At 63.1% G+C, this 50,655-nt stretch carries 62 protein-coding genes; 11 read left to right on the forward strand and 51 right to left on the reverse strand.

What is annotated here, in order from left to right; all coding sequences use genetic code 11:
• The first annotated feature begins 16 nt into the window (after positions 1-16).
• The 5 genes from yidC to ACTRWG_RS14380 all read left to right on the forward strand — a co-directional run bounded on the left by yidC (position 17) and on the right by ACTRWG_RS14380 (position 5,056).
• Positions 17-1,822 (forward strand): membrane protein insertase YidC, encoded by a 1,806-nt coding sequence (gene yidC / locus ACTRWG_RS14360; protein ID WP_462829486.1) that lies wholly within the window; start codon positions 17-19, stop codon positions 1,820-1,822.
• Positions 1,819-2,571 (forward strand): MOSC domain-containing protein, encoded by a 753-nt coding sequence (locus ACTRWG_RS14365; RefSeq protein ID WP_462829487.1) that lies wholly within the window; start codon positions 1,819-1,821, stop codon positions 2,569-2,571. Before yidC ends, ACTRWG_RS14365 begins: the two co-directional genes overlap by 4 nt.
• Positions 2,571-3,218, forward strand: a complete 648-nt coding sequence (yihA, locus tag ACTRWG_RS14370; protein WP_259958121.1) for a ribosome biogenesis GTP-binding protein YihA/YsxC — start codon at positions 2,571-2,573, stop codon at positions 3,216-3,218. Before ACTRWG_RS14365 ends, yihA begins: the two co-directional genes overlap by 1 nt.
• A 3-nt stretch (positions 3,219-3,221) precedes the next feature.
• Complete coding sequence (locus ACTRWG_RS14375) at positions 3,222-3,587, forward strand: DUF2946 family protein (RefSeq protein ID WP_259958120.1); 366 nt, start codon at positions 3,222-3,224, stop codon at positions 3,585-3,587.
• A gap of 71 nt (positions 3,588-3,658) precedes the next feature.
• Positions 3,659-5,056, forward strand: a complete 1,398-nt coding sequence (locus tag ACTRWG_RS14380) for a PepSY-associated TM helix domain-containing protein (protein WP_462829488.1) — start codon at positions 3,659-3,661, stop codon at positions 5,054-5,056.
• A 103-nt stretch (positions 5,057-5,159) separates the two neighbouring features.
• Here ACTRWG_RS14380 and ACTRWG_RS14385 read toward each other — a convergent pair whose 3' ends face one another.
• Positions 5,160-5,888: an SDR family NAD(P)-dependent oxidoreductase gene (locus tag ACTRWG_RS14385; RefSeq protein ID WP_027235503.1), complete on the reverse strand. Its 729-nt coding sequence runs from the start codon at positions 5,886-5,888 to the stop codon at positions 5,160-5,162.
• Between the two features lie 134 nt (positions 5,889-6,022).
• Here ACTRWG_RS14385 and argB point away from each other — a divergent pair, with 134 nt between their 5' ends.
• The 5 genes from argB to ACTRWG_RS14410 all read left to right on the forward strand — a co-directional run bounded on the left by argB (position 6,023) and on the right by ACTRWG_RS14410 (position 9,728).
• On the forward strand, positions 6,023-6,883 hold the full coding sequence (gene argB, locus ACTRWG_RS14390; RefSeq protein ID WP_027235504.1) for an acetylglutamate kinase: 861 nt from the start codon (positions 6,023-6,025) through the stop codon (positions 6,881-6,883).
• Positions 6,884-7,039: 156 nt separating this feature from the next.
• The gene (locus ACTRWG_RS14395) at positions 7,040-7,834 is read left to right on the forward strand and encodes a sterol desaturase family protein (protein ID WP_027235505.1); all 795 of its coding nucleotides are present in this window, start codon (positions 7,040-7,042) and stop codon (positions 7,832-7,834) included.
• Between the two features lie 108 nt (positions 7,835-7,942).
• Positions 7,943-8,644 (forward strand): hypothetical protein, encoded by a 702-nt coding sequence (locus ACTRWG_RS14400; RefSeq protein WP_027235506.1) that lies wholly within the window; start codon positions 7,943-7,945, stop codon positions 8,642-8,644.
• On the forward strand, positions 8,641-9,138 hold the full coding sequence (locus ACTRWG_RS14405; protein WP_027235507.1) for a SixA phosphatase family protein: 498 nt from the start codon (positions 8,641-8,643) through the stop codon (positions 9,136-9,138). The genes ACTRWG_RS14400 and ACTRWG_RS14405 overlap by 4 nt, the downstream gene beginning before the upstream one ends.
• A gap of 131 nt (positions 9,139-9,269) precedes the next feature.
• Positions 9,270-9,728 (forward strand): DUF411 domain-containing protein, encoded by a 459-nt coding sequence (locus ACTRWG_RS14410; RefSeq protein WP_027235508.1) that lies wholly within the window; start codon positions 9,270-9,272, stop codon positions 9,726-9,728.
• A 67-nt stretch (positions 9,729-9,795) separates the two neighbouring features.
• Here ACTRWG_RS14410 and ACTRWG_RS14415 read toward each other — a convergent pair whose 3' ends face one another.
• The 37 genes from ACTRWG_RS14415 to ACTRWG_RS14595 all read right to left on the reverse strand — a co-directional run bounded on the left by ACTRWG_RS14415 (position 9,796) and on the right by ACTRWG_RS14595 (position 39,490).
• Positions 9,796-10,587 (reverse strand): amino acid ABC transporter ATP-binding protein, encoded by a 792-nt coding sequence (locus ACTRWG_RS14415; protein WP_027235509.1) that lies wholly within the window; start codon positions 10,585-10,587, stop codon positions 9,796-9,798.
• Between the two features lie 12 nt (positions 10,588-10,599).
• On the reverse strand, positions 10,600-11,898 hold the full coding sequence (locus ACTRWG_RS14420) for an amino acid ABC transporter permease (protein ID WP_259971572.1): 1,299 nt from the start codon (positions 11,896-11,898) through the stop codon (positions 10,600-10,602).
• Between the two features lie 3 nt (positions 11,899-11,901).
• Positions 11,902-13,134: an amino acid ABC transporter permease gene (locus ACTRWG_RS14425; protein WP_027235511.1), complete on the reverse strand. Its 1,233-nt coding sequence runs from the start codon at positions 13,132-13,134 to the stop codon at positions 11,902-11,904.
• A 126-nt stretch (positions 13,135-13,260) separates the two neighbouring features.
• Entirely contained in the window at positions 13,261-14,277 is a 1,017-nt protein-coding gene (locus ACTRWG_RS14430; protein WP_027235512.1) for an amino acid ABC transporter substrate-binding protein, read from the reverse strand.
• Between the two features lie 229 nt (positions 14,278-14,506).
• The gene (locus ACTRWG_RS14435; RefSeq protein ID WP_027235513.1) at positions 14,507-15,211 is read right to left on the reverse strand and encodes an ATP12 family chaperone protein; all 705 of its coding nucleotides are present in this window, start codon (positions 15,209-15,211) and stop codon (positions 14,507-14,509) included.
• 3 nt (positions 15,212-15,214) lie between these two features.
• On the reverse strand, positions 15,215-15,883 hold the full coding sequence (locus ACTRWG_RS14440) for an HAD family hydrolase (protein ID WP_027235514.1): 669 nt from the start codon (positions 15,881-15,883) through the stop codon (positions 15,215-15,217).
• Positions 15,880-16,926 carry an RluA family pseudouridine synthase gene (locus ACTRWG_RS14445; protein WP_462829489.1) on the reverse strand — a complete coding sequence of 349 codons (1,047 nt, stop codon included), beginning with the start codon at positions 16,924-16,926 and terminating at the stop codon, positions 15,880-15,882. Before ACTRWG_RS14445 ends, ACTRWG_RS14440 begins: the two co-directional genes overlap by 4 nt.
• Complete coding sequence (crcB, locus tag ACTRWG_RS14450) at positions 16,923-17,303, reverse strand: fluoride efflux transporter CrcB (protein WP_027235516.1); 381 nt, start codon at positions 17,301-17,303, stop codon at positions 16,923-16,925. The genes ACTRWG_RS14445 and crcB overlap by 4 nt, the downstream gene beginning before the upstream one ends.
• Positions 17,304-17,447: 144 nt before the next feature.
• On the reverse strand, positions 17,448-18,770 hold the full coding sequence (locus ACTRWG_RS14455; RefSeq protein WP_027235517.1) for a replication-associated recombination protein A: 1,323 nt from the start codon (positions 18,768-18,770) through the stop codon (positions 17,448-17,450).
• On the reverse strand, positions 18,770-20,161 hold the full coding sequence (locus ACTRWG_RS14460; protein ID WP_027235518.1) for a trypsin-like peptidase domain-containing protein: 1,392 nt from the start codon (positions 20,159-20,161) through the stop codon (positions 18,770-18,772). Before ACTRWG_RS14460 ends, ACTRWG_RS14455 begins: the two co-directional genes overlap by 1 nt.
• Positions 20,162-20,407: 246 nt before the next feature.
• Positions 20,408-21,487 carry a 3-deoxy-7-phosphoheptulonate synthase gene (locus tag ACTRWG_RS14465; protein WP_027235519.1) on the reverse strand — a complete coding sequence of 360 codons (1,080 nt, stop codon included), beginning with the start codon at positions 21,485-21,487 and terminating at the stop codon, positions 20,408-20,410.
• A gap of 280 nt (positions 21,488-21,767) precedes the next feature.
• A complete protein-coding gene (locus tag ACTRWG_RS14470) occupies positions 21,768-24,173 on the reverse strand; it encodes a CHASE3 domain-containing protein (RefSeq protein ID WP_036797263.1) in 2,406 nt (801 codons plus the stop codon).
• Between the two features lie 172 nt (positions 24,174-24,345).
• The gene (rplQ, locus tag ACTRWG_RS14475; protein ID WP_027235521.1) at positions 24,346-24,774 is read right to left on the reverse strand and encodes a 50S ribosomal protein L17; all 429 of its coding nucleotides are present in this window, start codon (positions 24,772-24,774) and stop codon (positions 24,346-24,348) included.
• Positions 24,775-24,910: 136 nt separating this feature from the next.
• Positions 24,911-25,927, reverse strand: coding sequence for a DNA-directed RNA polymerase subunit alpha (locus ACTRWG_RS14480; protein WP_027235522.1), 1,017 nt, complete (start codon positions 25,925-25,927; stop codon positions 24,911-24,913).
• 113 nt (positions 25,928-26,040) lie between these two features.
• A complete protein-coding gene (rpsK, locus tag ACTRWG_RS14485; protein ID WP_027235523.1) occupies positions 26,041-26,430 on the reverse strand; it encodes a 30S ribosomal protein S11 in 390 nt (129 codons plus the stop codon).
• A 14-nt stretch (positions 26,431-26,444) separates the two neighbouring features.
• A complete protein-coding gene (rpsM, locus tag ACTRWG_RS14490) occupies positions 26,445-26,813 on the reverse strand; it encodes a 30S ribosomal protein S13 (protein WP_008557298.1) in 369 nt (122 codons plus the stop codon).
• 229 nt (positions 26,814-27,042) lie between these two features.
• Positions 27,043-27,435, reverse strand: a complete 393-nt coding sequence (locus ACTRWG_RS14495; protein WP_462829491.1) for a hypothetical protein — start codon at positions 27,433-27,435, stop codon at positions 27,043-27,045.
• A gap of 71 nt (positions 27,436-27,506) precedes the next feature.
• Entirely contained in the window at positions 27,507-28,154 is a 648-nt protein-coding gene (locus ACTRWG_RS14500; protein ID WP_462829492.1) for an adenylate kinase, read from the reverse strand.
• Positions 28,151-29,515, reverse strand: a complete 1,365-nt coding sequence (gene secY, locus ACTRWG_RS14505; protein WP_027235526.1) for a preprotein translocase subunit SecY — start codon at positions 29,513-29,515, stop codon at positions 28,151-28,153. Before secY ends, ACTRWG_RS14500 begins: the two co-directional genes overlap by 4 nt.
• 110 nt (positions 29,516-29,625) lie before the next feature.
• Positions 29,626-30,096 (reverse strand): 50S ribosomal protein L15, encoded by a 471-nt coding sequence (gene rplO, locus ACTRWG_RS14510; protein WP_027235527.1) that lies wholly within the window; start codon positions 30,094-30,096, stop codon positions 29,626-29,628.
• 171 nt (positions 30,097-30,267) lie between these two features.
• On the reverse strand, positions 30,268-30,741 hold the full coding sequence (locus ACTRWG_RS14515) for a hypothetical protein (RefSeq protein ID WP_154667766.1): 474 nt from the start codon (positions 30,739-30,741) through the stop codon (positions 30,268-30,270).
• Positions 30,742-31,349: 608 nt separating this feature from the next.
• Entirely contained in the window at positions 31,350-31,565 is a 216-nt protein-coding gene (locus tag ACTRWG_RS14520) for a DUF1127 domain-containing protein (protein WP_027235529.1), read from the reverse strand.
• Positions 31,566-31,827: 262 nt separating this feature from the next.
• On the reverse strand, positions 31,828-32,040 hold the full coding sequence (locus ACTRWG_RS14525; protein ID WP_027235530.1) for a DUF1127 domain-containing protein: 213 nt from the start codon (positions 32,038-32,040) through the stop codon (positions 31,828-31,830).
• 268 nt (positions 32,041-32,308) lie between these two features.
• Positions 32,309-33,235, reverse strand: a complete 927-nt coding sequence (locus tag ACTRWG_RS14530; protein ID WP_027235531.1) for a hypothetical protein — start codon at positions 33,233-33,235, stop codon at positions 32,309-32,311.
• A 176-nt stretch (positions 33,236-33,411) separates the two neighbouring features.
• Positions 33,412-33,600: a 50S ribosomal protein L30 gene (gene rpmD, locus ACTRWG_RS14535; RefSeq protein WP_008554849.1), complete on the reverse strand. Its 189-nt coding sequence runs from the start codon at positions 33,598-33,600 to the stop codon at positions 33,412-33,414.
• 13 nt (positions 33,601-33,613) lie between these two features.
• Complete coding sequence (rpsE, locus tag ACTRWG_RS14540) at positions 33,614-34,183, reverse strand: 30S ribosomal protein S5 (protein ID WP_027235532.1); 570 nt, start codon at positions 34,181-34,183, stop codon at positions 33,614-33,616.
• Between the two features lie 118 nt (positions 34,184-34,301).
• Entirely contained in the window at positions 34,302-34,661 is a 360-nt protein-coding gene (gene rplR, locus ACTRWG_RS14545; protein ID WP_027235533.1) for a 50S ribosomal protein L18, read from the reverse strand.
• Positions 34,662-34,672: 11 nt separating this feature from the next.
• Complete coding sequence (gene rplF / locus ACTRWG_RS14550; RefSeq protein WP_027235534.1) at positions 34,673-35,206, reverse strand: 50S ribosomal protein L6; 534 nt, start codon at positions 35,204-35,206, stop codon at positions 34,673-34,675.
• 12 nt (positions 35,207-35,218) lie between these two features.
• Positions 35,219-35,611, reverse strand: a complete 393-nt coding sequence (gene rpsH, locus ACTRWG_RS14555; protein ID WP_027235535.1) for a 30S ribosomal protein S8 — start codon at positions 35,609-35,611, stop codon at positions 35,219-35,221.
• 13 nt (positions 35,612-35,624) lie between these two features.
• Entirely contained in the window at positions 35,625-35,930 is a 306-nt protein-coding gene (gene rpsN / locus ACTRWG_RS14560) for a 30S ribosomal protein S14 (RefSeq protein ID WP_027235536.1), read from the reverse strand.
• Between the two features lie 19 nt (positions 35,931-35,949).
• Positions 35,950-36,513 (reverse strand): 50S ribosomal protein L5, encoded by a 564-nt coding sequence (rplE, locus tag ACTRWG_RS14565; protein WP_036797266.1) that lies wholly within the window; start codon positions 36,511-36,513, stop codon positions 35,950-35,952.
• Positions 36,513-36,818: a 50S ribosomal protein L24 gene (gene rplX / locus ACTRWG_RS14570; RefSeq protein WP_027235538.1), complete on the reverse strand. Its 306-nt coding sequence runs from the start codon at positions 36,816-36,818 to the stop codon at positions 36,513-36,515. The genes rplE and rplX overlap by 1 nt, the downstream gene beginning before the upstream one ends.
• A gap of 2 nt (positions 36,819-36,820) precedes the next feature.
• Positions 36,821-37,189 carry a 50S ribosomal protein L14 gene (gene rplN / locus ACTRWG_RS14575; protein ID WP_005621870.1) on the reverse strand — a complete coding sequence of 123 codons (369 nt, stop codon included), beginning with the start codon at positions 37,187-37,189 and terminating at the stop codon, positions 36,821-36,823.
• A 100-nt stretch (positions 37,190-37,289) separates the two neighbouring features.
• The gene (gene rpsQ, locus ACTRWG_RS14580) at positions 37,290-37,520 is read right to left on the reverse strand and encodes a 30S ribosomal protein S17 (protein WP_008555996.1); all 231 of its coding nucleotides are present in this window, start codon (positions 37,518-37,520) and stop codon (positions 37,290-37,292) included.
• A gap of 11 nt (positions 37,521-37,531) precedes the next feature.
• The gene (gene rpmC, locus ACTRWG_RS14585; protein WP_008554543.1) at positions 37,532-37,732 is read right to left on the reverse strand and encodes a 50S ribosomal protein L29; all 201 of its coding nucleotides are present in this window, start codon (positions 37,730-37,732) and stop codon (positions 37,532-37,534) included.
• A gap of 284 nt (positions 37,733-38,016) precedes the next feature.
• On the reverse strand, positions 38,017-38,811 hold the full coding sequence (locus ACTRWG_RS14590) for an FkbM family methyltransferase (protein ID WP_462829493.1): 795 nt from the start codon (positions 38,809-38,811) through the stop codon (positions 38,017-38,019).
• Positions 38,812-38,869: 58 nt separating this feature from the next.
• Entirely contained in the window at positions 38,870-39,490 is a 621-nt protein-coding gene (locus ACTRWG_RS14595) for a 2OG-Fe(II) oxygenase family protein (RefSeq protein ID WP_462829494.1), read from the reverse strand.
• Positions 39,491-39,692: 202 nt separating this feature from the next.
• Between ACTRWG_RS14595 and ACTRWG_RS14600 the strand changes: the two genes are divergently transcribed.
• The gene (locus ACTRWG_RS14600; RefSeq protein ID WP_027235540.1) at positions 39,693-41,855 is read left to right on the forward strand and encodes a methyl-accepting chemotaxis protein; all 2,163 of its coding nucleotides are present in this window, start codon (positions 39,693-39,695) and stop codon (positions 41,853-41,855) included.
• A gap of 230 nt (positions 41,856-42,085) precedes the next feature.
• Here the strand turns inward: ACTRWG_RS14600 and ACTRWG_RS14605 are convergent, their stop codons facing one another.
• The 13 genes from ACTRWG_RS14605 to ACTRWG_RS14665 all read right to left on the reverse strand — a co-directional run.
• Positions 42,086-42,925 (reverse strand): DUF2189 domain-containing protein, encoded by an 840-nt coding sequence (locus tag ACTRWG_RS14605; protein ID WP_027235541.1) that lies wholly within the window; start codon positions 42,923-42,925, stop codon positions 42,086-42,088.
• A 239-nt stretch (positions 42,926-43,164) separates the two neighbouring features.
• Positions 43,165-43,578 carry a 50S ribosomal protein L16 gene (gene rplP / locus ACTRWG_RS14610; RefSeq protein ID WP_027235542.1) on the reverse strand — a complete coding sequence of 138 codons (414 nt, stop codon included), beginning with the start codon at positions 43,576-43,578 and terminating at the stop codon, positions 43,165-43,167.
• Between the two features lie 12 nt (positions 43,579-43,590).
• Positions 43,591-44,301: a 30S ribosomal protein S3 gene (rpsC, locus tag ACTRWG_RS14615; protein ID WP_027235543.1), complete on the reverse strand. Its 711-nt coding sequence runs from the start codon at positions 44,299-44,301 to the stop codon at positions 43,591-43,593.
• The gene (gene rplV / locus ACTRWG_RS14620) at positions 44,301-44,681 is read right to left on the reverse strand and encodes a 50S ribosomal protein L22 (RefSeq protein ID WP_008557868.1); all 381 of its coding nucleotides are present in this window, start codon (positions 44,679-44,681) and stop codon (positions 44,301-44,303) included. Before rplV ends, rpsC begins: the two co-directional genes overlap by 1 nt.
• Positions 44,682-44,684: 3 nt before the next feature.
• Positions 44,685-44,963 (reverse strand): 30S ribosomal protein S19, encoded by a 279-nt coding sequence (rpsS, locus tag ACTRWG_RS14625; RefSeq protein ID WP_024088539.1) that lies wholly within the window; start codon positions 44,961-44,963, stop codon positions 44,685-44,687.
• Positions 44,964-44,966: 3 nt separating this feature from the next.
• Positions 44,967-45,809, reverse strand: coding sequence for a 50S ribosomal protein L2 (rplB, locus tag ACTRWG_RS14630; protein ID WP_019297986.1), 843 nt, complete (start codon positions 45,807-45,809; stop codon positions 44,967-44,969).
• A 231-nt stretch (positions 45,810-46,040) separates the two neighbouring features.
• Positions 46,041-46,910 carry a restriction endonuclease gene (locus ACTRWG_RS14635; RefSeq protein ID WP_462829495.1) on the reverse strand — a complete coding sequence of 290 codons (870 nt, stop codon included), beginning with the start codon at positions 46,908-46,910 and terminating at the stop codon, positions 46,041-46,043.
• A gap of 915 nt (positions 46,911-47,825) precedes the next feature.
• On the reverse strand, positions 47,826-48,122 hold the full coding sequence (locus tag ACTRWG_RS14640; RefSeq protein ID WP_027235547.1) for a 50S ribosomal protein L23: 297 nt from the start codon (positions 48,120-48,122) through the stop codon (positions 47,826-47,828).
• A complete protein-coding gene (gene rplD, locus ACTRWG_RS14645; RefSeq protein ID WP_008553333.1) occupies positions 48,119-48,736 on the reverse strand; it encodes a 50S ribosomal protein L4 in 618 nt (205 codons plus the stop codon). The genes ACTRWG_RS14640 and rplD overlap by 4 nt, the downstream gene beginning before the upstream one ends.
• Positions 48,733-49,437 carry a 50S ribosomal protein L3 gene (gene rplC, locus ACTRWG_RS14650; RefSeq protein ID WP_027235548.1) on the reverse strand — a complete coding sequence of 235 codons (705 nt, stop codon included), beginning with the start codon at positions 49,435-49,437 and terminating at the stop codon, positions 48,733-48,735. Before rplC ends, rplD begins: the two co-directional genes overlap by 4 nt.
• 18 nt (positions 49,438-49,455) lie before the next feature.
• Positions 49,456-49,770: a 30S ribosomal protein S10 gene (gene rpsJ / locus ACTRWG_RS14655; RefSeq protein WP_027235549.1), complete on the reverse strand. Its 315-nt coding sequence runs from the start codon at positions 49,768-49,770 to the stop codon at positions 49,456-49,458.
• Between the two features lie 278 nt (positions 49,771-50,048).
• Positions 50,049-50,222 carry a hypothetical protein gene (locus ACTRWG_RS14660; RefSeq protein WP_462829497.1) on the reverse strand — a complete coding sequence of 58 codons (174 nt, stop codon included), beginning with the start codon at positions 50,220-50,222 and terminating at the stop codon, positions 50,049-50,051.
• Positions 50,223-50,490: 268 nt separating this feature from the next.
• Positions 50,491-50,655 (reverse strand): EF-Tu C-terminal domain-related protein (locus ACTRWG_RS14665; RefSeq protein WP_462829499.1); only part of this gene is annotated, 165 nt, incomplete at its 5' end.

Below are 50,655 nucleotides of genomic sequence, written 5' to 3' on the forward strand. Positions count from 1 at the left end.
GAGGTGGCAGTCCCCAATGGACGATCAGAACAAAAATCTAATTCTCGCAACCGTACTCAGCTTTCTGGTGATCCTCGGGTGGTATACCTTCTTCCCGCCCCCGGAGCCGGAGCAAGCGCCTGAAACCGCGGTCAGCGAGACCGCCCCCGCAGGCGATACCGCACTGGCGCCCAGCGCCGCGGCTGAGGCCGTGGACGGCAGCGCCCCGGAACAGGCCGAGGCCCCGCAGGCCGCGCGTCTGGCCATCGACACGCCGCGGGTGACCGGCAGCATCTCGCTGCAGGGCGGCCGGATCGACGATCTGTCGCTGAAGGACTACCGCGAGACGCTGGACGAGAATTCCCCGATCGTCAAACTGCTGAAGCCGGTGGGCGAGGCCGAGGCCTATTACGCGCTTTACGGCTGGGCCCCGGGCGCAGGCCTGTCGCTGGATGAGGTGCCGGGCGCCAACACCGTCTGGAGCGCCGAGGCAGATGCCACCCTGACCCCGGACAGCCCCGTCACCCTGACCTGGGACAACGGCAACGGCCTGACCTTCAGCCGCACCATCTCGGTCGACGAGGATTACATGTTCTCGGTCACCCAGTCGGTTGCCAACGCCTCCGGCGGCACCGTGTCGCTGGCGCCCTACGGCACCCTGGCCCGCCACGGCCAGCCCGCGGACCTGAAGAACTTCTTCATCCTGCACGAAGGCCTAGTCGGCATGTCCGACGGCGAGCTGGCCGAGATCGACTATGACGACATGGCCGATTTCGAGCCCGACGCGCGCGACGGCTCCAAGGCAGAAATCCGCCAGGTCGCCGAGAACGGCTGGATCGGCTTTACTGACCATTACTGGATGTCGACCCTGGTCCCCGAGCCGGGTCAGGCCTTCCGCTCGATCGCCAAATTCGACGAGCGCCGCGAGATCTACCAGACCGACATCGTGCTGCCGACCGTGACCGTCGCTGACGGCCAGTCGTCCGAGGTCACCACCCAGCTGTTTGCCGGCGCCAAGGAATGGGAAACCATCCGCGGCTACCAGAAGGCAGGCATCCAGGGCTTCCTGGACGTGATCGACTGGGGCTGGTTCTTCTTCCTGACCAAGCCGATGTTCTGGCTGCTGCACAATCTGAACGTCCTGATCGGCAACATGGGCTGGGCGATCATCGGCCTGACCGTGGTGATCAAGATCCTGGTGTTCCCGCTGGCCTATAAATCCTACGCCTCCATGGCCAAGATGAAAGAGCTTCAGCCGGAGATGGAGAAGCTCAAGGAGCGCGCCGGCGACGACCGCCAGAAGATGCAGAAGGAGATGATGGAGCTCTACAAGCGGGAGAAGGTGAACCCCGCCGCGGGCTGCCTGCCGATCCTGATCCAGATCCCGATCTTCTTCTCGCTCTACAAGGTGATTTTCGTCACCCTGGAACTGCGCCACGCGCCCTTCTTCGGCCCCTTCCAGGACCTCAGCGCGCCGGATCCGACCTCGATCTTCAACCTGTTCGGCCTGCTGCCCTTTGCGGCCCCGGCGCCGGAAAGCATCCTGGCGCTGGTCTTCATCGGCATCCTGCCGATCCTGCTGGGCGTCTCGATGTGGCTGCAGCAAAAGCTGAACCCGGCGCCCACCGACCCGACCCAGCAGATGATCTTTGCCTGGATGCCCTGGGTGTTCATGTTCATGCTCGGCGGCTTCGCCTCCGGCCTGGTGGTCTACTGGATCGCCAACAACACGATCACCTTCACCCAGCAGTATCTGATCATGCGCAGCCACGGTTATAAGCCGGACGTGTTCGGCAACATCAAGTCGAGCTTCAAGAAGAAGCCGAAGGCTGAGAACGAATGACCTGCAAGGTCACAAATATCTGGCGCCACCCGCTCAAATCCCACGGGCGGGAGGCACTGGAAACCGTAACTCTGAGCGCCGGGCAGACCATGCCCGGCGATCGCGTTTGGGCGGTCGCGCATGAAGCGTCATCGGCGGATGGCTCCGAATGGGTGCCCTGCGCCAATTTCACCCGCGGCTCAAAGGCGCCGCAGCTGATGGCCGTCAATGCCAAGCTGGACGAAGCCACCGGCCAGCTGACGCTGAGCCACCCGGACCGTCCCGATCTGACGTTTGATCCGGACGCCGCTGAGGACCTGCCCCGTTTCCTGGACTGGGAAAAGCCGCTGCTGCCTGCAAACCGGGCCGGGTCTTCCCATATCGTCCGGGTGCCGGGCCGCGGCATGACCGATAGCGATTTCCCCTCGGTCACGCTGTGCAACCTGGCCTCCCACCGCGCGGTGGAGCAAGCCATCGGACAAAAGCTGTCGCCGCTGCGCTGGCGCGGCAACATCTGGTTCGACCTGGGCGAGGCCTGGGCCGAAAACGAATGGATCGGCCGCGAGGTGCAGGTCGGCGAGGCGGTCTTTGCCGTGCGCGAGCGGGTGGTGCGCTGCCTGGCGACCACCGCCAACCCCGAAACCGGCGAACGCGACGCCGACACGCTGAAAACCCTGAAAGACAACTGGGGCCATCAGGACTTCTCGGTCTACGCCGAGGTGGTCCGCGGCGGCCCTGTCCGCATCGGCGATGCGGTGAAGGTACTGTGATGCAGATGCAATTCCCCCTGGCCGAGGCGCCGGACGATATTTCCCTGGAAAAAGGCCGCAAGCTGTTTGCGGGCGAGACCGAGTTCCTGAAGGGCGTGGTCGCAATGAGCGGCCTGCCCGGCGCCGACCGGATGGAGGTCTGCTTTGCCGGCCGCTCCAACGTCGGCAAGTCGAGCCTGATCAACGCGCTGACCGGCACCAAGGGCATCGCGCGCGCCTCCAACACGCCGGGCCGCACGCAGGAGATCAACTTCTTCACCCAAGGGCCGGAGCTCTATCTGGTCGACCTGCCCGGCTATGGCTATGCCAATGCGCCGCTGGCGGTGGTGGAGAAATGGCAGAAGCTGCTGAAGCAGTACCTGTCCGGCCGCCAGAACCTGCGCCGCGCCTTTGTGCTGATCGACAGCCGCCATGGCGTCAAGAAGGTGGACGAGGACATCATGAAGCTGCTGGACAGCTCCGCCGTCACCTTCCAATGCGTGATGACCAAGGCTGACAAGGTCAAGGAAAAGGACCGCGCCAAGGTGCTGGAGCAGGTCCGCGGCGCGCTTTCCAAACACCCGGCGGCCTATCCGGAAATCGTGCTGACCTCCTCTGAAAAGGGCGACGGCATCCCGACCCTCAGGTCGATCATCGCCAGCCTCTGATCCATGCTTGCCCGCCTTGCCTCCTATCTGGTTGTGATCGCCCTGGCCGTGGCCGGGCTGATCCCCTCCGGATGGATGCCGGGCACGGCGCAGGACGGCAAGGTGCTGCTGGTGATCTGTACCGGCCATGGCCTTGTGGAAACCTGGGTCGATCTGGACAGCGGCGAACCCCATGCGCCCGCCGAGCAGATGGAGGACCGCAGCTGTCCATTCGCCGGTCTTGGCGTCGTGGCGCTGCTGCCCGACAGCCTGATCGACCTGAACCTGGACACACCTCTCAGCGACCGCTGGTCGCGCGAGGCCTTTACCCATCACACAGCCGGCTTCCACTGGCGCTATGATGCCCGCGGCCCGCCCGCACTCTCCTGATTTTCTGAACACCTCTGACATTACCGCCGGCGCCCCGCGCGACCGGCCCCGTTCCGATATGGAGAGACCCTATGGCATCCAGCCAACCGCAATCCGCGGGCCAGTCGCGCCCGCTTCCAGAGAAATTCTACTTCGCCGCCTGGCGCTGGCACTTCTACGCCGGCCTGTTTGTGATCCCCTTCCTGATCATGCTGGCGGTGACCGGCCTGATGATGATGTTCATCACCCAAGTGGACGGCCGCGACGGCGAGAAGATCCCCGTCCCCCCAGGCCCCGCCGAGCTGAGCATCCCTGAGCAGGAGGCCGCCGTGCTGGCTGCCCAGCCCGGCACCATCGCCGAATGGATCGGCCCCAAGGCCCCGGATCTGGCCGCAGTGTTCCGGGTGAAAACCGAAGCGGGCCAGCGCCTGGTGGCCCTGAACCAGTACAACGGCGAAGTGATCGAGATCTGGGACCGCCGCGCCGGCTGGTACGATCTGGCCGACAACATCCATTCTACCCTTCTGATCGGCGACACCGGCGACCAGCTGATCGAGATCGCCGCCGGTTTGGGCCTCGTGCTGGTGCTGACCGGCCTCTACCTTTGGTGGCCCCGTGGCAATGCCATCAGCGCTTTCGTCCCCAACTTCCGCGCCAAGGGCCGCGCCTTGTGGAAGAGCCTCCACGCGGTCACCGGCTTCTGGATGTCGGCGCTGCTGGTGGTGTTCCTGATCTCGGGCCTGTCGTGGACCGGCATCTGGGGCGGCAAGATCATGCAGGCGTGGTCCACCTTCCCGGCGGCGAAATGGGACAATGTGCCCCTGTCTGACGATATCCACGCCAGCATGAACCATGGGCATACCAACGACGTGCCTTGGGCGCTGGAGCAAACCCCGATGCCCGCCTCAGGCTCTGACGCCGGGATCACCGGCGTGGCCGAAGGCGCCCCAGTGGATGCCGCCAGCCTGATCGCTTTGGGCCGCTCGCTGGGAATGGAAGGCCGCTTCCGCCTCGCCTACCCCGGTGGCGAAAGTGGCGTCTGGACAATCAACCGCGACAGCATGAGCGGCGACGGCGACAGCCCCTTCATCGACCGCACCGTGCATGTGGACCAGTACAGCGGCAGGATCCTCGCCGATGTGACGTATGACGACTACTCCTGGGCGGGTAAAGCGATGGCGGTCAGCATCCCCTTCCACATGGGGCTGATGGGCACCTGGAGCTTCGTGTTGAACGTGGTGTTCTGCCTCGCGGTGATCTTTGTTTGCGTCTCCGGCCTGGTGATGTGGGTCAAGCGCCGCCCTTCCGGTGCCGCCCGCCTTGCCGCGCCGCCGGAACCGGCAGAGATGCCGTTCTGGAAAGGTGCCGCGCTGATTGCCGTGCTGGTCTCGCTGGCCTTCCCGCTCACCGGCCTGGCGCTGCTGGCGGTGCTGGCGTTTGACGTGCTGCTGCTGGGCAACCTGCCGGTGCTGAAACGCGCGATGAGCTAGTAGAAAGCGAAGGGCAGCGCCCGACACTGGGTGGGTGCGAAAGCGCCGTCCCGTGGGGAGGGTCGGGCGCTGCCCGGCCTCTAGGCCGGGCGGTTGACAAAAATCAAACGTGCTGCGCGCCGTTCACCTCGATCTCAGCGCCGGAGATATAGGAACTCCCCTCCGAGCACAGGAAATAGATCGCCGCCGCCACTTCCTCAGGCTGGCCCAGCCGCTGCATCGGCAGCTTGGCGACGATCTTCTCGGTGCCGGGCGACAGGATCGAGGTTTCGACCTCGCCCGGCGCAATGGCGTTCACGCGCACGCCCATCGGCCCGAAGTCATGCGCCATCTCCCGCGTCAGCGCCGCCAGCGCCGCCTTCGAGGTGGCATAGGCCGCGCCTGCAAAGGGATGCACACGGCTGCCCGCGATCGAGGTCACGTTGACGACAGAGCCCTGCGCCGCCGCCAGCTCCTCCTTGAGGCCGCGGGCCAGCACCACCGAGGCAAAGAAGTTCACATGGAACACCTTGCCCCAGTCCATCAGATCAGTGTTCAGCGTATTGAGCCGCTCCCCGTCCGGTCCCTTGGGCGAGATGCCCGCGTTGTTAACCAGCGCATCCAGCCGACCGTCCAGCAGCTCCTGGATCTGGCCCACTGCATTGATCGTGTCCGACGGATCCGACAGGTCCAGCTGCACATGGTTCTCCTGGCCGCCGCCCCAGGGGCATTCCTGCGGGAATGGCTGGCGCGAGCAGGTGATCACCCGCCAGCCCTCGGCGTTGAAACGGCGCACGGTGGCGTGGCCGATGCCGCGGCTGGCCCCGGTCAGCAGCAAAGTCTTCTGGCGCATGGCGCACTCCTTGTGTGAGAATCTGGCCTGAGCCTAGCACCCGCGCCGCGATCCGCAACGGGGTGCGCCAAACGCAACCCTTGGCAGCGGCGCCGGAACCCCGTAACACATCGGGGCCAAGGGATGATGCAGCAATGAAGAAACAAGATATGAACCGCGATTGGATTGCCACCGCCGAAACCCTCTCCAGCGCGCTGCCGTATTTCCAGCGCTTTGCCGGGGCCATTGTCGTCATCAAGCTGGGCGGCCACGCCATGGGCAGCGACGAGGCGATGGACACCTTTGCCCGCGATATCGTGCTGATGCGCCAGGTCGGGGTGAACCCGGTGATCGTGCATGGCGGCGGGCCGATGATCAACGCGATGCTGGAAAAGCTGCAGATCAAGTCGGAGTTCGTGAACGGCAAGCGCGTCACCGACGCCGCTACCATGGAGGTGGTGGAAATGGTGCTGTCCGGCGTCGTCAACAAGCGCATCGTGCAGGCGATCAACCGCCAGGGCGGCCGCGCGGTGGGGCTGTCGGGCAAGGATGCAAACCTCATCACCTGCGATCAGGCCAACCCGGACCTGGGCTTTGTCGGCGCACCGGCCGAGATGGACCCGATGGTGCTGCACGGGCTGTTTGAAAAGAACATGATCCCGGTGATCGCCCCGATCGGCGGCGGCCGCAATGGCGAGACGTTCAACATCAACGGCGACACCGCCGCCGGCGCCATCGCCAAGGCGCTGACCGCCGACCGGCTTTTGCTGCTGACCGATGTGGCGGGCGTCAAGAATGCCGAGGGCGACGTGGTGACCGAACTGAAGGCGGCGGATGTCGAGGAGATGACCGCCAGCGGCGTGATCGCGGGCGGTATGATCCCCAAGACCGAAACCGCGCTGGATGCGGTCCGCAATGGCGTGCGCGCCTGCACCATCGTGGACGGGCGGGTGCAGAACGCAGTGCTGCTGGAGCTTTATACCGACCACGGCGCAGGCTCGATGATCCGCGCCTGAGGCACGGGCCGGCTGAGGGGCGCTGCCCCTCTTGGCCCCTGGGGCCAATTCGCCCCGGGATATTTCGGGGCCAGATGAACAGAGGATCCGTGTTTCAGGCGGCGCGCTGCGGCGTTGGGAGTTGCTTTTTGCCGCTGCATGCGCATCGCTGAAAGCATGGAGTATGAAACCCTGATCCGCCTTGCGGCCTTCCTGGGGCTGTTTGCGCTATTTGCGGCGGCAGAAGCCTGGGCGCCGCGGCGCGGCCGCAGCCTGCCGCGGCGGCGGCGCTGGCCGGCCAACCTGTCGATCTCGATCCTGAACACGCTGACCCTGCGGGCGCTGGCGGTCGGGCTGCCCTTGCTGGCCGTCGGCGCGGCGCTGGATGCGGCAGAGCATGGCTGGGGGCTGCTGAATGCGGTCCGCTGGCCCGGCTGGGTGGAGGTGCTGCTGGCGGTGCTGGTGCTGGATTTCGCTATCTGGCTGCAGCATCTGATCACCCACAAGGTGCCGCTGTTGTGGCGGCTGCACCGGGTGCATCATGCCGACCGCGACATGGACGTGACCACCGCGGTGCGGTTTCACCCGGTGGAGATTGCCCTGTCGATGCTGCTGAAGATCGGGCTGGTCTATCTGCTGGGGCCCTCAGCCCTGGCGGTGGTGCTGTTTGAGATCCTGCTGAACGGCACCGCGCTGTTCAACCATGCCAACCTGGCGCTGCCCCGCAGGGCGGATGCGCTGCTGCGGCTGCTGCTGGTGACGCCGGACATGCACCGGGTGCATCACTCTATCCATCGCCACGAGCATGACAGCAACTACGGCTTTGCCCTGTCGGTCTGGGACCGGATCTTTGGCACCTACACGGCGCAGCCGGGCCAGGGGCATGACGGCATGACCGTGGGGCTGCAGTGGCAGGACGGCCGCCCGGCGCGGCTGGGCTGGAGCCTGATGCTGCCGTTCCGCCGCCGCTGAGCCGGGCGGCAGGAAGACGCCGGCGGACGGTTGCGCGGCGTTTTTGCACTCTGGACGGGACGCCCGCGCTGCTAGGCTCGCCCCATGCCACCGGACCGGATGCCGCTTATGACCCTGACTGACCTGCCGGATGCCCCTGACCGGGACACTCCTTTTTATGCGCGGATCGAAGCAGCCGCCGGGCAGGCCGGGCTGGCGGTGTACGGTGCGCTGCATCCGCGGCGCCAGCCCGTCAAGGCGCTGGAGGGCGGCACCCTGGTGCTGCTGGGCACGGATCAGGCATTCTGGCCCCGCTTCACCGCCAGCTTGGAGTACCGCGACGGCAGGCCGGACCCTGTGGACCGCTGGTCGCAGCGGGTGATCGTCGCCTTGGCAGAAACCCTGGGCGGCCGCGCCCATTACCCCTTTGGCGGGCCGCCCTATACGCCCTTCATCAACTGGGCTTTGGCTACGGGGCGGTTTTTCACATCGCCGTCACAGATGATGGTGCATGATCAGGCCGGACTGATGATTTCCTTGCGGGGGGCCCTTCACTTTGAACAGGAATTTGACATTCCCCCTCCGCCTTTGGCAGAGTCACCCTGCCACAGCTGCCGCTCCCGTCCCTGCCTGGCCGCCTGCCCGGCCGCCGCACTGGCGGACGGGGGGCCCTACGATCTGGCGGCCTGCCATGACTATCTCGATACCAGCGCAGGCGCCGGCTGCATGACCGGCGGCTGTCTTGCCCGCCGGGCCTGCCCGCTGAGCCGCACCGCCGGCCGGGACCCCGGTCAAACCGCACATCACATGAGGCATTTTCATCCGCAATGACCTGCACCCTGATCCTGACCCGCCACGCCAAATCCGCTTGGGACACCAGTGTCCCCAGCGACCACGCCCGCCCGCTGAACAAGCGGGGCCGCCGCTCGGCCCCGGCCATTGCCGACTGGCTGCGCGGCAACGGCCATGTGCCGGATCAGGTCATCTCCTCCTCATCCAGACGCACCCGCGAGACCTTTGAGCTGATGGAACTGGGGGTGCCCGCGGCCTTTACCGAGCGGCTGTACCACGCCAATTCGGACATCCTGTTCAAGGTGCTGTGTCAGGCTGAGAAACCCCGCGTGATGCTGATCGGCCACAACCCCGGCATTGCCGCCTTTGCCCATTCCATCGTGGCCACCCCGCCGGACCATTCCCGGTTTGACGACTACCCGACCGGCGCCACACTGGTGGCTGAGTTCGACATCGGCAACTGGAAGGATCTCAGCTGGAGCAGCGGCAAAGCGATTGATTTCGCCGTCCCGCGGGAGCTGCTGGGCGAGTAGCCCGCCTCCCAAAGCCCCCCGGGCCTGCGGCACGCTGGCGCATCCCGCGCCGGAGGCCACTGGCGCGGCGGCGCGGGCAGACCTATATTGCGGTCCGGAAACACGCCCCCCGCGAGGATTGGAGAAGACCCATGCACCGCCGTACCCTGCTGCTGGCCGCAGCCGCCCTCCCCTTTGCCGCCCTGCCGGGCTTTGCCGCGGCGGCGGCGGAGACCACCATCCGCATCATGAAGTCGCCCACCTGCGGCTGCTGCACCGCCTGGGCCGACCGCCTGGCCGCTGCAGGCTTCACCACCGAAGTGCGCAATGTGGCGGATGAGGAGCTGTGGGCGATGAAGGAGCGGCTCGGCGTCAACGGCGATCTGGCCTCCTGCCACACCGCGGTGGCAGGGCCTTATGTGATCGAGGGCCACGTCCCGGCAGAAGACATCCAGCGGCTGCTCGCGGAGCAGCCTGAGGCGCTTGGGCTGACGGTGCCGGGGATGCCGATCGGCTCGCCGGGGATGGAGATGGGCGACGAGCGCGAGGCCTTCGATACCCTGCTGATCCTGGCAGATGGCAGCACAGAAGTTTTTGCCAGCCATTCCTGACCATAGCTGCCGAAACAAAAAAGGCCGGGCGCGCTGCCCGGCCTTTCTGTTTGGTGATTGAGCTGCCTCAGTGGCCCAGGATCTGGCTGAGGAACAGCTTGGTGCGGTCGCTCTTCGGGTTGTTGAAGAACTCTTCCGGCTCGTTCTGCTCCACGATCTGGCCCGCATCCATGAAGATCACCCGGTTCGCCACCTGGCGGGCAAAGCCCATCTCGTGGGTCACGCACAGCATGGTCATGCCTTCCTCGGCCAGCTCGATCATGGTGTCGAGCACCTCCTTGATCATCTCCGGGTCCAGCGCCGAGGTCGGCTCGTCGAACAGCATGATGCGCGGCATCATGCAAAGCGAGCGCGCAATGGCCACACGCTGCTGCTGGCCGCCCGAGAGCATGCCCGGGTACTTGTTGGCCTGCTCCGGGATCTTCACCTTCTCCAGGAAGTGCATCGCCCGCTCTTCAGCTTCCTTCTTGGGGGTCTTGCGCACCCAGATCGGCGCCAGGGTGCAGTTCTCCAGGATGGTCAGATGCGGGAACAGGTTGAAGTGCTGGAACACCATGCCAACCTCGGACCGGATCTTGTCGATGTTCTTGAGGTCGTTGGACAGTTCGGTGCCATCCACCACGATCTTGCCCTGCTGATGCTCTTCCAGCGCGTTCAGGCAGCGGATCAGGGTGGACTTGCCAGAGCCCGACGGGCCCGCGATCACAATCCGCTCGCCCTGGTTGACGGTCAGGTTGATGTCGCGCAGCACGTGGAAGGAGCCGTACCACTTGTTCATGTTGGTGATTTCAATGGCGACCTCGTCGCTCACCTGCATCTTGGAGCGGTCGATTTGGCGGTCGGACATAAGTTCAGACATATGTTGAACTCCTTAACGGTGGTCGGTGGCGAGACGGCGCTCGAGCCACTGTGAGTATTGAGAAATGCCGTAGCAGACGACGAAGAACAGCGCGGCCGCAAAGCCCAAAAGCTCCCAGTACACGCCGTTCCACTCTGTGGAGGCGAGGATCGGGCCGCGGATCATGCCAACCAGGTCGAACATCGAGATGACCGAAACCAGGGTGGTGTCCTTGAACAGGCCGACGGCCACGTTCACGATGCCCGGGATGGAGATCTTCAGCGCCTGCGGCAGGATGATCAGCCGCATCGCCTGGGGGTAATCCAGGCCAAGGCTGTCAGCCGCTTCGTACTGCCCCTTCGGAAGCGCGGCAAGGCCGCCGCGGATCACCTCGGCGATATAGGCCGCGGAGAACATGGTGATCATGATCACCACGCGCAGGAACAGGTCGACGGTGCTTTCCGGCGGGAAGAAATAGGCCAGCATCACCGAGGCCACGAACAGCAGCGTGATCAGCGGCACGCCGCGCACGAACTCGATGAAGATGACACAGACCCACTTGATCAGCGGCATGTCCGACTGGCGCCCCAGCGCCAGCGCGATGCCCAAGGGCAGCGACAGCGACACACAGGTCACCCCCAGCATCAGGTTCAGCATGAAGCCGCCCAGATCGCGCGAGGGCACCGGGCTCAGCCAGGCATTCTCCGACGCGCCTTCGGGGATCAGCATACCGCCGATGATCCAGACCGCCAGCGCCACCGCGATGGCGCCGAAAAAGCCGATTGCAAAGCTGCTCTTGCCAAATTTCTGGAACACGGCCGCAGCCGCTGCAAAGCCCACAATCGCCACCACCGGCACCATCAGCGTGCCGCCCCAGATCAGCCAGAAGGCCAGGAACGGGTAGACGGCAGTAAAGGCCAGCAGCTTGCGCGGCAGATCGAAGAACAGGACCGGGGCCGCAGCCACGAGGAACAGCACCAGCGCCAGGTTCGGCCGCCAGTATTGGTCGCCCGGGTACTTGAAGCCGTAAAGCAGCTGGTTCCAGCGCTCGGTCAGCACCGAGAAACAGGCCCCGGTCTTGCCTTGCAGCACCTCGCGGCACTCGGCCAGCGAGCTGGTGGTCCAGACCCCGTTCAGCACCCAAGGCAGGATGTTGCTCAGCACCATGAAGATCGCGGCCAGCGCCACGATGGTCAGCGCGGAGTTCGCGGCGTTGGAGAACAGGTTCTCGCGCAGCCATTTTATCACGCCGGTTTCAGAGGCCGGCGGCGGGGCCGGCGGAATCTGGGTTTCGCGGACAAAGGCGACGGTTTGTGCGTGTGTATCGCTCATGTCTCAGCGCTCCTTCAGCTTCACAGATGCGTTGTAGACGTTCATCACCATCGAAATCACCAGCGAGGCGGTCAGGTAGAACAGCATCAGAAGCAGCACGCATTCGATGGCGCGGCCGGTCTGGTTCAGGGTGATGCCGCCCAGGGTTGCGGTGATATCCGCATAGCCCACGGCGATGGCGAGCGAGGAGTTCTTGGTGATGTTGAGGAACTGCGAGATCAGCGGCGGGATGATCACCCGCAGCGCTTGCGGCAGCACCACCAGGTTCATCACCCGGCGCGGGCGCAGGCCCAGCGCAGAGGCCGCCTCGGTCTGGCCCTTGGACACCGCCTGGATGCCGGCCCGGACGTTTTCCGCGATGAAGGCGCCGGTGTAGATCGACAGTGCAAACCACAGCGCGATCAGCGGGCCGCCGATCTTGATGCCGCCGCTGAAGTTGAAGCCCTTCAGCTCAGGGTATTCCCAGGTCAGACCCATGATCAGTGTCAGCGCCAGGAACGGAACCAGCCAGGCTGCGAGGATCGGCAGCATGGTCTTGGGGCGCACGCCGGTGGCTTCCTGCTTGTGGCTGGCCCAGACGTTGATCTGATGCGCCACGATCCAAGAGAGCGCGAACCCGGCCAGGATCAGCAGCCAGTTCATCGCGGTGCTGGCAAAGATCCCGTTCTGGAACCAGGGCAGCGGCGTATAGATCCCGCGGTTGGTGAAGGCGAAGGCGTCAAACAGCATGCTTGCCGAAGGATCATTCCCCCGGAAAGCCCGCGGCCCCGGCAGCACCGCCGTCATGATCGTGAAGATGATGATGATCCAGATCAGCACCGGAATGTTCCGGAAGATCTCGACATAAACAGCCATCAGCTTGGAAACGAGCCAGTTGTTGGAAAGCCTCAGCACCCCGGCGATCACCCCGAACACGGTGGCGGTGATACAGGCCAGGAAGGCCACCAGCACGGTGTTCAGCAACCCGACCAGCGCGGCGCGCGCGTGGCTGGACTGGCTGTCGTATTCAACCAGGGTCTGGTTGATATCGTACCCGGCCGAGTCGCCAAGGAAGCTGTAGGAAATATTGAGCCCGGCAGCGCGCAGGTTCTGGATCAGGTTGTTGCCCAGATACCAGATACACAGGGCCAGAACGATCGCCGCAATCACCTGGAAGGTCAGTGACCGGTAGCGGGTATCGTTGATGAGCATAGACAGCCGAAAACTCTCGTTCGGCGGGTCAGTAAGCGTTGACATGTATTGTGATCCCCTGACTCCGGCGTCCTGATCCTGGCGGGGTTGTCCCCGCTCCGCAGCTTGCCGGAGCTTTTTTCAGATAGGAAAAGGGCGCAGGAAATTCCTGCGCCCCTCCCGGTGGTGTGTTTAGCGGAACGGCGGAGCGTACAGCAGGCCGCCTTCGGTCCACTGAGCGTTCAGGCCGCGGGCCAGGCCGACCGGGGTGTCTTCGCCGATGGTCTTGGCAAAGATTTCACCATAGTTGCCATTGGCGGCGATCGCTTTGTGCGCCCAGTCGGCATCCACACCCAGCATCTCGCCCAGGGTGCCTTCGCTGCCCAGCAGGCGGTTGATTTCCGGGTTGTCGGTGCCGGCTGCCATTTCGCTGATGTTGGCGGACGTGACGCCCAGCTCTTCGGCTGCGATCAGTGCGTTCAGGGTCCAGCGGACAACGTCACCCCACTCGTGGTCGCCGTGGCGGACCAGCGGGCCCAGCGGCTCCTTGGAGATGATTTCCGGCAGGATTACATGCGCGGACGGATCGTCGAAGGTGGCACGGGTTGCGGCCAGCCCGGAGGCGTCGGTGGTGTAGACGTCGCAGGCGCCTGCCAGATACTGCTGCTGCGCTTCGGCGTTGGTTTCGATCGGAACCGGCTCATAGCTGATGTTGTTGGAGCGGAAGAAGTCCGCCAGGTTCAGCTCGGTGGTGGTGCCGGTCTGGATGCAGACGGTGGCGCCGTCCAGTTCCTTCGCCGAGGACACGCCCAGCTCTTTCGGGACCATGAAGCCCTGGCCGTCGTAGTAGTTCACGCCGGTGAATTCGAACTTCAGGTCGACATCGCGCGAGAAGGTCCAGGTGGTGTTGCGGGCCAGCATGTCGATTTCGCCGGAGGCCAGCGCGGTAAAGCGGGTCTTGCCGGTGGTCGGCACGAATTCAACAGCGGTCGAGTCGCCCAGCACGGCTGCAGCCACAGCACGGCAGACGGCGACGTCAAAACCTTCCCATTCGCCATTCGCATTCGGGGCCGCAAATCCGACCAGGCCGGTGGTGACGCCGCAGTTCAGCTTGCCGCGGGCTTTCACGTCATCCAGCGTGCCGGCAGCAGCTGCGCCAGCCGCCAGACCAGCAACGGTCAGAGCGCCCAAAAATACGGTTTTTTTCATTTTTACCTCTTCCTGATAGTCCGCCTGTCCGGCGGTTCTTATTACCCGGCGATCCCCCGCCGGAAATGAGACCGAAGAAGGGTTTACCCCTTTTTCGCGCCTGAGTGTGGGCGCATTCATCAACAAACGTCAAGGGCGGGATCAGGAAATTCGATGGGCGCGATGCGCACAAATGCACCGGGAGTAAACATTTTTACTCCACGCGGCCCGAATTGGTAATTTTCTGTTCTCAGGAGAAATCGAAGAACCGTTTGGCGTGCAGAAATTCCTGCCGTTTGACCCCGGCGGCCGCCGCAGCCTCCTCGTCGGTGCCCCACTGCTCTTCCTGCCAGCGCTCGTCCAGCCGCGACAGCAGCCAGATCTCCTCGGCGCTGCGCCAGCCATGCGCGGCGGCAAAGCCCAGGATCAAAGAGCCGGAAATCCCTACCAAATCGTGGAACGCCGCCAGCTGGAACGGGTTCATCGCCTGCACCTTTTCGGCCAGCGCCGCCAGCGCCGCAGCCTCCTGCGGCTGGTGCAGAACGCCGGTGCGGGGCTGCAGCCGCACCCCCAGCGCCTCTGCCGCCCAGTCCAGCGCCGGATCCCATTCCTGCGCCTGACGCAACGTCAGCTCAACCGGCGCGTCAGCGCGGTAGCACAGCAGGTCGCAATCGCCGTATTCGGTCAGCATGGCGGCGACTTCGCTGTGCTGATGTGTCACCTTGTCAATTGCGGCATTCGCAGACCGGGTGCAGGGCATTGTCGAAGGGTCGACTGATTCGGTCTGGGCGTCCCATTCCGCGGCAATGGCCTGGGCCATCTCCTGCGTCGGCACCGCCAGCGGTGCCTTGGCCGGGGTCTTGACCCGGCGGCCGTCCAGCTCCACCGCAAACCCGTCACCGGTCTCCGCTACCGAAACCGCTTTCCAGAACCGTTTCTGTGCCCAGCCGCTCATCTCTTAGCCTTTCCAGATCTCTGCCAGCAGCGGGCGCAGCTCCGCGAAATCGCGGATCAAGTGGTCGGCGCCCAAAGTCTCTGCCGGATGATACCCCCAGGGCACGGCGATGGTGGTGACCCCCGCCGCGCGCCCCATTTCAATGTCAAACCGCGTGTCGCCGATCATCACGGTGCTGTCGCGCTCCACCCCGGTCTCCGCCATCGCAGTCAGGATCATCGACGGGTGCGGTTTCGACGGGTGGTGATCCGCCACCTGCCGGGTCACGAAGCAGCTCAGCCCATGCGCCGCGATCAGCGCGTCGACGCCGCGCTGGGATTTGCCGGTGGCAACCCCCAGCAGGTACTCCGGCACCTCGTTCAGCTCCGCCAGCATCTCCAGCGTGCCGGGATAAAGCGGCGAATGCGCCGCCCCCGCCGCCTCGCGCGCCAGCATGTAGGAGGACTTGTAGCCCTCCACCAGCCGCTCCAGCGTGGCGGCATTCTGGTCCGGCGCCAGCTCCTTCATCGCCAGCGGCAGCGACAGCCCGACGATGGACAGGATCGCCTCGCGCGGCGGCGTTCTCAGCCCGGCGCCTTCAAACGCCTCGGCCATGGCGCCGGTGATAGCGCCCTGGCTGTCCACCAGGGTGCCATCGACGTCAAACAGGATCAGCCGCAGCGGTGAACTCACTTCAGGTCCTCGAACGGATCATCGGCAGCCAGGTCCTCGGTCCAGCCGAAGGTCTCCCAGCTTTCCTTCATATGGTCGGGCAGCGGCGCCACAACCGAGACCGGCTTGCGGGTCACCGGGTGCTCAAACACCATCCGGCGCGCGTGCAGGTGCAGCTTTTTGGAGATCACCCCGCCGATCTGCGCGCCCCATCCGTCGCCCAGGTTCTCTTGGCCCGAACCGCCGTATTTGCCGTCGCCGGCAATCGGATGGCCCATGCCCGACATATGCGCCCGCAGCTGATGGGTGCGGCCGGTGATCGGCTCCATCGCCACCCAGGCGGCGCGGCTGGCTACGCGGTAAAGCGTGGCATACAGCGTATGCGCCCGCTTGGCGCCCGGCGTATCGTCGATGTCCTGCGGATGGACGTTGATCATCTTCTCGCCCTCGCCGGACTTGCCGTGGCCCGGCGCCTTGACCAGCCCGTTCTTGATTTCGCCCAGATAGGGCGTCGGCACGCCTGCGACCAGCGCCCAATAGATCTTGCGGGTGTTTTTGTGGCGGAAGGCGGCGGTCAGCGCCTGTGCTGCCTTGCGGTTGCGCGCCAGCACCAGAACACCGGAGGTGTCCTTGTCGATCCGGTGCACCAGCTTGGGCTTTTCCTCCAGCCCGAACTTCAGCGCCTCGGCCAGGCCGTCCACGTGCTTGGTGGTGCCGGAGCCGCCCTGCACCGCCAGCCCGGCGGGCTTGTTCAGCACGATTACATCATCGTCGCGGTAGATCACGCAGGACCGGATCATCTTGGCATCCGCCTCCGAGATCCGCATCGCGCGCGGCTCGGCCGGTTTCAGGTCGCTGTCCGCCAGCGGCGGCACGCGCACCACCTGCCCGGCCTCGACACGGGTGCTGGCCTTGACGCGGCCGCCATCCAGCCGCAGCTCGCCCTTGCGGCACATCTTCTCGATGCGGCCCTGGTTCACATGCGGAAACAGCCGCCGCAGCCAGCGGTCAATGCGCTGGCCGCCATCGTCTTCGCTGACGGTAATCATCTGAACGCCGCTCATGCGAACACTCCTCTTGCGGCCATCAGGCCCAGAAACAATCCGCCGACCGACAGGGCCACGGACAAACAAACATAAAGCGCCGCCTGCCCGAAGGCGCCGCGCTCGATCAGGTTGGCGGTCTCCAGCGAGAACGCCGAGAAGGTGGTGAACCCGCCCAGAAGTCCGGTCATCACCAAGGGGCTCAGATGGGTCAGCCCGCGCATCGCCGCGGCCACCACAAACACCCCCATCAGGAAGGAGCCCAGGATGTTCACGGTGATCACCGCCACCGGAAAATCGTGATGCCCCAGCAGGCGGATCATCCCCAGCCCGGCCAGATAGCGGCACACCGCCCCAACAGCGCCGCCAAGGGCGACCATGGAAACCGAAAAAATCATCCCCGTCCTGTCGCCGGCGCAGGCAGGGATGTCAAGTTTTGCCCGTATTGCACGGCGCGCAGGGCTGCCAACAAAAGGCTCCCGCCCCTTCATCTTTCCCCGAATACTCCCGCCGGAGGCAGCGGCTTTGCGGGCAAAGCCGCTTCACTTGTTCCGCTTTGCCCTCAGGTTCGCAAAGTAATCCGTGCGCCGCTTCAGTTCCCGCTCGAACCCGCGTTCCACCGGCTGATACAGAACCGGGCGTTTTACCCCGTCGGGAAAGTAGTTCTGGCCGGAAAACCCGTCCTCCGCGTCATGGTCATAGGCATAGCCGTCGCCATAGCCCTGCTCCGACATCAGCTTGGTCGGCGCGTTCAGGATGTGCTTGGGCGGCGGCGCGCTGCCGGTCTGCTTGGCCAGCCGCCGGGCGGCCTTGATGCCGACGTAGACCGCGTTGGATTTCGGCGCCAGCGCCAGGTAGACCGCCGCATTGGCCAGCGCCAGTTCGCCCTCCGGGCTGCCGAGGCGCTCGTAGGTCTGCCAGGCATTGAGGCACACGGTATTTGCCTGCGGGTCGGCCATGCCGATGTCCTCGGTCGACATCATCGTCAGCCGCCGGGCCAGGAACCGCGGGTCCTCGCCGCCCTCCAGCATCCGCGCCAGCCAGTACAGTGCTGCATCCGGGTCAGAGCCGCGGATGGATTTGTGCAGGGCGGAAATGAGGTTGTAATGCTCGTCGCCGGACTTGTCGAACTTGGCCGCCCGGCGCATCAGCCGGTTTGACAGCGCCTCCCGCCCAAGGGGCGCCTCCACCTTCCAGGCGGCGACTTGCTCAATGAGGTTCAAAAGCGCCCGCCCGTCGCCATCGGCCATCTCATGCAGCGCGTCGCGGGCATCGCCCGACAGCGGCAGGGCGCGGCCCAGCTCCTTCTCGGCGCGCTGGGTGAGGCGTTCGAGATCGGCCAGCGACAGGCGTTCCAGCACCAAGACCTGGCTGCGTGAAAGCACAGCGGCGTTCAGCTCGAACGAAGGGTTCTCCGTTGTCGCCCCGACCAAGAGGATGGTGCCATCCTCCATATGCGGCAGGAAGCCGTCCTGCTGGGCCTTGTTGAAGCGGTGGATCTCATCCACGAACAGAAGCGTTCCCTGCCCGTTCTGGCGGCGGATCCTGGCGGCCTCGAACACCTTGCGCAGCTCCGGCACCCCGGTGAAGATCGCCGAGATCTGCACGAAATGCAGGTCGGTCTCCTTGGCCAGCAGCCGTGCGATGGTGGTCTTGCCCACCCCCGGCGGCCCCCAGAAGATCAGCGACGACAAGGACCCCGAGGCCAGCATCACGCCCAGCGGCGCCTCCGGCCCCAGCACCTGTTCCTGTCCGATCACCTCGCCCAGCGACTGCGGCCGCAGCCGATCGGCCAGCGGCCGGTTCGGCGCAGGCTGCTGCGGATCGCTGTCCGCGGATGCGGGGCTGCCGAACAGATCTGCCATCAGAGCCGGAACCTCAGCGCCATGCGACGGCCGCGCCGGTTCAGATCCAGCTGGATCCAGCGGCCGCTGCCCGCGAGAATCGCATAGACGTCATCGGTGCTCGCCACCTGCTGGCCATTGACCGCCAGCAGCAGGTCGCCCGCCTGCACACCGCCGCGCCCGGCATAGGGGCCGGGGTCTGTGACCACCACGCCCTCCGCCGACAAGGGCAGGCCGAGACGGGCGATCACCTGCGGATTGATACGCGCCACGGTCAGCCCGGGCAGCGCGGTCTTGTCATCCAGCTGCACCGGGTTGGCGGGCGGCTGATCGGGCGCCACAATCATCGGCACCTCGATTTCCTCCCGCTCGCCGCCGCGCAGGCGGGTGATGACGGACAGATCCCCAAGCCCCGCCACCGACATGCGGAACACCATTTCCGAGGGCGAATTCACCACCTCGCCGTCCACATGGGTAATCACGTCGCCGACCCGGAAACCGGCCTTGGCAAAGGGGCTTTCGCGGTGCAGGTCCGAGACAACCATCCCCTCCGGCAGGTCCATCCCCAGAGAGGCCGCCAGATCGGCATCCACCGGCTGGCCCGCCATGCCCGCCCAGGGGCGCTGGAACTCTTCCGCGCCGGTCCGGGCCTGGTTGACGAACTCCCGCACCAGATTGGCCGGAATCGCAAAGCCGATGCCGTTGGAGCCGCCGGAGCGGGACAGGATGCGGGTATTAATGCCGATGAGATCTCCGTTCACGTCGATCAGCGCGCCGCCGGAGTTGCCCGGGTTGATCGGCGCATCGGTCTGGATGTAGTAGCCAAAGCCGTCGCCCGCCCCCATGCCGGTGCGCGCAAGGCCGGAGATGATGCCGCTGCTGACGGTCTGCCCGACCCCGAACGGGTTGCCGATCGCCAGCGCCAGCTCGCCCACCTGCACCTGGTCGCTGTCGCGCAGGTCCAGATACGGCAGGTCCGCCGCCTCTTCCAATTGCAGGATCGCCAGGTCGCTGGCCTTGTCGCCCAGGATCACCCGCGCATTGTATTCGCGCCGGTCATTGGTCACCACGCGGATTTCGGTGGCGCTGCCGACAACATGGTAGTTGGAGACCACGATGCCGTCCGCCGACAGGATCACGCCGGAGCCCAGCGAATTCTCCACCCGCGGCTGCGGCTCGGCAAAGCCGCGGAAGAAATCATCGAAGAACGGATCGTTCATGAACGGCGAGCGGCGGCGCTGCTGCACCTGGCGCACCACCTTGGCGTATATGTTCACCACCGCCGGCGAGGCTTCCTTGACCAGCGGCGCGAACCCCAGCGCGATCTCCGCCTGGCTTTGCGGCACCCGGGTTTCAGCGGCGGCAGGCAGGGCGAGAACGATGGCAAGGGCAGTGAGTGCGGGACGGATCATGAGGACTCCAGCAGATGTTGCCCGAAGGATATGCGGAGTACGCGCGCGGATTGCAAGGCGGGAGGCGGACCGGGCCGCAGCGGAGCGCAGGCGCGCTGCCCCTCTTGGCCTGACGGCCAATTCACCCTGGGATATTTGGGGCCAGATGAAGCAAGCGGCCGAAAACGGCTCCTGCTTTTCATCTTTCCCCAAATACTCCCGGCCGGAGGCACGCGCCGCAAGGCGCGTCCCTTTGCGGCGCCGGCCTCAGGCCTCGGCCAGCTCGTCCTGTGCGGCGGCCGTGCGGCGCTTGGCAACCGCTGCGGCCAGATGCTCCAGCTCTGCCACAGTCTCCTCCCAGCCCAGGCAGCCGTCGGTGATCGACTGGCCGTAGGTCAGCTCCCCCTTGCCCAGATCCTGGCGGCCCGCCACCAGGTGGCTTTCGACCATCACGCCGGTGATGCGGCTGTCGCCCGCGGCGATCTGGCCCGCCACATCGCGCAGCACCGCAGGCTGGCGCATCGGGTCCTTGCCGCTGTTGGCGTGGCTGGCGTCGATCATCACATGGCCGCGGATGCCGTCCTTCTCCGCCAGCTTGCAGGCCGCATCGACAGAGGCCGCGTCATAGTTGGTGCCGCCGCCGCCGCGCAGGATCAGGTGGCCGTCAGGGTTGCCGCTGGTGGCCGCAATCGCCGCGCGGCCCGATTTGGCCAGCGCCATGAAATGATGCGGGTGCGCCGCCGAGCGCACCGCGTCCACTGCGATCTGCACATTGCCGCGGGTGCCGTTCTTAAAGCCCACGGGGCAGCTGAGGCCGGAGGCCATTTCGCGGTGGATCTGGCTTTCGGTGGTGCGGGCGCCGATGGCGGCCCAGGCCACAAGGTCAGAGATGTACTGCGGCACCGCGGTGTCCAGGAATTCGGTGCCGACCGGCAGGCCCAGGGCGTTGATGTCCAGGCACAGGCGGCGCGCCAGCCCCAGCCCTTCGTTGATGCGGAAGGAGCCGTCGAGGCCCGGATCGTTGATCAGCCCTTTCCAGCCGCTGATGGTGCGGGGTTTTTCGAAGTAGACCCGCATCACGATCTCCAGCTCACCGGCGAGCCGTTCGCGCAGCGGCGCCAGGCGGCGGGCATAGTCCATCGCCGCCTTGGGGTCGTGCACCGAACAGGGGCCGACGACCGCAATCACACGGTCGCTGCGGCCGTGCAGCACATCCTGAATGGCGGTGCGGCTGGCCAGCACGGTATCGGTCACTGTTGCCGTTGAAGGCAGCTGCGCGGCGAGATCCTCGGGCGAGATCAGTTCCTGCATACCGGTGATGCGGAGGTTTTCGGTCTGGGGTGTCATGGGTTTGCTTCCTTGGCGGGAGGCCCTGGGCGCTGCGGCGGATACAAAAAAACCGCCTGCGGGCTGCGGGCGGTTGGTGGTATCCTGGTGCGTTCCGATGTCCTAGCTCAGAATGCGCTGACCCCTCCGTCCGCCATGTGGCGCGGATAAAAGAAATACCAGAATGCGGCATAGGTCCGGGTCATGGACCGGACGCTAGCGGAGATTCGCGCCCCTGTCACCCCGGAAAATGGCAGCAGGCCCTCCACACGGAAGGGCCTGCTTTTTGTGCCGGCTCGGGTCAGAAATCCTGCCACAGATCGCGGGCAGCATTGCCCTCTGCCGGGGGCACGGCTGCGGCAGCAGGCGCCGGGCTGGCCTCGATCTCCCAGTCATCGCCGCCGTGGGCAGACGGCGCTGGTGCCGCCGGGGCCGCAGGCGCGGCGGTGCTGCCGTCCACCTGGAAGCGCGCCACCAGTTCGGCAAGCTTCACGGCGTCGGTGTTCAGCAAATGGCCTGCGGCGGTCGCCTCTTCGACCATCGCGGCGTTCTGCTGGGTCACCTGGTCCAGCTGGGTCACTCCGGTGTTGATCTCAAGCAGGCCGGTGGATTGCTCCGCCGCGCCCTCGGCAATCTCCGACACCAGCTGCGAGATGTGGCTCACCCGGCCGACGATGGACTGCAGCGCCTCGCCTGCGCGGCCGACCAGATCGACGCCTTCCGCCACCTGCCGCGAGCTGTCGCCGATCAGCGTCTTGATCTCCATCGCCGCATCCGAGGACCGCTGCGCCAGAGCGCGCACTTCGGAAGCGACCACCGCAAAGCCGCGGCCGGCCTCGCCCGCGCGGGCAGCCTCGACGCCTGCGTTGAGCGCCAAGAGGTTGGTCTGGAAGGCGATGTCGTCGATCACCGAGATGATCTGCGAGATCTTGTTGGAGCTGTCCTCGATGCCGCTCATGGCCGCCACCGCATCCTGCACCACCTCGCCGCTGCTTTCGGCCTCCTGCCGGGCCTCCCGCACCGTGGTTTCCACGTTGCGGGCGCCGTCGGCGGCGGAGCGCACGCTGGCGGTCAGCTCGTCGATGGCGGCAGCGGTCTCCTCCAGCGTCGCGGCCTGGCTTTCGGTGCGGTGCGACAGGTCGTCGGAGGCCTGGCTGATCTCAGCCGCGCCGTTGCGGATGCTGGACGCGGCGCCGATCACCTCCTGCACGGTGGCGGTGAGGTTGTCGATGGAGCCGTTGAAGTCCGCCCGCAGCTGTTCGTATTCCTCCGGGAATTCTTCCGCGATGCGGATGGTGAGGTCGCCGTGCGACAGGCGCGACAAGCGCTCGCTCAGCTCCCGGACCACCCCGGCCAGCTCAGCGTCCTTGCTTTGCGCCTTCTGCTGTTCGGCTTCTTGCATCCGCACCAGCTCATCGCGGAACTTCTCCAGCGCGCGGGCCATGTCGCCGACTTCGTCGCCGCGCTCCTGGCCGTGGATCTCGACTGCATTGTTGCCCTCGGCCAGGCCGCGCATCGACACCACGATGCGGCGGATGCCGGACGCGATTCCGGAGCTGGTGACCAGCGCCATCACCGCGCCGATCAGAATCGCCGCGCCGATCGCGGCTGGGATCATGATCCGGGTCTGTGCTGCGATCTCATCGCTGGCGGCGCGGCGGGCGGCCATGGTCTCAGCGCCGCGGGCCTGCAGCGAGGCCAGGGTTTCGCGGAAGCGGTCGAAGTACGCCTTGCCCTGCCCTTCGGCGACCCGGTCGGCCATGTCGTCCATGGTGGCGGCGCTGCCGATCACCCGGCGCAGCTGCAGCATCGGCACCACCACGTCATTGCGCCAGTTGCCGATGATCTCTGCCACCGTGTTCAGGCGGTTGGTCTGCATCAGCTTGTCGGTGAAAGCCAGGCGCAGGTCTGCGAGGATCTCGTTGAAGCGTTCGTTGCCTTCCATATAGGGGTCCAGAAACGCCCGGTCGCCCGCCAGAAGGAAGCCGCGCACGCCGGTTTCCATGTCGACGGCGGCGGCCAGCAGGTCCTTGGCGGTGCTGATCACCTCATGGGCTTTCTCCACTTCCTCCAGCGAGGCGCTCAGATAGTCCGGATCGGCAATCCCGGCATTGACCAGCGAGGAGAAAATGTTGCGGCGGTTGGCAAGCTCAACCTCCTCGTCCGCGATGATCTTGCCGACCTCGGCGCGGAACTCATCAAACAGGATCCGGCCCTGGGACTTTTTCACCGCGTCCGCCATGTCGTTCATGCTCATGGCGTCGCCGATTTCCCGGCGCAGCTCGATGGCACCGGCGGCCACATTCTCCTGCCAGCCGGTCAGAATCTGCTCCGCCTCCTGCAGGTCCGCCATCATTTGGGGATCATCCGCCGCCAGGGCCTTGAGCGCCGTCAGCGCTTCAGCCAGGTCCGCCTGGCCAGCCTCATAGGGTTCCAGAAACTTCTCCTGCCCTGCCAGCAGGTAGCCGCGCAGCCCGGCTTCCATGTCCAGCGCAGCCACAGCCAGCGATTGCGCCTCGCTGAGGATCCGGCCGGTGTGATCGACCGCCTTGGAGGTCTTCTCCATGCGGCCCAAGTCCACAACAGCCATCACGCCGACGCCAAGCACCAGCAGCAGGGGGAACAGGGCCACCGTAACGATTTTCGTTTTCGTACTGAGGTTTGCCAGTGAGAACCGCCTGGCTGCGGAAGTCTTCTTCTTTTTCATCACGTCCGATCCGGAGCTAAAGGGATGCGGCAGTGAAATCAGAATAAAATTACGAATCTCTTTCGCACAAAAAGTGAATCCTAAACATCCTGCGATTGTCGTCGCGTAACGAAAAACCCCCGCTCCAGGCGGAGCGGGGGCCAGACAGTTGAACCCAAGGGTTCAGCGCGTCTTATTCTTCAGCTTCTGCAGCTGCTTCTTCTGCTTCCAGGCGGGCCTTGTCGGCAGCGCCCTTGGCGGAAACGTCGCGGTCGACAAACTCGATGATCGCCATCGGAGCCATGTCGCCATAGCGGAAGCCGGCCTTCAGGACACGGACATAGCCGCCCTGACGGTCCTTGTAGCGCGGGCCCAGAACCTCGAACAGTTTCGCGACGTCCTTGTCCTCTTTCAGCTTGGCTGCGGCCTGACGGCGGGCGTGCAGGTCGCCGCGTTTCGCCAGGGTGATCAGTTTTTCAACGATCGGGCGCAGTTCTTTTGCTTTGGGCAGGGTCGTTTTGATCTGCTCATGCTCAATCAGCGAGCCGGCCATGTTGGAGAACAGGGCCTTGCGGTGCTCATGAGTACGGTTCAGGCGGCGGTAACCACGTGCGTGACGCATTTTTCAGTTCCTTGTCTTGCGTTTTGCTTTGTCAGGCGGCTGATGCGTGTCAGCCGCTCTCCTTGGGGCAGGTGCCCAGATCGTCCCCGGCAGTCCCGGGCATTGAAGAGGAGGGCCGGAGCCCTCCTCTGAAGTCTTAGAAGCTGTCTTCGAACTTCTTGGCCAGATCTTCGATGTTGTCCGGCGGCCAGTCCTCGACGTCCATGCCAAGGTGCAGGCCCATGCCCGACAGAACCTCTTTGATCTCGTTCAGCGACTTGCGGCCGAAGTTCGGGGTACGCAGCATCTCCGCCTCGGTCTTCTGGATCAGGTCGCCGATATAGACGATGTTGTCGTTCTTCAGGCAGTTTGCCGAACGCACCGACAGTTCCAGCTCGTCCACTTTCTTGAGCAGAAGCGGGTTGAACTCCAGACCATCGTCCTCGTCCTGGCGGCCAGCCGATTCCGGCTCGTCGAAGTTGACGAAGATCGACAGCTGATCCTGCAGGATGCGGGCGGCAAAGGCCACGGCGTCATCGGGGGTGATGGAGCCGTCGGTTTCCACCTTCATGGTCAGCTTGTCATAGTCCAGCACCTGGCCCTCACGGGTGGGCTGAACGTCATAGGAGACCTTCTTGACCGGCGAGTAGATCGCGTCGATCGGAATCAGGCCGATCGGTGCGTCTTCCGGCTTGTTCTTGTCTGCCGAGACATAGCCCTTGCCGGTGTTCACGGTCAGTTCCATGAACAGGTCGGCGCCATCGTCCAGGTGGCAGATCACGTGATCGCGGTTCAGAACCTCGATGCCTGCGGTCTCGGCAATGTCGCCTGCGGTGACGACCGCCGGGCCCTTGGCATTGATCGACAGCCGCTTGGGGCCTTCGACTTCCATGCGCAGGGAGACCTGCTTGAGGTTCAGGATGATGTCAGTGACGTCTTCACGCACACCGGCGACGCTGGAAAACTCGTGCAGCACGTTGTCGATCTGCACGCTGGTGATGGCCGCGCCTTGCAGCGAGCTCATCAGCACGCGGCGCAGCGCGTTGCCCAGGGTCAGGCCGAAACCGCGTTCCAGCGGCTCTGCAACAACGGTTGCCTGGCGTGCAGGATCGTTGCCCGGCTTCACTTCCAGCTGTGCCGGCTTGATCAGCTCTGCCCAGTTCTTGTGGATCATGCGTTCCCTCCATTCCTGTCCCTGCCCCATGTCCGGAAGGCCAAGGACGCCCGAGGTTTAAATGACGCACTGGGGCCCTGCGAATCAAGCGGGGCCCCAGCAAAAAATTCGGATTAGACGCGGCGGCGCTTCGGCGGGCGGCAGCCGTTGTGCGCGATCGGGGTCACATCACGGATCGAGGTGATGTTGAAACCGACAGCGGCCAGTGCGCGCAGCGCCGATTCACGGCCCGAACCGGGGCCCTGAACTTCGACTTCCAGAGTCTTCACACCGTGTTCCTGTGCCTTCTTGCCTGCATCTTCTGCAGCCATCTGAGCGGCATAGGGGGTCGACTTCCGCGAGCCTTTGAAGCCCATGGTGCCGGCCGACGACCAGGAGATCGCGTTGCCCTGCACGTCGGAGATCAGGATCTTGGTGTTGTTGAACGAAGAGTTCACGTGAGCAACGCCGGAGGCGATGTTCTTGCGCTCTTTACGCTTAATGCGGGATTTATCGCGTGCCATTGATCAAGCCTCCCTTACTTCTTCTTGCCGGCGATCGGCTTCGCCGGGCCCTTGCGGGTGCGGGCGTTGGTATGGGTACGCTGACCGCGGACCGGCAGGTTGCGGCGGTGGCGCAGGCCACGGTAGCAGCCGAGGTCCATCAGGCGCTTGATGTTCATCTGAACTTCACGGCGCAGGTCGCCTTCGACGGTGTAGTTGGCGTCGATGTGCTCGCGCACGGCCAGAACTTCAGCGTCGGACAGTTCGTTCACACGGCGGGTCGGGTCGATGCCAACGGCGTCGCAGATCGCTTTCGCCGAGGTGTTGCCGATACCGGTGATATAGGTGAGGGCGATGGGAACCCGCTTTGCAGTCGGGATGTTAACGCCGGCAATACGTGCCACGTGTCACTTTCCTTTTCGTTGCGGTTCCGTAGTTCCGGAACCTTTTTTCACAACACTTGACCGTGGCAGTGTGGCCAGAGGGTCCAGCATTTTGAGGTGGTAAGGCAGACAGACGAATCCGCCCGCCGGGAATCATTCCCAGAAGGGATGGGGTTGCCTATGTGGAATTGCCGCGGCGGTCAACCCCGTGATCCGCGAAAACGCCGCTAGGGGCGGCGGGCCCGCCCTGTCAGCTGGCGCAGGCATAGAATCGCAGCGGCTCCGCCTCGCCCATCCAGATGGATACAGTGCCGGGCTCCTCCGGGTCCAGAACAACCGTGAACAGCTGCGGGTAGTACTGCGGCCCCGGCAGCTCGCAGCGGCCCATGTGGTCGCTCACCCGGTGGCTGCTCCAATTCAGGCGGAGGGCTGGCTGGAAGCTGCAGAAATACTCCAGCGAGCTGAAGCCGGAGCCGTCCAGGATCAGACCGCCGTCCGCGGCATAGTCCAAAATCCCGTCCTCGCTGATCAGCACCCGGTCGCAGGCGGCGGCATCATCGAGATAGAGCTGCTCCGCGGACAGCGGGCCGGCCAGGGCAACTGCGGCCAGCACGGCGGGAACTTTGGCAAAATGAGCGGTCATGGGAGCCTCTGAAAAGGAAAATGCCCCGCGCTTATGCAGCACGGGGCACTTCTATCCGGTAAACGGGCGGCTTATTCACCCATGATCCAGGCCATGCTCTTGCGCACGTCCTCGATCGAGGCGAGGCCGTCCAGACGCTGGAGGTTGCCCTTGGCATAATAGTAGCCGATCAGCGGCGAGGTCTTTTTGTAGTATTCCATCAGGCGGGTCTTGAGGCTGTCCTCATTGTCGTCCGCCCGGCGCTTGACCTCGGTGGAACCGCAATTGGCGCATTTGCCGTCCGCGGGCCAGGGCTTGGTCTGGTCGTGGTAGACCTCGCCGCAGCCGCCGCAGGTGGAGCGGCCGGTGATGCGGGCGACCAGCGCGTCATCATCGACCTGCATCTCGATCACGGCGTCGAGTTTCAGGTCCATCTCGTCCAGCAGCTTGGCCAGCGCGTCGGCCTGGGCCAGGGTGCGCGGGAAGCCGTCGAAGATAAAACCGCCCTCGGCGCCGCCCTGCAGCTTCTCGCGGATCAGGCCGATCACGATCTGGTCGGTGACCAGCTTGCCCTCGGCCATGATGGCGGCAACCTTCTTGCCCATTTCGGTGCCCGAGGTCTGGGCCTCGCGCAGCATGTCACCGGTGCTGAGCTGCACCATGCCGCGGCTTTCCACAAGGTAGCGCGCCTGCGTACCTTTGCCCGCCCCCGGCGGGCCAAGGAGAATAATGTTGGTCATCGGCGAGAGGGTCCCCGTTTTGTCCGTTTCTTGTTGCGCCCGCGCAGCTGGCTCTTTTCGATAAGGCCCTCATACTGATGCGCGAGGAGGTGGCTTTGCACCTGCTGGATTGTGTCCATGGTGACGGATACCACAATCAGAACGGACGTGCCGCCAAAATATACCGGGATGGCGAATTGGCCGCGGAGGACCTCCGGCAGCAGGCAGACCAGCGCCAGATAAGCCGAACCAAGAACCAGCACGCGGTTGACCACATACTCGATGTATTCCGCGGTTTTCTTGCCCGGGCGGATGCCGGGGACAAAGCCGTTCTGGTTCTTCAGGTTGTTCGCCACGTCATCCGGTTTGAAGGAGACGTTGAAGGTGTAGAAATAGGCAAAGAACACGATCATCGCGACGAAGAACAGCAGGTACAGCGGCTGACCGGGGCCGAAGTTGGCCAAGAGCCAGGACATCACCGGACCGGTTGCCGCGCCCGAGGAGAACGCCGAGATGGTGGTCGGCAGCAACAGCAGCGAGGAGGCGAAGATCGCCGGGATCACGCCCGCCGGGTTCACCTTGACCGGCAGGTGCGACGATCCGCCGTCATAAACCTTCATGCCGACCTGGCGGCGCGGGTACTGGATGTGGATCTTGCGCAGCGCGCGCTCCATGAACACCACGAACATGATCACCGCAACCACCATCAGGATCACGCCGATGATCACCGCGGGGCTGATCGCGCCGGAGCGGCCGGAGGCAAAGAACTGGGCGATGGCTGCCGGAACCTCGGCGATGATGCCGACGAAGATGATCAGCGAGATGCCGTTGCCGATGCCGCGCTGGGTGATCTGCTCGCCCAGCCACATCAGGAACATGGTGCCGCCGACCAGGGTGATCATGCAGGCCATGCGGAAATACATGCCCGGATCGGTCGCCAGGTCGCCCTGCTCCAGCGACACGGCCAGGCCATAGGCCTGCGCGGTCGCCAGCAGCACGGTGCCGTAGCGGGTGTACTGGTTGATCTTCTTGCGGCCCTGCTCGCCCTCTTTCTTGAGCTGCTCAAGCGAGGGCACCATCGAGGTCAGAAGCTGAACGATAATGGAGGCGGAGATATAGGGCATGATGCCGAGGGCAAAGATCCCCATCCGGCCAAGCGCGCCGCCGGTGAACATCGACACCATGCCGCCGATGCCCTGGCCTGCCTGCTCCATGAACTGGCGCAGGGCGGCTGCGTCGATGCCCGGAACCGGAATAAAGGTGCCCAGGCGGTAGACAATCAAAAGGCCGATGGTGAACAGGATGCGGTTGCGCAGATCCGTGGCCTTGCCAAGGGCAGCCCAGCTGGTGTTCGCCGCCATTTGTTCTGCTGCTGATACCATGAAAAGGTCTCTTCTTTAGCGAAACGCCGCCCGGAACCGTTTTCCGGCTCGGGCGGCGTTCTAGGAAAACTCAGGTCTATGTAAGCGGCATTGGCGCCGCTCACAAGCCGTTACTCTGCGGCGGCTGCAGTTGCCACAGTCAGAGCGCCGCCAGCCTTTGCCACAGCGTCAACGGCAGCTGCCGATGCACCGGTGACGGAGATGGTGGCTTTGGAGGTGATTTCGCCTTTGGCCAGGACGCGGACGCCGTCCAGCTTGCGGCGCACCAGGCCGGATGCGACCAGCGAATCCTCGGTGATGTCGGCTGCGTCCAGCTTGCCTGCGTCGATGAACTTCTGGATCAGGCCCAGGTTCACAACGGCGTATGCCTTGCGGTTCGGCTTGTTGAAGCCGCGCTTGGGCAGACGCTGGTACAGCGGCATCTGGCCGCCTTCGTAGCCATTGATCGAGACGCCCGAACGGGATTTCTGGCCTTTGATACCACGGCCGCCCATTTTGCCTTTGCCGGAACCCGGGCCACGGGCCACACGGGTGCGTTTCTTGGCGGCGCCGGGATTGTCGCGAAGTTCGTGAAGTTTCATGTCGCTTCTCCTTGCCGGATGCGGGCCCCGAAGCGTGATGGCCCGACCGCGGCTTTTCTTGATTGGTGATTCCGTGGCGCAGAACGCCACCGGGTGCCTATAGACCTGTTGGGGAGCGGGATCAAGTGTCGGCGTTCACTACTGATCTGAACACAAAGAACTCAAGATGCATTAAACGTTATTTATTTCTTTGCCTTGAGTTCGAAGTTCTTCGATCGCTTGGTTCAACAGAGTGTGAAAGTGTTCCACGATAGACGTCGTCGCAACTAGTTGCTCGTCTACTGCCAGACTTTGCCTGTGTAGCAGTGCAATTACCTCGTCCCATTTTTGAAGGGCCGCGAAGGAAGAACCGGCAGATATAGTCGCGTTGCTGTTTATGACTGTTTGCTTACCAACAACTATGTCTTGCTCCAGTTTGTCAAAGTACTCCTCACAACTGTGCAATGCGTCAACCTCATTAGGCATATAGGTCATGAGAGTATTGACGAGTTTTATACGCTCAAACTTTTGAAAGCTGTCCAATCGAAGAAGCTTTGCTTCAACCTCAGCGTTCAGTCGAAATGCTTCGGAACGGCGGTCACTGACTATCTCTGAACGCCTAGCACCTAGTCCTAAAGCCGTCAGTAAACCTGAAAGAAAGTCCATCGGAATACCAAGATTGCAAACTATCAGGTGAATTATGCCCTTCGAACAAAGGGAACTCTACCGGTTTTGTCCAACGAATCTCACTACCCCGCCAGGACCCCTGCCCTGCCGGTTGCGTGTCGCGTTGCCTGTCTGTGTCCGCTCCGTCAAGGGCCGTCCGTTAAAGGGTGGCGGCGCCGCCGGGGTGGAGATCGGATGGGGATGACCCCATGCGAATACGCGTATCGCGCGCTCCGGGTGCCAAACCGGAGCCCAGTTCCAGGTGCCGGGGGTGTCAGGCCCGGCGGGTGATCATGACCGGGGTTGATCCTGCCAGACCCGGGTTAAAGCCCCGTAGGCGGTGCGTACGGTGGGTGCGCAACGGGCTTGTCAGGGATACATCAATCGATGTCCCCGAACTGTTCACAGAGGGCAGAGCCCGAACCGAGGGTTGGGCGAGGAGCGCCCGCCCCGTGGGGGCGGTTTGGGCGCTGCCCGGCTTGCCGCCGGGCGGTGACATTTTCGAGCTTGCCCGCTGAACAAACAAATACGCCCCCGCCGGGATGGCAGGGGCGCTTTTGGGCCGGGCTTTCGGAGAGGGAGGAGGATCCGTCAGCCGGCCAGGGAGATCACTTGCCGTAGACGTGCTCGCGGGCGGCGCCGGGGATGGCGCAGCGGCTGAGGCCGATGTCGGCCAGATCGCGGCTGGACAGGGCGCGCAGTTCGCGCACGGTGCGCTGGTACTCGCGGCGCAGCTTCCAGTTCTGGATCAGGCCGGCAGCCACGCCGCGCAGGCGGACGGAAAACCCGGTAGAAGCAGGGGCGGAGAGAGTTGAATAAGCCATTGTTCTTGTTCCTTCGCATCGGTTCCGGAACGTGCTTCCGGTGCGGTGCTTGATCTGTTCGTCTGAAGTGATGGGGACATAAGGATGCCCCTGGGCGTGCGCAACGGCTGCTTTGGTCTGGCAGATATGCAGCCGCCGCATAGCACATTCGCGTGAGGGCTCTTGCCCCCCTTGGCAAAAGAAAGCGCTCCCGCCCGACAGGGCAGGAGCGCTTTGGCCCGGGCAAGAAGAGGAGGAGGAGAAGAGCGCCCGGGCGGGAGAGTTACTTGCCGTAAACGTGCTGATGCGCGATGTCGGCGATATCGCTGCGGCGCACGCCGATGTCGGCCAGCTCATGATCGGAGAGCCGGTCCAGTTCGTTGTAGGTGCGCTGGAACTCGCGGTGCAGCGCCCAGGCTTCCAGCACGCCCTCGGCGGTGCGGCGGATACGGGCGGTCAGGCTGAGCGTCGGTGCGGCGGAGATAACATGTGCCATCTTGTAGATCCTTGTCTCTTGGGCCGGGCCTATTCCCGGCGGTCCGTTGTTTGGTCTTTTCTGTGACAGGCCTGAGATAGGAAGAACCGTTGGCGATAACAATTGCCTGATCGGACTGCCCGCTATGCACATGCTGCAAGGGGCTTTGGGGCGGATAACCGCCCTGCCCCGGGCAAACCTGGAAAACGAACGTATGGGGGGCGCCCGGAAAGCGGGCTGGTCCGCCAAGCAAGCCAAGCGCCTCTCAAGGCGAGGGGCACTGGGGGTATTACGCTTCCGCCGCAGGGCGCAAAACGGTCCGGAGCAGCGACAATGCCCCCCAAAGCAGGAAGACCGGCAAGACGAGCATCCGGAGCGTGAAGATGCCGATGATCGTCAGGGAAGAGCGCAGTATCGTGTCGGCTTCCTCCACGAAGACCTGCGCGGCGTCCAGATACCGGCCGCTTTGCTCAAAAACACCGCTCACGCTGTCTCCGGCTTCGCTGATCCGGCTGCTCAGCCAACCCAGCACCCCTGCATCTCCCTCCTCTGCCGGAGACGCCGCCTCTGCCTCAGCCGCCTCTGCGCCGATGAGGAAATTCGCCTCCTGCGCGACGGCATCAAGCTCAGCCATGGCAGCGCTCATCTGCGCCGCAGTGGCCTGCTCTCCGACCCACACAGCCAGCACGAACACCGCGGGGATGGCAAAGCCGACCGCAATGCCCACGGTGATCGCCTTGTTGCAAAGCGGTCTCACTGTCCTGGCAAGCGCGGAACTGCGGCCGAAGGAGAGCCGGCCCAGCAGCGCGGCGCCGAGCACCACGAGGCCAACCGACACCACCGGCGCCAGACCCACAGCGGCAAGCGCGGCGCCGGCCGCCACGAGAAACACGGCATCGGCCACGCGCTCCACCGTGTCATCGACGGGTTCCAGCACCTTCAGCGGCTGCAGGCTTGCCTGCCCGACAACCGAGGCGCCCACCTCGATCTCCTGCGCCGTGGACAGCGCGGCGTTGATTGCCCGGAGCGACACATACACCGTCACCGCTGAGGCCGCGATATTCTCCGCTGTCCGCTCCGAGACAGTGGCAAGCGGGTTCCAATCGCTGCGCCCGGACAGGCCAAGGACGCCGGTGAGCAGAAAGAGCAGGCCTGCCATCAGGCCAAAGGCGGTGCGGGCGCGTTTTCTCGGGACATCGCGGGACGGGTCGGTCATTGCTGGTTCGCTGCCTATGCCGGGACGGATCTGCAAACGCATACCATGCAAAGGCCGCGGCACAACACGTCCGCTTCGCCTCTGACCGGACAAACAGGGCGTGCCGCGGCGCCCCGAAACGAAAAACGCCCCCGGTTTCCCGGAGGCGTTTTCCAAAGTCTGATACCGAAAAGGGCTTAGCCGCGCTCTTCGATGATCTGAACCAGGTGCGGGATCGATTCGACCATGCCGCGGACCGAAGGAGTGTCCTCCAGCTCACGGGTCTTGTGCATCTTGTTCAGGCCCAGGCCAACCAGGGTTGCGCGCTGCTTGGCGGGGCGGCGGATCGGCGAGCCGATCTGCTTGACGACGATGGTTTTTGCCATGTCTCTCTACTCCTTACGCTTCAGCTTCGGCAGCTGCCGGTGCGTCGTCCCGCTTGGGCAGGATGTCAGCAACCTTTTTGCCGCGGCGCTGAGCCACCGAGCGCGGGCTCTGCTCTTTCTGCAGGCCGTTCAGGGTGGCGCGGATCATGTTGTAGGGGTTCTGCGAGCCGATCGACTTGGAGACCACGTCCTTGATGCCCAGCATCTCGAACACGGCACGCATCGGACCACCTGCGATGATACCGGTACCTTCCGGTGCGGTGCGCATCACAACTTTGCCTGCGCCGTGACGGCCGGCCATGTCGTGGTGCAGGGTGCGGCCTTCTTTCAGCGGCACACGGATCATCTGGCGCTTGGCCTGCTCGGTTGCCTTACGGATCGCCTCGGGCACTTCTTTCGCCTTGCCCTTGCCAAAGCCCACGCGGCCTTTCTGGTCGCCTACGACAACCAGGGCTGCGAAGCCAAAGCGCTTGCCGCCTTTGACGGTTTTCGACACGCGGTTGATCGCGACCAGACGATCTGCGAATTCCGGTGTTTCTTCACGGTCGCGGCGCGGGCCGCGGCGGTTTTCACGTTCTGCCATCAGGCATTCCTTTCATAGGGCGCTCAGGCGCCTGTTTGTCCGATCCTTGGTGAGGGTCCGGCGTCAGGCCGGCCTCCCGGATCATCGGGGCGGCCCCGAAAGGCCGCCCGCATGGGATTTAGATCTTCAGGCCGCCTTCACGCGCAGCGTCGGCCAGAGCCTTCACTTTGCCGTGGAACAGGAAGCCACCGCGGTCGAAGTAGGCTTCGGTCACGCCGGCCGCTTTTGCGCGCTCGGCGATCGCTGCGCCAACCTTGGCTGCTGCTTCGACGTTGTTCTTGCCGACAACGCCCAGATCTTTTTCCAGGGTCGAAGCGGAGGCCACGGTCACGCCGCGCAGGTCGTCGATCAGCTGAACAGAGATGTTCTTGTTCGAACGGTGCACGGACAGACGCGGACGGCCTGCGTTCACTTTGCGAAGCTTGTTCCGGACGCGCAGCCGGCGCTTCAGAAACAGGGTACGTTTGCTGTTTGCCATTTTGCTGGTCCTTACTTCTTCTTGCCTTCCTTGCGGAAGATGAACTCGCCCTTGTAGCGGATGCCCTTGCCTTTGTACGGCTCGGGACGGCGCCAGTCGCGGATTTTCGCCGCCACTTCGCCCACCTGCTGCTGGTCGATACCTTCCACAACGATTTCGGTCTGCTTCGGCGCGGTAATGGTGATACCTTCCGGAGCAACGAAGTCGACATCGTGGCTGTAGCCCAGGTTCAGCTTCAGGGTGTTACCCTGCATCTGCGCCCGGTAACCCACACCCTGGATCTCAAGCTCTTTCTTGAAGCCCTGGGTCACGCCGGTCACGAGGTTGGCCACCTGAGTGCGGGACATGCCCCACTGCTGACGGGCACGCTTGGACTTGCCGCGCGGCTCGATGGTGACAACGTTGTCGTTCACGGACAGGGTGACGTCGTCGGTTGCGGTAAAGCTGCGGGCGCCTTTCGGGCCTTTCACTTCGATGGTCTGGCCGGACACAGAGGCGGATACGCCGCTGGGCAGTTCGACCGGTTTCTTACCAATACGGGACATTGCGAGGCCTCCTTAGAAGACGGTGCAAAGCACTTCGCCGCCAACGTTGGCTGCGCGTGCGCTTGCGTCCGACATCACACCCTTGGGGGTGGAGACAATCGACACGCCCAGGCCCTGACGGACCGACGGGATGTCATTGACGCCCATGTAAACGCGGCGGCCGGGCTTGGAAACCCGCTTGAGCTCGCGAATGACAGGTTCGCCGTCGAAGTATTTCAGGCTGATTTCGATGGCCGGGTGGCCATTTTCACCAGTGGTCTTCTCATAACCGCGGATGTAGCCCTCGTCCGCCAGCACGTCCAGCACCCATGCCCGCAGCTTGGAAGCCGGGGTCATGACGGTGGATTTGCCGCGCATCTGAGAGTTACGGATACGGGTGAGCATATCGCCGATAGGATCGTTCATACCACTCTCTCCCTTACCAGCTCGATTTCACCAGGCCGGGGATCTGACCAGCAGACCCCAGCTCGCGCAGCGCGATACGGCTGATCTTCAGCTTACGGTAGTAAGCGTGCGGACGGCCGGTCAGCTGGCAGCGGTTGTGCAAACGGCTCGGGGCCGAGTTGCGCGGCAGTTTCGCCAGTTTCAGACGCGCCTTGAAGCGCTCTTCCATCGGGCGGCTTTCGTCATTCGCGATCTCTTTCAGCTCGGCGCGCTTTGCGGCGTATTTTGCCACCAGGCGCTCGCGCTTCTTCTCGCGTTCGATCATGCTTTTCTTAGCCATGGTCTCTTCCTTCCCGCGCTTAGCTGTTGAAGGGCATGTTGAAAGCTTTCAACAGCGCCTTTGCTTCCGCGTCGGTTTTCGCGGTGGTGGCGATCACGATGTCCATGCCCCAGGGCTCATCGATTTTGTCGAAATCGATTTCCGGGAACACGATGTGCTCTTTCAGGCCCATGGCATAGTTGCCGCGGCCGTCAAACGAGGTGCCCGAAACGCCGCGGAAGTCGCGGATACGGGGCATCGCAATGGTGATCAGACGATCCAGGAATTCGTACATCCGGTCGCCGCGCAGGGTCACCTTGGCACCCATCGGCATGCCTTCGCGAACGCGGAAGCCGGCGATGGAGTTCTTTGCCACGGTGGTCAGAGCTTTCTGGCCCGCGATGAGGGTCAGGTCGGCCTGAGCGGATTTGGCTTTCTTGCTGTCTTTGACAGCCGCGCGGCCGCAGCCGATGTTCAGAACGATTTTCTCCAGCTTGGGGAGCATCATGTCGTTCTTGTAGCCGAATTCCTCTTTCAGAGCGCCACGGATGGTCTCTTTGTAGAGGGTCTTCAGGCGCGGGGTGTAGGTTGCAGCGTCAAGCATCAGACAGTCTCCCCGGTGGTCTTGGCGAAGCGCACCTTCTTACCGTCTTCCTCGCGGAAGCCGACACGGGTTGCTTTGCCGTTGCTGTCCAGCAGTGCCAGGTTCGACAGGTCGATCGGCAGTGCCTTGGGCAGACGGCCGCCCTGGCTGTTTTGGGTCTGGCGAGTGTGGCGGATCGCCATGTTCACGCCTTCGACAACGGCTTTGCCGGCCTTCGGGTCAACGGAGGCGATGGTGCCTTCTTTGCCCTTGTCCTTGCCGGCCAGCACGACGACCTTGTCGCCTTTACGGAGTTTAGCAGCCATGATTACAGCACCTCCGGAGCCAGCGAGATGATCTTCATGAAGTTCTTCGCGCGCAGTTCACGAACAACCGGGCCAAAGATACGGGTACCGACCGGCTCGTTGTTGTTGTTCAGGATAACGGCTGCGTTCCGGTCAAAACGGATCGCGGTGCCGTCTTCGCGGCGGACTTCTTTGGCGGTGCGCACGACAACGGCCTTACGGACGTCGCCTTTTTTCACGCGGCCGCGCGGGATGGCTTCCTTGACCGAGACGACGATGATGTCGCCTACGGATGCGTATTTACGCTTGGAGCCACCCAGAACCTTGATGCACTGAACTCGGCGGGCGCCGGAGTTGTCAGCTACATCCAGATTTGTTTGCATCTGGATCATGTGGTTTCTCCCGACCTTTGGGGCAGCGATGCGTGCTGTGATCCCCCAGGGTTTCGACTTTGCTGTTCAGCCCAGTCGCCAGGAGTCTCGGATGAGACTCTTAGGCTTCCAGAACTTCCCAGCGTTTCGTTTTCGATTTCGGCGCGCATTCGATGATGCGTACGGTGTCGCCGACCTTGAAAGCGTTCTTTTCATCGTGAGCCCGGTACTTCTTGGACTTACGGATGGTTTTCTTCAGAACCGGGTGCGTGAAGCGGCGTTCAACCGAGACGGTGACGGTCTGGGCGTTTGCGTCGCTGGTCACAACGCCTTGCAGGATACGTTTGGGCATTGTGTCGCTCCTTATTCGGCTGCTGCTGCAGCTTTTTCGTTCAGGATGGTCTTCACTTTGGCAGCATTGCGGCGGGCCGCTTTGATGCCGGCAGTGTTTTCCAGCTGACCGGTCGCCTGCTGAAAGCGCAGGTTGAAGCTCTCTTTTTTCAGGGATGCGAGCATATCGCGGAGTTCATCCACGGTCTTCTCGCGCAGATCATTGGCGTTCATCGCCTTTGTTCCTTGTCCAAAGCACCAGAAGGCCCCTGACGGGTCACCTTTTTACCTGGTGGGTTATGTCAAACCGCGCCGGAAAGCGCGGAAAAAAGAATCACTTGGCCCGGATCCAACGCGGATTGGGGACAAGCGATGGGTCCCTATAATGGAGACCGGGTGCGGGGGCAAGGGAAAGATTGGCCGCCGCACCAGGGCAGCCGGCGCAGTCCGGCGCCCCTGCCCGGCCAGGCGGGCGCCGCGTGCCGGTTGCAGGCTCAGCCGGCCTCGGCCCTGGCCGGTCAGCCGGCCTTGACCGGGCTGTCCTGAGGCACGAACCAGTCGTCATAGCCGGACGCCCCGGCAGCGACGTTCCTGTAGCCGTTCTGCTCCAGCAGCGCCCTGATCTCCGCCCTCTGCTCGGTGTAATTGTGCTCCACCGTAATGGCATTGAACCGGTATTTGCTGAAATCGAACGCCTTCAGAATATCCAGTTCGCTGCCCTCGGTATCAACCGACAGGAAATCAATCTCCCGCGGGGCGCCGTGCCGGTCGAGCATATCCAGCAGCGAAACGGTTTTGACCGGATAGCTTATCGCCTTGCGCCGGCTTCTTGAGTGCAGGTCCGCTTCGCTGAAATCCGAGATCGTCGACAGCTCCGCCGCGCCGGTCTCCTTGAATTCCAGCTCCGCCCCGGTTTCCTTCCAGACGCAATCGAACTCAACCTCGCAGGAGCGGTTGCGGCGCAGGTCCTCGTGCCAGCACTTTGCGGGCTCGGCCACGATGCCGGTCCAGCCGAACTCCTTTTCCAGCACATAGGTGTTGCTGATGGATTTGCCGTTGGTGGCCCCGAACTCGACGAAATACCCGCCCCGCTTGAAGCCATTGGCGACCAGAGCGAATACGTCCTGGCTTGCCTGGGACTGCCAACCGGCGCTGGCGCCGTTGAGATTGGCGAGCAGGAAATCCCGGAAGGCGTCCCCCTCAGCCGCCTTGCGGCGGCTTTCCTCCAGCTGGTTCTGCAGGCCCTTGTACTTGGACGCACTGCTTACGTGGAGGCCGATTGCATGAAGCGCGCTTCGAATCTTGGGATGCATTAGGGGTTCCAGTCGGTTTGTGTCAGACAAACGCCCTTAGCGGGCGCGGCGCGCGGGCTCACTCCCACTTGTAATTGAAGCTGACCGAGATCCGCTCGTCCTCGGCCATGTTCATAGGCACTTCGTGGCGCAGCCAGCTTTCCCACAGCAGCACATCGCCAACGTCCGGCTTCATGTAGATGAACGGCTGCAGCTCGCGCCGTGCGTCCTTGGTGCGGGTTGGCGCCGCCATCATCCGGGCAGAGCGCGGATCCTCCAGCTTGAGCGCGGAGGCACCGTCCGGCATCGACACATAGGTGGTGCCGGAAATCACCGAATGCGGATGCAGGTGGCTGGAGTGGGTGCCGCCCTCGGGCAGGATGTTGATCCACAGGTCCTCCAGCTTCAGCTTGCGCCCGTCCAGATCAAACTCCAGATCCTTGGCAAAAGCCGCGACATGGCTGTCCAGCGATTTCACCAGATCGGCAAAGATCGGGAACCGCCATGGCAGATCGGTCAGGGAGGCATAGGAGGTATAGCCCGGGTAACCGTTCTCCTCGCACCAATCCTGCCCGGCATCATCATCGCCGGCGATGACAAGGCAGGAGTTTTCCAGTTCCTGCGCATCAACCTTGGGTCCGAATTCGGACAGCTGCGCGCGGTAGAGGCGGGTCACAAAGAGCGATTCAATCTGGGCCATGGCTGCGTCTTACCGCAGTCCGCAGCCAAGCGCGAGAGCCTGCGGCGGGGCGGCAACCGGTTTCGCCCCTGGCGTGCAGCGCCGCCAGCATGTTGGAATAGTTCAATTTACCCTCGGTAAGCTCACGCTGATTTAACGAATGCTGTCCATTTTGGACCAAAACAACACCAACTAGATGTCTCAGTGAAATGGTCCAGGTCACATGAAAGCAAAACTCACCGTCAGCACGGCAATTCTTTCCATCATTGTTCTGGCCGGGGGTCTGATGGCCGCCCTGATCAGCCTTCTTCTGTATTCGCACGGCGTGCGCGACGACATGCAGCGGCGCGTTGCCGAAATCGAGGAGATCTACCTTGGCCTCGATAAAATCGAGCTTGAGTTCCTGATGGCCCGGCGCGCCGAAAAGGATTTCCTGCTGCGCCGCGATGACAAATACCTGTCCCGCCACGCCGCAACCATGACCCGGATACAGGCGACCTACGGCTCTCTCGTCCGCCGGATGCCGGAGGTGGCGGAACTGTCCGGCACAGGCCCGCAGCTCAAGGAAATCGGCGCCGCGATTGACGCCTATGAGGCAAGCTTTGCCGCCCTTGCCAGCAGCAACAAGCGGCTGGGCCTGGATGAAAACAGCGGCCTGGAGGGGCAGTTGCGCACGGCGGTCAAGAATGCCGAAGCCACCCTGAAATCCCTGGATCAGCCGGTCATGCAAGTGAAAATGCTGATGATGCGGCGGCATGAGAAGGACTTTATCATGCGTAAGGCGCCGAAATACCTGGACCGGCTGAACGCACGGGTGGAGGAGTTCCGCGCTTTCCCGGACAGCTTTTACGGCAGCACCGCCCGGCAGAAGGAGATCCTGGGACTGATGGAGGCCTACCAGAAGTCCTTTGCCGCCTATGTGGAAGAGTCGCTGAAGGAACAGCAGCTACGCAAGCAGGTGTCCGGCCATTATGCCGGCGCCGAGCCGCTGCTGGCCGCGGTCCATGACGAGGTGCGCGCCCTGCTTGCGCAGGTCTGGGCCCAAGGCGAGGCAGTCAGCGCCGGGGCTCAGACCAACGCGCTTCGGGCGGGCATCGGCGGCTCTATCCTGTTCGTGGCGGTGGCCCTGCTTCTGGCCCGCAGCATTGCCCGGCCGCTTAAGCAGACCGACACCGTGCTGAAAAAGATGATGCAGAACGACTTCAGCCCGGCCATCCCGAAAACCGGAATCCGCGAGACTGCCGCAATTGCCAGTGCGGTCGGCGCGTTCCGCGAGGCGGAGGCCGCCAAGCAGCAGCTGACCAGGGAAGTCACCGAAGTCATCGCGGCCTGCGGAGAGGGCGATTTCTCGCGCCGCATCGCAACCGGCGGCGATGACAGCCGGGACAGCGGCCTGGGCCAGGGCGTGAACACAATCGGCGAAGTGGCCGAGAAGGGCCTGGGCGATGTGCTGAAGGTGCTGGACGCAATCGCCGAGGGCGATCTGACACAGCGGATGCCCGCAGGGCAAAAGGGCGTATTCAAGGATATCGCCGGGGCCATCGACAACCTGGCCGGCAGTCTTGAAACAGTGGTCCAGCAACTGGCAGGCAGCGGAAAAATGCTGAACGACACCTCGCAGGAGATCGCCGCGGCGGTCGCCGATGCCTCGCAGCGCGGCGAATCCTCCGCCGCGGCGCTGGAGCAAACCGCAGCGGCGCTGCAAACGGTCCGCGACACGGTCCACGACACCGCCGCCAGCGCCCAGGACGCCCGGCAGTTCGTCAACGACGCCCAGACCAAGGCGGAAGCCACCCGCGAGGTCGCGGAAAAAACCGTCTCTGCCATGCAGCGGATCAAGGACTCCTCGGACGCGATCTCCAAAATCACCGGCCTGATCGACGATGTGGCATTCCAGACCAACCTGCTGGCGCTGAACGCCGGGGTGGAGGCCGCGCGCGCGGGCGAAGCCGGGCGCGGATTTGCGGTTGTCGCCTCAGAAGTGCGGGCGCTGGCGCAGCGCTCTTCCGAGGCGGCCAATGAGATCAGCACGCTGATCAACAGCAGCCAGAGCGAAGTCACTGGCGGCGTGGAGCTGGTCGATGAGGCCGGCGAGGCGCTGGCCGCAATCCATCAGACGGTCACCCAGGCCGCGGAAAAGGTGAACGAAATCGCCGAAAACGCAACCGAACAGGCGAACGGCATTTCCGAGGTGAATGTGGCGATTGAGGCGCTGGACAAGGATTCCCAGCGCAGCGCCGCCATGCTGGAGGAAACCGCAGCAGCCGGCCAGATGCTGCGCGACGAGGCGGGCAACCTGACCAGGGCGATCTCCGGCTTCCGGCTGGAGCCCGCGGCGGCTGCGCCTGCGGCCCCGGTGCAGGCTACCGTCGCGCAAGCGGCATAGGGGCCCGCGCAAGGGGCTGGCAGGCAATCCCGGGGCGGAGCTGACCACGGCCTCGGCCGCAGTCCGCAAACAGACCGGGTTGCCTCCCCGTCCGGCCCCATAACGGCTCGCCCCGTGCCGCCGGTGATTTCGTTGCCGCCATTGCTCAATCCGCTACGCCCGCGGGCTTGCCCCGCAACCGCCTGAGGATTGCGCGTCGCTTCCCTGCGGACGAAGAACGCACGCAGGTGTCAAGGTGATGGCTGGACAGATCCCCCCTGCACCGGCGGCACGGCCCGCTGATAAAGATGCCATGTGGTGTGGCCAAGGACCGGCAAGGTGAAGATCAGGCCCAGAAACGCCGGAACCAGCGACACCAGCATAGCCGCCGAGATGATCGCCGCCCAGGCGAGCATGACCACCGGGCTTTCCGAGACAACGCGAAGGGACGTCAGCATCGCGGACACGAAATTGGTTTCCCGGTCCATCAGCATCGGCATGGCGATGACGGTCAACGAGAACAGAACAACCGACAAAAAGGCGCCTACACAGGTGCCAATTGCAAGGAAGGTCCAGCCCTGCGGCGTGAAGAATACGGTGCTCAGAAAACCGTCAAAATCCGAGAAGGACGCATCCTTGAGGATGATCGCCAGCCAAAGCCGGATCTGGTAAATCCACACCCAGAAAATGAACAGGGTGACAAAAGCCATCCAGCCCAGTTCGCGCTTACGCTGATCGGCCACCACGGTGAGGATATCGGACCAGCCGAAGCGCTCTCCCTTTTGCAGCCGGCGGGACATTTCATACAGCCCGGCGGCGGCGAATGGCGCGACCAGCGGAAAGCCCACAGCGGCGGGAATGATCATCCAGATCGCGCCGAGCCAGACCAGGCACCAGACAAACAGGATCCCGAAAACCGCATAGAACAGGCCGAAGAATCCGCTCATGAAAGGGTGCGCGCGGAAGTCGGACACCCCGGCCTTCAGCGACGCGGCGATATCGCCCGCGGTCACCTTATTGACCTCAGGCACAAACTGCGGCGGCGGTTTCAGTTTGTCCGGCGGTGTGGACCCTGCGGTCTTGGATGTCATGACACACTCCTCCCAAAGCATGGCACCGCGCTGGCCCGCTTGCCAATCGGCCCGCGGTGAAACAGACATCCCTCCCCGCCAGCAAGTGTGCATCAGGCGAGGCTCAACGGCAAGTGGGGAGTGGAGCAGCCAAACCCGCGCGGCAGGCTTGGCCGCCCCTTGGCTGATACAGCTGACTCAACAGAAAAACCCCCGCCGGTCTCCCGGCGGGGGCTTTCATTTCATGGCAGTCGTGAAACTTACCAGTCTTCGCGGACCACGACGCGGGTCTTGACCGGCAGCTTCATCGCCGCCAGGCGCAGGGCCTCGCGGGCGACTTCATCGCTGACGCCGTCGATCTCAAACATCACGCGGCCAGGCTTAACCTTGGCTGCCCAGTAGTCCACGGAACCTTTACCTTTACCCATACGGACTTCGGTCGGCTTCGAGGTCACCGGAGTGTCCGGGAAGATACGGATCCAAACACGGCCCTGACGCTTCATGTGGCGGGTCATGGCACGGCGGGCAGCCTCGATCTGGCGTGCAGTCACACGCTCAGGGGTGGTTGCCTTCAGGCCATAGGTGCCGAAGTTCAGGTCGGAGCCGCCTTTTGCCAGGCCGTGGATCCGGCCCTTATGCATCTTGCGGAATTTAGTGCGCTTTGGCTGAAGCATCTCAAATCCTCCTTAGCGACGGCCGCCACCGGCACCACGGGGTGCAGGGCCGTCCTGGATTTCTTGTGCTTTACGGTCACGCGCCGAAGGATCGTGCTCCATGATCTCGCCTTTGAAGATCCAGACCTTGATCCCGATGATCCCGTAGGGGGTCATCGCTTCGGAGTGTGCGTAATCGATGTCGGCACGCAGGGTGTGCAGCGGCACGCGGCCTTCACGGTACCATTCGGTACGCGCGATTTCCGCACCGCCCAGACGGCCAGCGACGTTCACCCGGATACCCAGGGCGCCCATGCGCATGGCGTTCTGCACGGCCCGTTTCATGGCACGGCGGAAGGACACACGGCGCTCCAGCTGCTGGGCGATGGACTCGCCAACCAGCTGAGCATCCAGTTCCGGCTTGCGCACTTCAACGATGTTGAGGTGCAGCTCGGAGTCGGTCATCTTGGCAATTTTCTTGCGCAGGACTTCGATGTCCGCGCCTTTCTTGCCGATGATGACGCCCGGACGGGCGGTGTGAATGGTCACGCGGCATTTCTTGTGCGGGCGTTCGATGATCACGCGCGCAATGCCAGCCTGCTTGCACTCTTCCTTGATGAACTCGCGGATTTTGATGTCCTCGAGCAGCAGATCACCATAGTCTTTGGTGTCGGCGTACCAGCGGCTGTCCCAGGTGCGGTTCACCTGCAGGCGCATGCCGATCGGATTGACTTTCTGACCCATTAGGCTTGCTCCTCAACTTGACGCACCTTGATGGTGATCTCCGCGAACGGCTTCAGGATTTTGCCGAACCGGCCACGAGCCCGCGGACGGCCGCGCTTCATGGTCAGGTTCTTGCCAACCCATGCCTCGGCGACGATCAGTTCATCGACGTCCAGGTTGTGGTTGTTCTCAGCGTTCGCAATCGCGGACTGAAGGCATTTCTTCACGTCCTGCGCAATCCGCTTGTTGGAGAAAGTCAGGTCGGTCAGCGCCTTCTCGACTTTCTTGCCGCGGATCATCTGAGCCACCAGGTTCAGTTTCTGCGGGGAGGTACGGAGCATGCGCAGTTTTGCCATTGCTTCGTTGTCTGCCACGCGGCGGGGGTTCTTTTCCTTGCCCATGACTTACTTCCGCTTCGCTTTTTTGTCTGCGGCATGGCCATAATAGGTGCGGGTCGGCGAGTACTCACCGAACTTCTGACCGATCATGTCTTCCGAGACGTTGACTGGGATGTGCTTTTTGCCGTTGTAGACACCAAAGGTCAGGCCGACGAACTGCGGCAAGATGGTGGAACGGCGCGACCAGATCTTGATCACTTCATTGCGGCCCGATTCACGCGCTGCTTCGGCCTTTTTCAGGACGTAAGCATCAACGAAGGGGCCTTTCCATACGGAACGTGCCATGGATTAGCGGCCTTTCTTCTTGGCGTGGCGCGAGCGGACGATGAGCTTCTGCGACGCCTTGTTTTTGTTGCGGGTCCGTTTGCCCTTGGTCGGTTTGCCCCAGGGGGTCACCGGGTGGCGGCCACCGGAGGTCCGGCCTTCACCACCGCCGTGGGGGTGGTCGATCGGGTTCATGACGACACCACGCACGGAGGGACGCTTGCCCTTGTGGCGCATACGGCCGGCTTTACCGAAGTTCTGGTTCGAGTTGTCCGGGTTCGACACGGCACCGACGGTGGCCATGCATTCCTGACGCACCAGGCGCAGTTCGCCCGAGGACAGGCGGATCTGAGCGTAACCGCCGTCACGGCCAACGAACTGAGCGTAAGTACCGGCTGCACGGGCGATCTGGCCGCCTTTGCCGGGCTTCATTTCGATGTTGTGAACGATGGTACCGATCGGCATGCCCGAGAACGGCATTGCGTTGCCCGGCTTGATGTCTGCCTTGGCAGACGCGACGACCTTGTCGCCGACAGCCAGACGCTGCGGCGCCAGGATGTAGGCTTGCTCGCCGTCTTCGTATTTGATCAGCGCGATGAATGCGGTCCGGTTCGGGTCGTATTCGATCCGCTCAACGGTGGCCGCTACATCAAATTTGTTCCGTTTGAAGTCAACGATCCGGTAGAGGCGCTTTGCGCCGCCGCCACGGCGGCGTGCAGTGATCCGTCCGGTGTTGTTCCGGCCGCCCGATTTGGTCAGACCCTCAGTGAGAGATTTGACCGGACGCCCTTTCCAAAGCTCCGAACGGTCGATCAGAACCAGCCCACGCTGGCCCGGCGTCGTCGGCTTATACGACTTGAGTGCCATGCTTTCTGTCTTCCGTTTAGCGTGCAGGCCCTTAGGTTCTTGTCTTTGGACCCGCTATGTTTAAGGCCCCCGTAGGTGCCTGAGTTATAGGGCCCCGAAGGTCCCCAGGTTCGAACATCCTGACAAACGTAACGACCCCGGAACGAATCCGGGGTCTGCAGGATTGGTGCGACTTAGCAGAGGTGTTTGGGGGAGTCTAGGGGCGGAAAGGGATTTCAGCGCAAACCAAAACTAAGAGACTGCAGGCGCACCAAACATCTTCTCATATAGGTGAGGAATGTCGTGATGTGAAAGCAGCTTCACTCCAGTAACTTCTGCCAAATCCTTCGCACTTGCTGTATAGCTAGCATTGGAGAGAACTCCAGCTTCATGCGCATCATAGTACACTTTTCCGGAGTGAGCTTCTTGCACTGCTTTGTTGCCTACGGCGCTACTATAGAGCTTACATTGAAGACCAATCTTTTTACCGTTCTTTATGGCAATTACATCAATGCCTTGATCACCTGATCCAGCGGTCACCTCAGCCTCCCAGCCGAATCCGATCAAGGCTTCGGCAACCCACTTTTCAAAAGAGTGACCATCAAAAGGCAGATTGCCAGAATCAAACCCGACTTCAGCGTCCTCATTCCGGCGAAAGTTCAACTGCTCAAAAACAAGGTCAGACGCCTCACTCTCGTCAATGATACTAAGATCAAGATCAATACTTGCGAAGAATTCGGCTAAGGCTTGCGCAGTTGTGTCCGCTACCAGCGCCCCATAGTCGTTCTTCTTGAGTGCCCGTTCCAAGTTTCTGGTTAGGGGAGAGCGGTGGCGATCAATCGCATCTATCAGTCTTTGCCGCTCCAAGAAACGGCGTCTTAAGTGGTCTTTTTGATCTTTTGCTTCAGCCGCTTTCCTGCCCGCAGCAGCCACCTTCCTATGCTTATACCAAAACCAAAACCCGGAAACCGCTGGGCTGAAAAAGAACAGAAGCATCCCAAGCACGCCCATAAGCGTCATAGAACTTCCATCTACTGCCACTGCGTCTATCAGCCCCAATCCGAGTCCGACGGCCGCCACACCGGAAGTGATAAGAAGGTACTTCAAAACTAACTTCAGCATTTGTCTTAATAGCCTTGAGAGAAATCTGCAGTGCTCGAATGCACGATACGAGCCTATATAGCTTCAACTTTCCCACGGAGATTTGCAACCTTTAGGGGTGCTCTTCAGTGCAACTCAAATCCAGTCAGAAGATGCGGCGTCAAACTTAATTCCTCAATTGAAAGACCGCGCTAGCGCCGTCCCGAGGGAGGGCGCGCTCTCAACGTGGCGCTTGGCAGTTTTATCCCAGCCAAGCCCGTACGACCTCGCCGACACGCAGAATACCAGCCAAAGCGCCGCCCCATGGGGGCGGGACGGCGCTGGCGCGGCGGCCTGCGGCCTTGATTCCGCGCCCGTGACAACCTGAAAGCGACTTGCTAAACCAGCCGGCGCGCTACACACCATAAAGGATACACAATGACAAAAGTGTTTTTGCGAATCGCTGCAGTTGCCGGCATTTGCCTGGTCTCTGCTTGCGGCTCCACTGCGATCCCTTCGCAAGAAGCCCTGGATCACTGCCGCGCAGAAACTGGCCTCAAGACAAAGCTCATCGTTGACACTTCCCCGTCCGGAGAAAGGTCATTGCGGACTGACCCGCCGGGCACTCAGTTGTCCGCACAAGAAGCAATCGCCCTCAAGTCCTGCACGGACAAGTTCTGACTGCTGCAACTAGTAACTCATATGAAGGCATGAGTTTCTTTCAAAAATTTTGCGCAGGCCCCCGCTTATGCAGGGGCCTGAAGACTTTCCAGGAAACAATCGGAAGCCACCTGTTGCGCACCCACCGCACGCAGGGCTCCCCTGACCTTAACCACTAGCGGCTATACCTCGGAGCAAAGCTTCCGCAAGGACCCCGCCATGCCCCAAGCCCCCTGCCCCAACGCAAAAGGCCCCCGCTTGCGCGAGGGCCTCTCAATCTTGTCAAAGACACAAATCTCAGAGTCCGGTGGACACGTCGATGGTGTTGCCTTCTTCCAGGGTAACATAGGCTTTTTTCACGTCCTTGCGGCGGCCGATCTGACCGCGGAAACGCTTCACCTTACCCTTGGTGACGGTGGTGTTGACCGCTTTCACCTTCACACCAAAGAGAGCCTCGACAGCTTCCTTGATCTGCGGCTTGTTGGAGTCGATTGCCACCTCGAACACCACTGCGCCGTTCTCGGACGCCATGGTGGATTTCTCGGTGATGATCGGCTTGCGGATCACGTCGTAGTGTTCTGCCTTCACGCTCATTTCAGACGAGCCTCCAGTGCTTCGACACCCGCCTTGGTGATCACCAGGGTGTCACGCTTCAGGATGTCATAGACGTTGGCACCGATGGTCGGCAGGATGTCCAGACCTTCGATGTTGCGCGACGCTTGCAGGAAGCCTTCGTTGACCGATGCGCCGTCGATGATCAGCGCGCGCTTCCAGCCCAGGTTTTTCACCTGCTTGGCCAGAGCTGCGGTCTTGCCTTCGGCAGCAGCGTCCTCGATGATGACCAGCTCGCCCGCTTTGGCTTTGGCGGACAGCGCGTGGCGCAGGCCCAGCTTGCGGAACTTCTTGGTCAGCTCGTGGCCGTGCGACCGGACAACGGGGCCCTTGTAGATGCCGCCCTTGCGGAAGATCGGCGCGTTGCGGTCACCGTGGCGTGCGCCGCCGGTGCCCTTCTGGCGGTAGATCTTCTTGGTCGAGTAGGAGGTCTCGGAGCGGGTCTTCACCTTGTGGGTGCCCTGCTGCGCATTGTTGCGCTGCCAGCGGACCACACGGTGCAGGATGTCCGCACGCGGCTCCAGGCCGAACAGGTCTTCGGACAGCTCGATGTCGCCAGCCTTGCCGCCGTCGAGTTTGATCACGTCAAGTTTCATGCTTCACCACCTTCCGCGGAAGCTTCCGCAGTTTTCAGAGCGGCCGGGAAAGGCAGACCCTCGGGGGCTTTCTTCTTCACGGCATCCTTGACGGTAACCCAGCCGGATTTCGGGCCCGGAACGGCGCCCTTGATGAAGACCAGGCCGCGCTCGGCGTCGGTTTTCACCACTTCCAGGTTCTGGGTGGTCACGCGGGCTGCGCCCATGTGGCCGGCCATTTTCTTGCCTTTGAAGACCTTGCCCGGGTCCTGACACTGACCGGTCGAACCGTGCGAACGGTGCGAGATCGACACACCGTGCGAGGCGCGCAGGCCGCCGAAGTTGTGCCGCTTCATGGCACCGGCGAAACCTTTACCGATCGAGGTGCCGGTCACGTCCACTTTCTGGCCTGCCAGGAAGTGTTCGGCCGAGATTTCGGCGCCGACTTCGATCAGGCCGTCCGCGGGAACGCGGAATTCGACCAGCTTGCGCTTGGGTTCAACCTTGGCCGCTGCGAAGACACCGCGCATGGCTTGCGAAGTACGCTTTGCCTTGGCGGAGCCTGCACCCAGCTGAACGGCGGTGTAGCCGTCTTTTTCCTCGGTGCGCTGCGCAACAACCTGCAGGCCGTCCAGCGACAGAACGGTCACAGGAATCTGCTTGCCGTCTTCCATGAACAGCCGGGTCATGCCGACTTTCTTTGCGATAATACCGGAACGCATATCTAATACCCTCCGATCTTACGACTGCAGCTTGATTTCGACGTCAACGCCGGCGGCCAGGTCGAGCTTCATCAGCGCGTCCACGGTCTGCGGAGTCGGGTCGACGATGTCGAGAAGACGCTTGTGGGTGCGGATCTCGAACTGGTCGCGGGATTTCTTGTCGATGTGAGGGCCACGCAGAACGGTGAACTTCTCAATCTTGTTCGGCAGCGGGATCGGGCCGCGCACTTGGGCGCCGGTCCGCTTGGCAGTGTTGACGATTTCCTGGGTGCTGGAATCCAGCACGCGGTAGTCAAATGCCTTCAGCCGGATACGGATGTTTTGGCTTTGCATCGTATAGCCTTATTCTAGGCGTTGAGGTTGAGAGGAGGGCCTGCGCTCACCGCAATCCCTCATCGAACCCAAAAGGCGGGAATCATCCCGCCCCTATTCGCATCAGCGAACTTGCGCCCTATACGCCCTGCGGCCCCATGTGGCAAGGGGTTTCGCGGCGAAACGGTTGCGTTTGGGGAGAGCGGTGCGTTTGGGGTTTGTTTGGGATTTCTGAGAAAGGGTTAAAGCGCGCAAATTGCCCGGCAGGCCAGCCCCAAAGGCGCAGCGCCACGGGCAGCCTAGCCGCACTTGCCGTTGAAGGCGGCATTGCCCTTGGCATCCCGTTCGATTTCCAGGTCCACCACTTTCAGGCCGCCGTCGCACAGGACGCCAAAGGCGTTGCTGCGAAGCTCCTGATCCGTCCAGCCAGAGCCCGCTTTGCCGGAGAAGGCGCCGCCCGGCGGATGGTCCAATACTACCTGATTGGCTCCCGGAGCGCTGCTGCAAGCAGACAACGCAGACGCAACAATTGCGGAAAATAGAATAGAGCGCATATGAAAAGCTCCTAAAACACGATGTGCCAAGCCCGTTTTGCCCAAAAGCAGAGCGGAGCAAATGCCTCCCCGCCATTCCCTTCAGCCCAAGGCGGGCGCAGCCGTTTTCCGGCGCGGTTTCCGGGTCCCCGCATGCAAAAAGGGCGCCCTTTGGGCGCCCTTTCCGTCGTGCAATCAGGAGGCCTGATTACTCGATGATTTTGGACACAACGCCGGCGCCGACGGTGCGGCCGCCTTCGCGGATGGCGAAGCGCAGGCCGTCTTCCATCGCGATCGGCGCGATCAGCTCAACTGCGAACTTCAGGTTGTCGCCCGGCATCACCATCTCGGTGCCTTCCGGCAGGGTCACGGT

It is taken from the genome of Leisingera sp. G5_S3_59_S7 (assembly GCF_054968485.1).

What these genes read in the sequence shown, in the direction of transcription:
- ACTRWG_RS14465 (WP_027235519.1), bottom strand. Translation starts at nt 21,487, where the DNA reads ATGACACCCCAGACCGAAAACCTCCGCATCACCGGTATGCAGGAACTG.
- ACTRWG_RS14375 (WP_259958120.1), top strand. Translation starts at nt 3,222, where the DNA reads ATGCTTGCCCGCCTTGCCTCCTATCTGGTTGTGATCGCCCTGGCCGTG.
- rpsH (WP_027235535.1), bottom strand. Translation starts at nt 35,611, where the DNA reads ATGAACGATCCTATCGGCGATATGCTCACCCGTATCCGTAACTCTCAG.
- ACTRWG_RS14640 (WP_027235547.1), bottom strand. Translation starts at nt 48,122, where the DNA reads ATGAGCGTGAAGGCAGAACACTACGACGTGATCCGCAAGCCGATCATC.
- ACTRWG_RS14395 (WP_027235505.1), top strand. Translation starts at nt 7,040, where the DNA reads ATGGAGTATGAAACCCTGATCCGCCTTGCGGCCTTCCTGGGGCTGTTT.
- ACTRWG_RS14470 (WP_036797263.1), bottom strand. Translation starts at nt 24,173, where the DNA reads ATGAAAAAGAAGAAGACTTCCGCAGCCAGGCGGTTCTCACTGGCAAAC.
- ACTRWG_RS14500 (WP_462829492.1), bottom strand. Translation starts at nt 28,154, where the DNA reads ATGACCAACATTATTCTCCTTGGCCCGCCGGGGGCGGGCAAAGGTACG.
- ACTRWG_RS14605 (WP_027235541.1), bottom strand. Translation starts at nt 42,925, where the DNA reads ATGACATCCAAGACCGCAGGGTCCACACCGCCGGACAAACTGAAACCG.
- rplO (WP_027235527.1), bottom strand. Translation starts at nt 30,096, where the DNA reads ATGAAACTTCACGAACTTCGCGACAATCCCGGCGCCGCCAAGAAACGC.
- rplP (WP_027235542.1), bottom strand. Translation starts at nt 43,578, where the DNA reads ATGCTTCAGCCAAAGCGCACTAAATTCCGCAAGATGCATAAGGGCCGG.
- ACTRWG_RS14435 (WP_027235513.1), bottom strand. Translation starts at nt 15,211, where the DNA reads ATGAGCGGCTGGGCACAGAAACGGTTCTGGAAAGCGGTTTCGGTAGCG.
- ACTRWG_RS14480 (WP_027235522.1), bottom strand. Translation starts at nt 25,927, where the DNA reads ATGATCCACAAGAACTGGGCAGAGCTGATCAAGCCGGCACAGCTGGAA.
- ACTRWG_RS14515 (WP_154667766.1), bottom strand. Translation starts at nt 30,741, where the DNA reads ATGGACTTTCTTTCAGGTTTACTGACGGCTTTAGGACTAGGTGCTAGG.
- ACTRWG_RS14380 (WP_462829488.1), top strand. Translation starts at nt 3,659, where the DNA reads ATGGCATCCAGCCAACCGCAATCCGCGGGCCAGTCGCGCCCGCTTCCA.
- ACTRWG_RS14590 (WP_462829493.1), bottom strand. Translation starts at nt 38,811, where the DNA reads ATGCATCCCAAGATTCGAAGCGCGCTTCATGCAATCGGCCTCCACGTA.
- rplE (WP_036797266.1), bottom strand. Translation starts at nt 36,513, where the DNA reads ATGCTTGACGCTGCAACCTACACCCCGCGCCTGAAGACCCTCTACAAA.
- rplV (WP_008557868.1), bottom strand. Translation starts at nt 44,681, where the DNA reads ATGGGCAAGGAAAAGAACCCCCGCCGCGTGGCAGACAACGAAGCAATG.
- rpsS (WP_024088539.1), bottom strand. Translation starts at nt 44,963, where the DNA reads ATGGCACGTTCCGTATGGAAAGGCCCCTTCGTTGATGCTTACGTCCTG.
- ACTRWG_RS14525 (WP_027235530.1), bottom strand. Translation starts at nt 32,040, where the DNA reads ATGGCACATGTTATCTCCGCCGCACCGACGCTCAGCCTGACCGCCCGT.
- ACTRWG_RS14420 (WP_259971572.1), bottom strand. Translation starts at nt 11,898, where the DNA reads ATGAGCGATACACACGCACAAACCGTCGCCTTTGTCCGCGAAACCCAG.
- rplN (WP_005621870.1), bottom strand. Translation starts at nt 37,189, where the DNA reads ATGATCCAGATGCAAACAAATCTGGATGTAGCTGACAACTCCGGCGCC.
- rplX (WP_027235538.1), bottom strand. Translation starts at nt 36,818, where the DNA reads ATGGCTGCTAAACTCCGTAAAGGCGACAAGGTCGTCGTGCTGGCCGGC.
- rpmD (WP_008554849.1), bottom strand. Translation starts at nt 33,600, where the DNA reads ATGGCAAAAACCATCGTCGTCAAGCAGATCGGCTCGCCGATCCGCCGC.
- rplD (WP_008553333.1), bottom strand. Translation starts at nt 48,736, where the DNA reads ATGAAACTTGACGTGATCAAACTCGACGGCGGCAAGGCTGGCGACATC.
- yidC (WP_462829486.1), top strand. Translation starts at nt 17, where the DNA reads ATGGACGATCAGAACAAAAATCTAATTCTCGCAACCGTACTCAGCTTT.
- rpsE (WP_027235532.1), bottom strand. Translation starts at nt 34,183, where the DNA reads ATGGCAGAACGTGAAAACCGCCGCGGCCCGCGCCGCGACCGTGAAGAA.
- ACTRWG_RS14595 (WP_462829494.1), bottom strand. Translation starts at nt 39,490, where the DNA reads ATGGCCCAGATTGAATCGCTCTTTGTGACCCGCCTCTACCGCGCGCAG.
- yihA (WP_259958121.1), top strand. Translation starts at nt 2,571, where the DNA reads ATGCAGATGCAATTCCCCCTGGCCGAGGCGCCGGACGATATTTCCCTG.
- rpsJ (WP_027235549.1), bottom strand. Translation starts at nt 49,770, where the DNA reads ATGCAAAGCCAAAACATCCGTATCCGGCTGAAGGCATTTGACTACCGC.
- rpsC (WP_027235543.1), bottom strand. Translation starts at nt 44,301, where the DNA reads ATGGGTCAGAAAGTCAATCCGATCGGCATGCGCCTGCAGGTGAACCGC.
- ACTRWG_RS14430 (WP_027235512.1), bottom strand. Translation starts at nt 14,277, where the DNA reads ATGAAAAAAACCGTATTTTTGGGCGCTCTGACCGTTGCTGGTCTGGCG.
- rpsK (WP_027235523.1), bottom strand. Translation starts at nt 26,430, where the DNA reads ATGGCACGCGATAAATCCCGCATTAAGCGTAAAGAGCGCAAGAACATC.
- rpmC (WP_008554543.1), bottom strand. Translation starts at nt 37,732, where the DNA reads ATGAACGCCAATGATCTGCGCGAGAAGACCGTGGATGAACTCCGCGAT.
- ACTRWG_RS14520 (WP_027235529.1), bottom strand. Translation starts at nt 31,565, where the DNA reads ATGGCTTATTCAACTCTCTCCGCCCCTGCTTCTACCGGGTTTTCCGTC.
- crcB (WP_027235516.1), bottom strand. Translation starts at nt 17,303, where the DNA reads ATGATTTTTTCGGTTTCCATGGTCGCCCTTGGCGGCGCTGTTGGGGCG.
- ACTRWG_RS14400 (WP_027235506.1), top strand. Translation starts at nt 7,943, where the DNA reads ATGACCCTGACTGACCTGCCGGATGCCCCTGACCGGGACACTCCTTTT.
- ACTRWG_RS14635 (WP_462829495.1), bottom strand. Translation starts at nt 46,910, where the DNA reads ATGCTGAAGTTAGTTTTGAAGTACCTTCTTATCACTTCCGGTGTGGCG.
- ACTRWG_RS14530 (WP_027235531.1), bottom strand. Translation starts at nt 33,235, where the DNA reads ATGACCGACCCGTCCCGCGATGTCCCGAGAAAACGCGCCCGCACCGCC.
- secY (WP_027235526.1), bottom strand. Translation starts at nt 29,515, where the DNA reads ATGGTATCAGCAGCAGAACAAATGGCGGCGAACACCAGCTGGGCTGCC.
- ACTRWG_RS14445 (WP_462829489.1), bottom strand. Translation starts at nt 16,926, where the DNA reads ATGAGCGGCGTTCAGATGATTACCGTCAGCGAAGACGATGGCGGCCAG.
- ACTRWG_RS14415 (WP_027235509.1), bottom strand. Translation starts at nt 10,587, where the DNA reads ATGTCTGAACTTATGTCCGACCGCCAAATCGACCGCTCCAAGATGCAG.
- ACTRWG_RS14600 (WP_027235540.1), top strand. Translation starts at nt 39,693, where the DNA reads ATGAAAGCAAAACTCACCGTCAGCACGGCAATTCTTTCCATCATTGTT.
- argB (WP_027235504.1), top strand. Translation starts at nt 6,023, where the DNA reads ATGAAGAAACAAGATATGAACCGCGATTGGATTGCCACCGCCGAAACC.
- ACTRWG_RS14405 (WP_027235507.1), top strand. Translation starts at nt 8,641, where the DNA reads ATGACCTGCACCCTGATCCTGACCCGCCACGCCAAATCCGCTTGGGAC.
- rpsN (WP_027235536.1), bottom strand. Translation starts at nt 35,930, where the DNA reads ATGGCTAAGAAAAGCATGATCGAACGCGAGAAGAAGCGCGAGCGCCTG.
- ACTRWG_RS14410 (WP_027235508.1), top strand. Translation starts at nt 9,270, where the DNA reads ATGCACCGCCGTACCCTGCTGCTGGCCGCAGCCGCCCTCCCCTTTGCC.
- ACTRWG_RS14460 (WP_027235518.1), bottom strand. Translation starts at nt 20,161, where the DNA reads ATGATCCGTCCCGCACTCACTGCCCTTGCCATCGTTCTCGCCCTGCCT.
- rplF (WP_027235534.1), bottom strand. Translation starts at nt 35,206, where the DNA reads ATGTCCCGTATTGGTAAGAAACCGGTCGAACTGCCCAGCGGCGTATCC.
- rpsQ (WP_008555996.1), bottom strand. Translation starts at nt 37,520, where the DNA reads ATGCCCAAACGTATCCTGCAAGGCGTTGTGACCAGCGACGCAAACGCC.
- ACTRWG_RS14365 (WP_462829487.1), top strand. Translation starts at nt 1,819, where the DNA reads ATGACCTGCAAGGTCACAAATATCTGGCGCCACCCGCTCAAATCCCAC.
- rplQ (WP_027235521.1), bottom strand. Translation starts at nt 24,774, where the DNA reads ATGCGTCACGCACGTGGTTACCGCCGCCTGAACCGTACTCATGAGCAC.
- ACTRWG_RS14385 (WP_027235503.1), bottom strand. Translation starts at nt 5,888, where the DNA reads ATGCGCCAGAAGACTTTGCTGCTGACCGGGGCCAGCCGCGGCATCGGC.
- ACTRWG_RS14455 (WP_027235517.1), bottom strand. Translation starts at nt 18,770, where the DNA reads ATGGCAGATCTGTTCGGCAGCCCCGCATCCGCGGACAGCGATCCGCAG.
- ACTRWG_RS14425 (WP_027235511.1), bottom strand. Translation starts at nt 13,134, where the DNA reads ATGTCAACGCTTACTGACCCGCCGAACGAGAGTTTTCGGCTGTCTATG.
- rplC (WP_027235548.1), bottom strand. Translation starts at nt 49,437, where the DNA reads ATGCGTTCCGGTATTATCGCAAAGAAAGTCGGCATGACCCGGCTGTTC.
- rplB (WP_019297986.1), bottom strand. Translation starts at nt 45,809, where the DNA reads ATGGCACTCAAGTCGTATAAGCCGACGACGCCGGGCCAGCGTGGGCTG.
- rplR (WP_027235533.1), bottom strand. Translation starts at nt 34,661, where the DNA reads ATGGCAAACAGCAAACGTACCCTGTTTCTGAAGCGCCGGCTGCGCGTC.
- ACTRWG_RS14495 (WP_462829491.1), bottom strand. Translation starts at nt 27,435, where the DNA reads ATGACCGCTCATTTTGCCAAAGTTCCCGCCGTGCTGGCCGCAGTTGCC.